Here is a 48114-nt window from a genome sequence, read left to right as displayed (position 1 = left end):
GCGTGGTTCCGGCAAATACAACCGAGTTGTTGCCTCCTGCAAAGCGGGAAGAACTGACGTCGCAGAAGCGCTTGTAAGAGCGGGCTTAGCGGTGGCCCTTCCTCAGTTCAGCGACCAATACGTTTTTGCCGAGGCGCAGGCTAAGTCGCGAGGCGTTGGCATCTGGGCAGGAGAGTTCATGCTGCCTGCTGACTTCCGTGCGGCGAACCCAAGCTCTGTCCCCGTGGTCAGGATCGAGAAGCAACCCCAGGCACCAACAGTTCAATCTTCAAACAGTGTCTATTTCCGAGGATGCCGCGAGGCGCGAGCTGCTGGATATGCTCCGATGTACCGTGGTCAGCCAGGCTACCGGCCGGGGCTTGACGGCGACAACGATGGGGTCGCTTGCGAACCGTATCGAGGGCGCCGTTAAATTGGGAACAGCCTACCCAACAATCTTTGGTTAAGACCGCCAGAACCATTAAAACTGTGCGGACTAGCAACGTAGCTCGTCTACAGGCTGCTTACGTTACGAGACACTCCAAAAGCTGTCGTTCCGCTTGCGGCCCAAAAGCGGCCGCGCGGCAATGCGCTCTCAGGTCGGCCATTTAAGTTGTGACCAAGTGTGCCCAAAAGCAGTCACCCTACAAAATGAGGCAACGTCCGTTTGACTTTTTTGTAAGGGGCCTGACCATGTGCCGATTTGCTGCCTACTACCGCGTTTCTACCGACAAGCAGGGCCGCTCTGGCCTCGGGCTTGAGGCTCAGCGCCAGTCGGTTCGCGCCCTTTGCGAGGCGAGGGGCTGGGAGATTGTCTCAGAGTTTACCGAGGTGGAGAGCGGCAAACGCAACGACAGGCCCGAACTCAACGCTGCGCTGGACCATGCCCGCCTGACGGGGGCGAAGCTTGTTGTGGCGAAGCTCGATAGGCTCAGCCGCGATGCAGCGTTCACCCTGCAGCTACGCAATAGCGGCGTGGACTTCACCTGCGCTGATAACCCGGATGTCAACCGGCTCACCATCGGGCTTCTGGCGGTTATCAATGAAGACGAGCGCGAACGTATCTCTGAGCGGACCAAAGCTGCCCTTGCTGCTGCCAAGGCCCGGGGGGTGAAGCTGGGCAACCCGAACGGGGCGAAGGCGCTCCGCAGGGCCGGGAGGGGCAACTGCGCCTCCGTTGCGGCGATCCAAAACAACGCTGATAGGTTCGCAGAGAGCCTAAGGGGTACCGTGAACGCGATCCGCCGGGACGGGGTCACTAGCCTAGCCGGGACCGCTGCGGAGCTGATTGCGCGCCACATGAGGACCGCGAGGGGCGGCAAGTGGCATGCATCTTCCGTGAAGAACTTGCTTAAACGGCTGGACGGTTTGGTAGCCTAGGATTTCCCTTTCGGGCTTGATGCCCTGCTTTTTTCATTGCGCTTCTTCGGCTCGTCGGTGGGTGCTTCCAACGTTCTTCGCTCAGCAGTATCAGCTTCAGACCCAGCCGGGTTCTCTTGAAGTTCATAGACGCCCGCGAGCATCTTCAGGGGCTGTTCGCCTGACAGCACGTCGATTAGAAGCTTCCTAGCTGCAGCTTGCTCCAGAAACTCATTTTCCCAAGCACTGGGGGCATAACCCAGACGATGCTCCTCTTTCTTCGGCAGCTTGGCTCCCACCACGTCGCCAATCCGCTGAGTTAGGTTATGGCGCGCATCTGCCGCGCTCTTGTAGAACCCCTCTCTAACCGTCTGGTCTTCTGACCGCCAACCGGGGTTATTGAGCGCGTCCATTAGTTTGCCCCATTCGGACATTGCCTCGGTGTCGTCCGAGAAGAGGACGGGAACCATGTTTATGGCGGCGACATGGTCCGGCGATAGTTCTAGGCCCCGCGTTCTTCTGAGCGTTTCGAACAAATCCCAGCGCCGCTTTTTCTTCTCTTGGGCTGCATCAATCCAGCGAGTGATCCATACGCCGACGAGAGGTCCGAAAAATATCGCTAGGAGGACCAGCCAATCGTAAAACTGTGGGGACGCGGTCATTGGCCGCCCTCCAGCTCCTCTAGTCTCATCAGTATCGCTTTCTCGTGCTGATAGATATCGATAGGACCTTCCACGGGATGCCTTATCTCATCCTTTCCGGAGAAGGTGCCGAAGTGCCTGCTGGTTGCGCTGTTGAAGTGCAGGCGCGCAATGCTTTTTCGGTTGTTGTCGTCGAGTAGGACAGCGCAGTAGGACTTGGCGTCCCTCATCACGTTCCTCTTGGGGTCCACCTTCCGTGCCCCGATAGCCCTTACAATGTTATAGCCTTCGATCTCCTCGGGCGTCGTCTCAATCTCGTCCTGCGGCCCTGTTTTGATCTCCACTTCTTCGGCCCCACTATCCAGCGCAGACGTCAGCCGGGCATTCACCTTGTCCCGCACCAGTGTCGAGAACGAGTTGATGATCAGGCCCTCGAAGGTCTCCTTCACAGAGGCCGTGAGACGACCTGAATGCACTCGTCCAGCGATCATGCGCACGAGTTCCTCGGAAGGCTCCTGCATCTCCTTTTCGAGTTCTTTGTAGACGAGCGTTTGGAGCTTAAGCTTGCCCGCTTCCTGCACGATCCGCTCAATGTCGAAAGCGGCCTTCGAGAAGCTCTCAAGGGTCCGGTAGTCAGACTTGCGGAGGCTCTCCAGGTCCAGCGTAAAGAAGGGCCGCTCGTCCATTCGATTCGGTGAATCGATATCGGAGAAGAACTTGTAGATCACGCCGTTGGTCAGGATCGCCACGCGGGCTTCAGTGACGCTGAAATACCGGTAGAGCTGAGACGCGTGGTTTATGCTCAATTCTGAGTGCGATGGCTTGCATTCGACCAACATGGTGATCCTGCCACCAATGCTGACTGCATAGTCTACCTTCTCACCCTTCTTCGTGCCGACATCGCAGGTGAACTCCGGGATCACTTCGGCTGGATTGAACACGTTGTACCCGAGGGCCTGCAGGAATGGCATGACAAGCGCGTTCTTCGCAGCTTCCTCGGTTGCCAGTACCTCACGATGATCCCGCACGGTGTTGGCAATGTCACTGATTTTGGCTTCTAGCTCCACGGCTTACCCCTCTAATAGAATTGAAGCCTAAGTATACTTGCTATTCGTTACCACAAGCGTAGAGTTTTACCCGAGTGTCACGATATTTCTGTGACGGTGAGGGAGGCCGAATGTCATTTTTCAAAGGATTGGCTGATTCATTTCGCGCCGTGAACGAAGGGCGATCAACCGCTAAAGCCCACCAACTAGCGGAGCAGCTTTTGGGAGTAAGGCTGCCACCAGACGTCGCGCAAGACGGCTACACCGCTGTTGCAGATATGGCTGACTTTAGTTCGGTCGAGCAGATGGCGATGATCTACACTATCAAGTACGCGAAAAGACAGATCGGCTATTTGGATGCCGTAAACGCGACAGGCGAGTTCCGGCGAGAGGTTGCAATGAACGTTGCAAGAGCGTGCATCGGGCTTGCGGATCTTCAGCGGGGCGGGGCGGACTTCAATGCTGTTTACGTGCACCAATTGATCGGCGCAGCGAAGCAGCTTGGGGTGAAAACGGACAGTCCGAAAATATCTTTCGAGCTTTAAAGCGGAGCCGAGCTTTAGGCGGCGCTGGACGATAATGGTAAACCGGGGAAGTCGGCTTTAGGCGAAAGGCGTTCTCTCCCGGTTGAGTGTTGCGACCAGCTTTGTCACGGGGTCTTGTGGTCCCGGAAGTTAGCATGTTGTGACCGCTTTCGTTGTACAATCCGCGAATGCGGCCACTCCGCATACGGCCCAAAATCGACCAAATGCCCTGACACTGTTCGCCAGATACTAATCTCTCCGTGAGCCCAGTCGCTTGCGTCAAAAAGCTCAGTTCACATCCGAGAACAGCCAATCCAGATACGCCGCGAGGCGTACCCCGCCTTGTTGCAACCTTCGCTCCGCTGTTGGGAGGTGTTCGTACTGATAGGCGTACCCAAGGCGGGCAACGCCTTCTTCAGATTGAGGGTAGATCGTGTCGCGAATAGCGGTGCTTTCTCCGATCCAGATGAGGGGGTTGGGCTGCCACCAATCAATCGTCTCCGTAGGCTCGATCTGGCGGCCCATCCACTCTGCATATTCCGAATAGGACAGGTTCTGTCCTTCGAGCATTCTCGTGTCCCAGACCGCATGAAGATTGGTCTCTTGGCCGAACCAGAGAACGTCGACATCATTGCCGCCTCGATCGCTTCCGTTACCGGCATGAAGCGGTTGATGGAGGTCCCCGACGATGTGCACGATGAAGCGCAATGCCAGAGCCTTTTCTTCTTTCGTCGCTTCGGTGCTGCGCACCGTCTGAGTGAAGCGTCGAAGTGCGGTGAAAGCGTCACCTTCCTCCGGGCTTCCGATAGCCTCCAACGTTGTGCCAATGGGCACCGTCACATAGTGGTATGGCCCAGCTTCGGTCTGCCAAAAAGTGTCTGGGTTCGACCTCTCTTCGTCCGCCCAGGTCGAGGCCTCGGCGAGGTCTTCCTCTCCGAGTATTTGCTCGATCGATGCAGCTGTTCGGCCGTTCACTCGCTCTTGTGCGATCTGTCCAATAATCCTGTGGCCATCCTGCCCCCAGGCAAGCGCGGAAGATGGGATCGCAACGAGCATCGCGAAGCTCATGAGTTTGGCGAAACGGTGCATCAAATTCTCCAATCCTGCGTTTCGGCTTAGCGGCTCAAGTCAGCATTAGAAAGTCGCGGCGCTGGCTCCTTATCCGGCTATCGGAGACTTGCAGCTTGAGTGCGTGATTTACGCTCGGACTGATCGCCGATTTGGCTTCTGACAAACTCTTCAACCGGCCTTGAAAAATCACCATAAGCCCGGTGCTTTCTGCCTCACTGCTAACTTCATTCGAGCGCTGCATCCGCGGCTACGATAACGGCCAAATTCTCAAGCTCGCCAACGGCACTTTCGGAAATTCGGACAACGCCCTTGTATCGAAAACAAGGGACTTGGGCGGATCCTGACTTTGGATACAAACAGCGTCCCAAAATCGCAGATTTGTCCGAAGTGGAGGATACAGAACACATGGTTTGTATCCCTCCTTGGATTCAGCGCAATACCGCAAAAGTGCCGCAGGCACTTTTGCACGGGGTTTTCCGGCGCGAACCGCCGTGTGAAGCCCCTATGCGCTCTCCGAGGGTGCACTCCTAAAAAACCGAGAGACCGGTTTTGTATCCGTTTCGCCGCTCGCGCGGCGGGGCCTCTTGTGAGACTTCGCTCATTTCCGGCAGGCATTTGTAGTAGAGAGACAGCGCAGCTTTGTAAGTCGCAAAGCTTCGCTCCCGGCTCCTCGATCCAGATGGAAAATAGCTCCGCGTGAGGCCTGCCCCGATCACCTGATGGCTTCAACTCTGAAGGCTCGAAGCTCCTCGAAAATCAGCGCGAAGCATCCGCTGCAGGTGCGCCCGCGGAGCGGCGCCGACAAGCGGCGTCATGTGACTCAGGAATGAGAGAAAAAGGTCGGCATGAAGGCCGAGTAGAAATGAAAACAAAGGGGAGGGAGAGCTCGGCTGGAGCGGCCTCCTCAAAAGGAAATTCTCAATGAATATGATGACACTGAACCGTCTCCTCGAGGGCGAGCCCTTGTGTCCGCCTGCGACACATCGGACGCGCAGCCGTCTTGGCTCCCTTATCCGTGCCTCCGGACTTGCCGGTGGCGATAGTTCTGGCTTGGACGAGCGCATTTCGAGTGGCTACTTCACTGATCCGAGCGCGGGAATTGCGTTGCTCGCGACCTCCTGCAATCGCCCACTGTACTACCCCGAGGGGGAAGCATTCGCAGTGATCACGCAGATGGATCTGGTCCTGCTGCGCTTCGATCCTCTCGAAGGTGTAAGCTTCGATTTGCTGCTGAACGGGAGCCGTTTCTGGCTCTGCAACTATCTCGCTTGGCGCCGTAGCGGCGAAGCCTTGTGGCTCGTGCCCTCACACTCCGCCGGGGCTTTCTTTCGCCTGAGTAGTGGGGGGCTCGAAGCATACGATACTGCGCCGTACGCGAATGGCTATCAGCGCTTCGCCGGGATCATCCGCGGCATCGAAACTCCCTTGTTCGAAGGGAGCTACTGACATGTCCATGCTCGCTTCCAAAGAAGCCGTTTCCGATCAGGATGAAGGCGAACAGCCACGCACCAGGATGAGCGTTTTTGTTCATCCGTCTACTGACGAAGTCCCTGAATTCACTTGGGCCCGCCATTACTACAAGGGTAGCGAAAACCGCGACGGCATCAGGCCGTGGCTGGACAAGAAAATTTTTCCCGGGAGCGACCCTCGTTTCGGCTGCGCAGCCAAACTCGATGTGCTGCTTCCCGCGGCAGCTTCCGGCGATCTCGCCAGGAGCGGGACGCTCGTCGACCGCTACGACGAAACCCATCCGCAGTATGAGAAGCACGTAATGGTGCATGTGAAGATCATGCTCGATGATCATGAGCCTTGGCATGCCGGGTTCGAGCGGGTCCGTAGCTTTGCGCGCGCTCATTTCGCGGATCGGTTTGCGACGGTCCTCATCGCTCATGTCCCAGCCATGGGCGGTCTCACAGGGAAGGGTAACCATGTGCATTGCGCGGTGCTCGCTCGCACTCTCAGCATCAATGGGTTCGAAGGCGCCTGCCGGGTCTTGTGTAGCGATCAAGGCTATGAAGCAGCACTCACTGCCTGGCGCGATCACAAAGAAAGCTGGGACGCGGCCGCATGAGCAATTCTCAGAACGCTACCGCTTCCAATGTTCTCGCCAAACATTGGGCCCGGAAGGGACGCGAAGAACTCGATATGCTGGAAGCCACACTCAACCTCGCTCGCCGGCTTTTGGCGAGCGGGGAGGTCCAGCCTTACGTGGAGGGTGAAAATCCCTTCGAAGTGCCTCCGTTCGACTGGGAGGCCAGTGAGCCGAAGGCCGATGCCCCACGGCGCATCTGGCTTGGGACTGTCAGCGACTTGGAAAGCGGAACGGGTCACACAGTATATTTCGCGGCTGGTCTTGCGCGAGATGCGGACGAATTTCGTCGACAACTGGCCTCAAATCTCGGTCCCACGCTCGCGAACGGGGCGGAGGTGAGCTTAGGCTTGGAGGAGTTCAAATTCTCACGGACCTTCATTTCGCCGCCTCTGCGCCAGGTTCTCACAAAGTTCGACGAAGGGAAGGGGGCGCCGAGCCAATTCTTTTTTCTCAGCCGATGGTCTGAGAATTCATCATGATGAAGAGTGTCGACCGCACAATTGCGAGGATCAATCCTGCTATGATCTCGCTTCTGGGACTAGCAGAACAAGGTTCAAAATAAAAAACTTTGTCGATGCGCCCGAACGCTCAGAAATCTTCCTAGAATAAGAAGACCATGTGCTTCTCAGGACCGGGAATGACTGCCAAATCGCGTTTCCTACAGGCCGATGTGACCCGCGCGCTTCGAGCTGTGAAGCAGGCGGGTTGCATCCCTGCCAGCTGCAAAATCGACGAAGACGGTTCGATCACTGTCGAGCTTATCGGCGAAGCTGGAGTGGCGCCAGATGATAACCCTTGGGATAGAGAATTGAATAATGGCCCGCCGTCGTTTCCTACCTAAATATGTGACTGCTTTCTCCTATCGACACGGTAAAATTCGCTATCGGTATCGGAGGAAAGGGCGGCAGGGCGGCTATTTCAGCAGTTCTCCTGGCTCGGAAGAGTTTCGGGCTGAATATCATGCCTTTGAAAACAAAAGCTCCAGTCGTCAGGACGCTCAGATCCAGCGCCCGAGACGCGGTACCATCGGCGATCTGAAGCATCGCTATATGTCGGTTCCCGATCGGCTCGGCCCCACCAAGGTAACCCAGCAGAAGGTCGGTGCGGTCATCGAAGATTTTTGCAAAGGAAGGGAGGGACGCCTGGTCTCACAGCTCACCTTCGAACACCTTGATGCGATCATAGCTAAGAAGAAGACGAAAACGGTCCGGGATACCCCTTCTGGACCACGAGAAGTCGGAGGGTACTTCGCGGCGAAAAAGCTTCGCAAAGAACTGATACGCTTCTTTCAGTTCGCCAAAAAAGCAGGCTTTTGTGATCACAACGTCGCGAAGGACACTTCCCCAGTGCAGCGTGGGCGCGGTGAAGCATCGGGTGGCTTTCACGCGTGGACAGAAGGGCAGATTGCTCAGTTTCAGCGTCACTGGCCGCTCGGAACCCGTGAGCGAGCAGCCCTAGAATTGCTTCTGTGGACTGATCAGAGAAGATCCGACATCGTAAAGATGGGCATGGCACAGACACGCGACGGATGCCTTCCTATCATTCAGGCCAAGACCGGCACCAAGCTTTGGTTGCCAATGGCCGATCAGCTAGTTGAGGCAATCGTTGCGTTGCCGCCCGAATTCTCCGACCCATCGTGCTTCCTCATCACACACAAGGGCAAGCCATTCACAAAAGAGTCGTTTGGGAACTGGTTCGCGAAGGCGTGCGATCAAGCCGGATTGCCATCAAAGTGCCGGGCGCATGGACTACGGAAGGCTACTTTGCGGAGGATGGCGGAACTCGGCATGTCCAACAAGGAAATGAAATCTGTCAGCGGTCAGAAGCGCGATGCCACACTCGCTTTATACATCGAATCCGCAGACCAACGAGCCCTGGCAACGAATGCAATTCGCCGCTTGTCCGCATGGGCAAGCGAAGCTGAGTGTCTAACCTCTTCAAGAAAGTTAGACATGGGAAACGCTGAAGATGGCTGATTTGCGTTACTTCTGAGAAGTAAATGGCTCCCCGAGTTGGATTCGAACCAACGACCAAGTGATTAACAGTCACCTACTCTACCGCTGAGCTATCGGGGAGCAGCCTGTACGGCAGGGGTGCGCCTATATGGGCGGGGATTTGCTTTGGCAAGCGGGGTTTTGCAAAAAATTGCGGGTCTCTGCCCCGGCGTCGCTTCTCAGACCTGGAATTGCTCCGCCACAATGCGTTCGTCGAGGGTGTGGCCAGGATCGAACAGCAGCGTGAGGGTCTTGTCGCGCGCGATCTCCAGCCGGACTTCGGCGACATCGCGCAGCTCGCGCTGGTCGGCCACGGCAGCCACAGGGCGCTTCTCCGATTCTAGCACGCGGAAGGTGATGCAGCTGCGATCCGGGAGGATCGCGCCCTTCCAGCGGCGCGGCCGAAACGCGGAAATCGGCGTGAGGGCGAGAAGCTGGGAATCGAGTGGCAGGATCGGCCCGTCGGCAGACAGGTTATAGGCGGTGGAGCCGGCGGGGGTCGACAGCAGCACGCCGTCGCACACCAGTTCCTTGATCCGGACCTTGTCGTCCACCAGCACTTCGATCTTCGCGGTCTGGCGGGTTTCACGCAGCAAGGACACTTCGTTGATGGCGCAGAACCGCTCCGTGCGCCCGTCCTGCGTTTCCGCTTCCATCGCCAGCGGGCTGATATTCAGCTCCTTGGCGCGCGCGAGGCGGCTCAGCAGCTTGTCCGGCTGGCGGTTGCGATTCATCAGGAAGCCGACGGTGCCCAGGTTCACGCCATAAGCGGGAATGATCCGCCCGGAATCGAGCATGGAATGCAGGCTCTGGAGCATGAAACCGTCGCCGCCCAAGACGACAACCGCATCCGCCTCTTCGATAGGAACCCAGTCGGCAAGCGGGCGATAGACTTCCGCCGCAGCTTCCTGCGCGCGGTCCGAATCCGAAACCAAGAGTGCCAGTCGGTTATAGTCGGCCATTGCCTGTCCCGTTTTCGACCGTCTTCGGACGGCCCTTGAAGCGAACCCCTATGGGCGAGCGTCCCATTTGGCAACAAATGCGGAAATTCTGGCAATATTTGCCGCGCGAGTGGATAAGCAGGTCCCATGGGTCGCGCAGATGAAACGATTATGGACGAAACGAAGGACATCCTGACGGGCCTTGCCGACCCGGCGCAACTGCGCCGCACGGTCGCGCGCTGGCAGTCGGAATGGCCGGAACCGGGCGGGACCTGCCCGATCCACGCGATGCTGATCACGATCGGCCGGATCGACACCGTGAACGTGGCCTTCGGCGAAAGCGCGGGCGACGTGGCCCTTGTCGAAGTCGCCCAGCGCATCCGTCATTTCGCTTCCGACGAATTGGAAAGCGGCGTCTGGCTCGCCGCGCGGCTCAACGGCGGCAACTTCATGCTGCTTGCGCGCGAGGAATGCAGCCGCGAACGCTGGCAATGGCTGGCCGAGGCGCTGGCCGACGCGATTGCAGGGCCCATCGTGAACCCCGAAGGCGGATCGAACCTGCGCCTCTGGCCCCGGATCGCGCTTATGCGGGCGAGCGAGCATGACGATGCCGACACCATCCTCGACCGGTTGTCGCACCTTGCAGAGCGTACCCGTCAGTCGGCCGGATCGCGCATAGCCTGGTCGAGCGGGGTCGTGGCGCAGGGCAAGCGGTCGAGCCACGAGCTGGAGGCCGACCTGCTGGCCGCAATCGACCGCGACGAGATCGAGATCCTCTTCCAGCCGCAGTTCTCGCTGGCAGACGACGCCATGATCGGCGCAGAGGCGCTGGCGCGGTGGCACCACCCGGTCATCGGCAAGGTCGGGGCGGGTGCCCTGTTCCAGATCGCCGAACGGGCCGACCACACGGCGCAGCTATCCCGGCATATTGCAGAGCGTGCGCTGCAGGGTGCGCGCAGCTGGCCGGAAGGCCTGCGCCTGTCGCTCAACATCACGCCGGCGGACCTTGCGGTAGAGAACTTCGCCCTCGATTTCGCGCGCCTGTCGGACACGGTCGGCTTTCCGATGGAGCGGGTCACGCTTGAAATCGTCGAACAGGTGCTGCTCGGCGATCTGGACCGGGTGAAGAGCGTGCTCGACCAGCTGAAACTGCTCGATTGCCGCATAGCGCTCGACGATTTCGGCGCGGGCTTCTGCAATTTCCGCTACCTGAAGGTCCTCTCGCTTGACTGCATCAAGCTCGACCGCTCGATGGTCGACGGTGTGATCGACGACGAGCGCGATCAGGCAGTGTTCCGGGCCATCATGGGCATGGCCCGCGCGCTGGATCTCAGTGTGCTGGTCGAGGGCATCGAGACCGAGGCGCAGCGGGACTTTTGCGCGCGCGAAGGCTGCGAATACTATCAGGGCTTCCTGCGGGCAGAGCCGATGACGGCGTCGGAGTTCGATCTTCTAGCCCGGGACTAGGCCTTCTCGCGCTTGCGAGCCTTGCGTGCGATCCCGGATAGGCCCTTCGTAAGCTGGAACAGGCCGTTCAGCCTGCTTTCGGGCGAATTCCACGCCCTGCTGATGACCAGTTTCATATCCGGACGCAGCTTGGCTGTGCCCTGTAGCCGGTCGACATAGGCGATGAGGCCCGGACCGTCGGGAAAATTATCCTGGTGGAACGTCACCAAAGTGCCTGCCGCGCCGACGTCGATCTTGGCGATGTTCGCCTCGATCGCCTGCAGCTTGATCCTGATCAACCTGACGAGGTTTTCCGTGGCCGAGGGGAGCGGACCGAAACGGTCGATCATCTCGGCGGCGAGCGCTTCGATCTCGGCGGCGTTCTCGGCATCGTTCAGGCGGCGATAGAGCGCCATGCGGACCGCGAGGTCGGGGACGTAGTTTTCCGGGATCATGATCGGGGCATCGACCGTGATCTGCGGGCTGACAGTCTCGGGCTTGGCTTCGAGGCCCATCTCGCCCGCCTTGGCCGCCAGGATCGCGTCTTCCAGCATCGACTGGTAGAGTTCGAAGCCGACCTCGCGGATGTGGCCCGACTGTTCGTCGCCCAGCAGGTTGCCCGCGCCGCGTATGTCGAGGTCGTGGCTCGCAAGCTGGAAGCCCGCACCGAGGCTGTCGAGATCGCCGAGGACCTTGAGGCGCTTTTCCGCGACTTCGGAAAGCTGCGTGTCCTTCTCGTAAGTGAGATAGGCGTAGGCGCGCAGTTTCGACCGGCCCACGCGTCCGCGCAGCTGGTAAAGCTGGGCGAGGCCGAAGATATCCGCGCGGTGGATGATGATGGTGTTCGCGCTCGGCAGGTCGAGCCCGCTTTCGACGATCGTCGTCGCCAGCAGAACGTCGTATTTGCCCTCGTAGAAGGCGCTCATGCGTTCTTCGATTTCGCCAGCGCTCATCTGGCCGTGCGCGGGGACGAATTTCACTTCGGGCACGTTCTCGTGGAGCCAGTCCGAGACCGCCTCCATGTCGGAGATCCGAGGCACGACGATGAAGCTCTGCCCGCCGCGATGGTGTTCGCGCAGCAGGGCTTCGCGCATCACCATGTCGTCCCATTCCATGACGTAGGTGCGCACGGCGAGCCGGTCGACGGGCGGGGTCTGGATGGTCGACAGCTCGCGCAGGCCCGTCATCGCCATTTGCAAGGTGCGCGGGATCGGCGTGGCGGTGAGCGTCAGCATATGCACGTCGGCGCGCAGCTGCTTGAGCTTTTCCTTGTGCGTGACGCCGAAGCGCTGTTCTTCGTCGACGATGACGAGGCCCAGTTCCTTGAACTTGGTATTCTTCGATAGGATCGCATGGGTGCCGACGACGATGTCGATATCGCCTTTCTCCAACCCCTCGCGCGTTTCCTTCATTTCCTTGGCGGAAACGAGGCGCGACAGGCGTCCGACCTTGAGCGGGAAGCCGTTGAAGCGTTGGCTGAAATTCTCGAAATGCTGGCGCGCGAGAAGGGTGGTCGGGGCGACCACGGCGACCTGCTGCCCGTTCATCGCGGCGACGAAGGCGGCACGCAGCGCGACCTCGGTCTTGCCGAAGCCGACATCGCCGCACACCAGCCGGTCCATCGGCCTGCCGCTTTCGAGGTCGGACAGAACATCGGCGATGGCGCGGTCCTGGTCGTCGGTTTCCTCGTACTGGAAGCGGTCGAGGAACTGGTTGTAGGGCCCTTCTTCAACCTCGAGCACCGGCGCTTTCTTGAGCGCGCGCTGGGCTGCAACCTGCATGAGTTCGCCCGCAATCTCGCGGATTCGCTCCTTCAGGCGTGCACGGCGTTTCTGCCATGCCTCGCCGCCGAGCCGGTCGAGCTGGACCGCCTCTTCGGAAGAGCCATAGCGGCTCAGCACGTCGATATTCTCGACCGGGATGAACAGCTTGTCGCCGCCGCGATATTCGAGCTGGACGCAGTCGTGCTTCGACTTGCCCACCGCGATCGGTTCCAGGCCGAGGTATTTGCCGATGCCGTGTTCGGTATGGACGATCAGGTCGCCGACGGAGAGCGCTTGAAGCTCCGCCAGGAAGGCGTCGGCGTCCTTGCGCTTCTTCTTGCGCCGCACGAGGCGGTCGCCGAGGATGTCCTGCTCGGTAAGCAGTTCCATCTCGTCATTGGCGAAGCTGGCCTCCAAGGGGAGGACCATGGCGGCAGGCTTGCCCTTGGCCGACAGGCCGAGCGCTTCCTGCCAGCTGTCTGCGAGCGCGACGGGCTGGCCCGCTTCCTCCAAGATCGAGGCGATGCGCGAACGGCTGCCTGTCGAATAGGCGGCGAGCAGGGGGCGCTTGCCCGCCTTGCCTAACGCCTTCAGATGATCGGCCAGGACCGGATAGACATTGTCGCAGCGCGCACGCTCTGGTGCGAAATCGCGTCCCGAGCGGAAGCCGAAGCCGACGACCGTATCGCTCTCCGGCTCGTCGAAAGGCGTCGCGCGGTGGGCGGGTGCGTCGGCGAGGGCGGATTTGAACTCGTCCTGCGTCAGGTACAGCGCTTCGGGCTTCAATGGCCGGTAATTGCCCTTGGCCTGACCCGTGGTCGCCGTGCGCTGCTCGTAATAATCGGACACGTCCCCGATGCGCTCTTCAGCAGCGGCAAGCGATGCCTGGTCGATCACGACGAGATCGTCTTCGCCCAAGTGATCGAACATTGTTGTCAGGCGCTCTTCGAACAGCGGGAGCCAATGCTCCATCCCCGCGAGCCGCCTGCCGTCGCTAACCGCCTCATAAAGCGGGTCCTGCGTCGCATTGGCGCCGAACATCTCGCGATAGCGGCTGCGGAAACGCTTGATGCTGTCTTCGTCGAGCAGGGCTTCGCTGGCGGGCAGCAGCAGGTGGCTGTCGAGCCGCCCTGTGCTCATCTGAGTATTGGGATCGAAGCTGCGCAGCGATTCCAGCTCGTCGCCGAAGAAATCGAGGCGCAGCGCCTCGTCCATGCCGGAGGGAAACACGTCCACGATGGAACCGCGGATCGCGTATTCGCCCTTGTCGATCACCGTGTCGGTGCGGCTGTAGCCCTGGCGTTGCAGGAGCGCGGCAAGGCTTTCGCGGCCGATCTCGGTGCCGGGTTTGAATTCGCGCACGCTTTCGCGAATCCGGAACGGCGTGAGGACGCGCTGGAGCACTGCATTGGCCGTGGTGACGACCAGCTGTGCCTTCGCCTTGCCCGTCTGCAAGCGGTGCAGCGCGGCAAGGCGCTTGGCGCTGACCGACAGGGCCGGGCTGGCACGGTCGTAGGGGAGCGAATCCCATGCGGGGAATTCGATGACTTCCAGTTCCGGCGCGAAGAAATGTGCGGCATCCGTCACCGCCCTCATCGCGGCATCGTCGGGCGCAATGAAAACCGCGCGTCCGGTGCTTGCGCGGGCGAGGTCGGCCATGACCAGCGGCTGCGCGCCGCGCGCGACCTGAGCCAGCGTCAGCGGCTGCTTGGCTTTGAGGATGCGGGAAAGGTCGGGCATTGAAGGGACAGCGCGATAACGCGCCGCGTGTTCCCGTCAACGCACTATTGCGCGCTCAGCGCGGAATATCGACGTAATCGAGCTCTTGCATCTTGGCCATCAGCGCGCCTTCGAAACGCGGCGGCGTGGGCTGGGTCTTGAGCGCCCAGGCCATAACGTCGACATCGTCCTCTTCCAGGAGGGCTTCGAACCAGGCCAGTTCTTCCGCGCCCCAATCCGCGTGATAGCGGTCGAAGAAGCCGCCGATCATGTAATCGGCTTCGCGGGTGCCGCGGTGCCAGGCGCGAAACCGGGCGCGCTGTTTCCTGCCTTCGAAGGTGAGCAATTCTGCCATGGCTGCGCGGGTAGGGCACTCGCCAAATGCGCGCAAGCGGCTATAGCGCAAATCACTATGCGGCCCGACGTGCTCAATCCCCTGTTCGCCGAAACCGACACGCTGGACGGCGTGGGTCCGAAGCTGAAGAAGCCGCTGGAGAAACTGGGCCTCACGCGGATCAGGGACGTCGCCTATCACCTGCCCGATCGCTTCGTCACGCGGCGCGCGGTCGAAACGCTGGATGAGGCCGGCGAGGGCGAGAATATCGTCATCCGCCTGATGGTGACCGAACATCGCGGCGGCAGGTTGCCGCGCGCGCCCTATCGCGTGCTGGCGCAGGACAGCATCGGAAATGTACTGTCGATCACTTATTTCGGGCGGGCTTCCTATACTGCGAAAAAACAGCTGCCGGTGGGCGAGACCCGCTGGGTGGCGGGCAAGCTGGAACGGTACGGCGACATGCTCCAGATGGTGCATCCCGACCACGTGGTGGAAGAAGGCGGCGATACTCTCCAGCGGTTGTGCGAGCCGGTCTATCGCCTGTCGGAAGGCCTGACGCAGCCGAAAGTCGCAGGGCTTGTCGGGCAGGCGCTGGACCGTTGTCCCGCTCTGCCGGAATGGATCGAGCCGACACAGGTCGACAAGCACGACTGGCCCGCCTGGCAGGAAGCCATGCGCCTTGCGCACAAGGGCGAGCACAAGGCCGCGCGCGACCGGCTGGCTTACGACGAACTGCTGGCCAATGCGCTGGCGCTGATGCTGGTCCGGGCGGACAACCGCAAGCGCAAGGGCCAGCCGCTGCAGGGCGACGGCAGCTATCGCGGGAAACTGGACCTGCCGTTCCCGCTGACGGGCGCGCAGAAGCGGTCCATTGCCGAAATCGAAGGCGACATGGCGCAGGAAGCGCCCATGCTGCGCCTGCTCCAGGGCGATGTCGGTGCGGGTAAGACCGTCGTCGCGCTGGAGGCGATGCTGATCGCGGTAGAGGCAGGGGCGCAAGCCGCCTTGCTGGCCCCGACGGAAATCCTCGCTCGCCAGCACTACGAGAGCCTGCGCCGCATGGCCGAACCGACCGGAGTACAGGTCGCGCTGCTCACCGGACGCGACAAGGGCAAGGCGCGCGAAGCGACACTGATGGGGCTGCTGGACGGCAGCATCGACATCGTCGTCGGCACCCATGCGATTTTCCAGGACAAGGTGGCCTATCGCAATTTGGCCATGGTCGTGATCGACGAGCAACACCGCTTCGGGGTCGGGCAGCGGCTGATGCTCGCGAGCAAGGGCAAGCGCGCACCGCATGTGCTCGCCATGACCGCCACTCCGATCCCGCGCACGCTGACGCTGGCGCAATATGGCGAACTCGATGTGAGCAAGCTGGACGAGCTTCCGCCCGGCCGCCAATCGATCGACACGGTGGTTATGGGGCAGGACAGGATCCCCGCGCTGGCGGAGCGGCTGGCCGCGCAGTTCGAGCAGGGAAGGCAGGCCTTCTGGGTCTGCCCGATGGTGCGCGAAATGGACGGGCCGGAGGAAATCGCCGCGGCCGAGGCGCGCTATGCCTCGCTGAAGGAGCGGTTCGGCGACGACGTGGTGATGGTCCACGGCCAGCTGGCACCGGAAATGAAGGACGCCGCGATGGAGCGCTTCGCCCGCGGTGATGCGCGCCTGCTGGTGGCGACCACGGTCATCGAGGTCGGGGTTGACGTTCCCAATGCGACGCTGATGGTGATCGAGCAGGCCGAACGCTTCGGACTGGCGCAATTACACCAGCTTCGCGGACGCGTCGGGCGCGGGAGCGAGAAGAGTTTCTGCGTCCTGCTCCACGGCGAAAACCTGTCCGAAACCGCGCAGAAACGGCTGGCGCTGATGCGGGAGACGCAGGACGGCTTCCTGCTTGCCGAAGAAGACCTGCGCCTGCGCGGTGGAGGCGAATTGCTCGGCACGCGGCAATCGGGCGATACGCCGTTCACCATCGCCAGTTTCGAACAGATCACAGAGCTGCTGCCCAAGGCCCACGACGATGCGCGTCTGTTGATGGAGCGCGACGGCGGGCTGGAAGGCAAGCGCGGGGAGGCGGCGCGGATCCTGCTCTATCTCTTCGAACGCGACTTCGGCGTGAAAACCCTGCGCGGAGGCTAGAAGCCGAGCGTATCGAGCTCGCGCTCGACGGCGGGCCGGTAGCTGACGCCGAACAATCTCACGTGGAGCAGCCACATCCACAGCCGGTAGACCGGCTGCCGTTCGCGCCACCCTGCTTCAAGATCGAGCGCGGCGAAGAACCTTTCGGGGGGATGATCGAAAACGGTTAGGCTCGCCGCGTCGACCTCGCGATCGCCCCAGCAGGCGCAAGGATCGATCAGCCCGGTTATCCGGTTGCCCGACGCCAGCACATTCCCGCCCCACAAGTCGCCATGCACAAAGGAGGCGTCAGGGTTCGCCGGAATAATTGCGTCCAGCGCAGCGGCAAGCTTCTCGATCCGCCTGCCGAGCGATGCCTCGAGGTGCGGAAGATGGCAGGCCAGACGTCGCTCGGCCCAGAAGCGCGACCAGCTGTCCGCCGGCGCGTTTTCGACGCGGACGTGACGCAAGACATAATCCTCGTGCCAGCCGTAAGTCTCGCTGGTCAGCTCGCGCAATCCGTGGAGCGCTTCGGCAAGGCTATCCCACGCATCGCCAAGCCCGCTTCGCGCTACAAGATGCTCGATAACCATTACATCATCGCGGCAGCCGATTACCCTCGGCGAGGGGGTGGAAGCTGCCTCCATCGCGCGCAGCATTCCCGCTTCTACCGAGACGACGGGGCCGGATTTCGCCACGAATTTGCGGCCATCGGCCAGTTTTACCGCAGAGGCTCCCGATATGTCGCCGCCGCGAAAGCGCTCGATACTCTCGACCGCCGCGCCGCAAATCGCTTCGATTGTCACGCGCAGCTCCGGCGTCACGCGGTTTCCGCCAGGATGCGCTCGACCGTGCCGCGAACGTCCACGCGGGCGCCCAGTCGCGCGCCGAGCAGGGCGGTGCCGCTGACCTTGCGCTGGACGAAGAGAGTTTCGGGCGGAGGGAGGTGCCAGCTCGCCTTGTCCTTCGCGATCGGCATCACTTCCTCGCGGATTTGCGGGACGAAAGCGCGGTCGCCGAAGTCGAGTTGTCCCTCGCGCGACATTTCCGTGACCACGATATCGATCGCGCGGTCGATGCGCTCGGGATGGCGTTCGATAGCCTGCGGGGCAATGAAACCCGCAGCCACCGCTTCGTCGCGCACGCGCGGGCGATCTTCGGCAAGGCCAGCCTCCAGCAAGCGTCGGTAATCCGCCGATATTGCGGGATCGACTTTCCTTGCCGCGCCGAAATCGAGCAGCACGATCTGGCCGGTGTCAGCACGATAGCGATAGTTGGCGAAGTTGGGATCGGTCTGCATGAATCCGAAATCGAACAACTCGCGCCCGACCAGTTCAATCAAATTGGCGAAGGCCGCGTCGCGCACATCCTGCGGTTCCTCCGCCAGCGCCTCGATCGGACGTCCTTCCTCGAAACTCATCGCCAGGATTTGCGAGCGGGTAAGTGCGGGATCGAGCGTGGGAAGGGCAAAGCGATCGTCGCCTTCCAGCAATTCGGCATAGCATTGCATCATGCGGCCTTCGCGCTCGTAATCCGCTTCCTCGCGCAGCTGGGCCTTCGCCGCAGCTAGCATCGGCGCAATGTCGAGTTCCTCAGGTAAAAGTCCCGTCATCCGCAGCAGTCCGGCGACGTTATCGACGTCGGATTCAATGCTCTGCGCGACGCCGGGATACTGGACCTTGATGGCCATTGTCCGCCCGTCGCGGGTGAGGGCGCGGTGGACCTGACCGATCGATGCCGCGGCAATCGGTCTCGGCTCGAACCGCCGGAACTGCTTGCGCCAGTCCTTGCCCCATTGCTTCGCAAGAACCTTGTCGAGCTGGCGCGGCGGCATGAAATCGGCCTGTTCGCGCAGGCGGGCGAGGATGGCGGCAAGCTCGGGCGGCAGGACATCTCCCGCATCCATGGAGATCATCTGGCCCAGCTTCATCGCCGCACCGCGCATATGGGCGAGCCTGTCGGCAAGACGTTTGGCGTTGCCCGGCGTCAGCAGCATCTGGTCCATACTGGGCCGCTCACCCGCAGCAAGACGCCGTGCCCCTTCGCCCAGCGCACCGGCGACCATTCCTCCGGCAAGACCCCCGAAGCCTGCCAGCCTCCCTAGGCGGGACGAGGGAACCGAGCGCGCGCGGCGCTTGTCTTCATCAGCCATTTTCGGACAACATCACCGCGACCAGCGCCTGGGCCCCGGCATCGACCTCGCTCCAGGTAACGGCAAATCCGTCGGCGCCGCCGTAGTAGGGATCGCCGACCTCGCGTCCTTCCTGCCCGGGCACGATATCGAGCAGCATGGCGGTTTTCGCCTTGCCATTACCCGGATCGCGCCGTGCGATGTCCTGCATGTTCGACCGGTCCATGCCGATGATGAAGTCGAACTCGTGGAAGTCTTCCTTCGACAACTGCCTGCCGCGATAGCCGGTGATGTCGATCCCTTCGCTGCGGGCCTGGTCGATGCTGCGCGGATCGGGCGGCTCGCCGACGTGATAGCCAGCGGTCCCGGCACTATCGACCTTCACGTCGAGGCCTGCATTTTGAGCGGCGCGCCGGAAGGCCGCTTCGGCAAGGGGGGAGCGGCAGATGTTGCCGAGACAGACGAACAGAACGGATTGGGAAGCCATATCGCTTGAACGAGGCAGGCAGGCAGGGGTTTCCACCCGGCGGCGAATATCCGGTACGCCTAGGAGAAAGGTCGCAATGCGCATTCCGTCTTAGTCTGCTATGCTCGCGCGATGGCGAGCGAACTCAGCGAGATCGAGAGTTTCCTCAAGGCGACCGCTCCTTTCGACAGGCTCGGCGATGAGCTGGTTCGCGCCATCGTCCGCAAGATCACCGTGCGCTATTACCGGAGCGGCGATGAAATCCTGCGCAGCGGTGAGCACAATAACTTCCTCTTTGTCGTGCGATCGGGCGCGGTGGAATTGCGGCTGGCCGGCGACGAATTGACCGCGCGGCTGGAGCGAGGCGGGTGCTTCGCTTTCCCCTCGCTGCTACGCGGCGGCGAGGTACGTAATACGACGACGGCGCTGGAAGACACGCTCGCCTATTTGCTTCCGGCGGACGACTTCCATGCCTTGCGGGAAAGCTCACAAGGCTTTCGCGACTATTTCGCCGATAGCGAGCAGGAACGCATTCGCAGCGCGGTCCGCGATCTCAAACGCAATCGGTCCCACACGCTCGAACAGATCACGATCGGCTCACTGGTCCCGCACCGCGATCCGGTGTCGTGCAGTCCCAATCTTTCGATAGCCGATGCCGCCTCGCTCATGAGCGACCGGGACGTCAGCACATTGGCCGTGTGTAGCGACGGGCGGCTCAAGGGCATCTTCACGGATAAGGACCTTCGCAACCGGGTCGTCGCCATGCGCAGGTCGCTCGATGCGCCGATTGCCGACGTCATGACGCCGTCTCCGCTGACACTGCCGGAAGGGGCCAGCCTGTCCGAGGCGATGGGAATGATGGCTGCAGGCGGCTTTCGCCACATTCCGGCACTTGGCCCGACAGGTGAACTGCGCGCGATCCTGAGCGCGACCGACATCCTCGCGCATCTCGGCGATAGCGCGATCGATACCGGCATGCTGGTGTCCAATTCTGCGACGCCCGAGGCCTTGATAGCGGCCTCGAAACAGATCCCCGAAGGCTTTGCGCGGATGGAGGCGGGCGGTTTCCATGCCGAACATACGATGCGGTTCACTTCGGCGCTCGGCGAAGCGGTGCACCGGCGTGCAGCCCAGCTGGTAGAGGCGGAATTGGGATCACCGCCGGTCCCCTATGCCCTGCTGGCTTTCGGCTCGCTTGCCCGCGGCGAACAATTGGTGGGATCGGACCAGGATAACGGCATCGTCATGGACGACGCTGTGGACGGGGCAGGGCGGGAATACTTCGCGGCTCTGGGAGCGCGTGTCTCGGACATCCTGAATGATGCCGGATATGTCTATTGCAACGGCGGGATCATGGCGAAGAACGCCGATCAGCGCCTCACCATCGGCGAATGGCGTGACCGCTATTCGCGCTGGATATCCGATCCCGACGAAGACAGCATCCTGCGCGCGACGATCTTCTTCGATATGCGCGCCGTGCACGGCTCTGCCGAGCTTGCGGCGAACCTGCGCGGTCCTGTGCTGGAACAGGCGAAGTCCAGCCCGCTGTTCATCAGCTATCTGGCGCGCGACGCCCAGCGAAGCCGTGTGCCGCTGGGCATATTCCGCAACCTGGTGCTGGAAAAATCGGCGGACGGCGAGAAGGTGTTCGACGCCAAGGCGCAGGCAATCCTCCCGGTCATCGATATCGCCCGCAGCCTTGCATTGTCCGAAGGCATTGCAGCCGTCGGCACGCTAGAACGGCTGGATGCGCTGGCCGAGGCAGGCAAGATGGCGCGGGGCGATGCGGAGAGCCTGAAGGACGCATTCCTGCTCGTGAACGAGCTTCGCATCGCACATCAGGCAGCGCAAGTGCGCGCCGGCATCGCGCCCGACAACCGCATCGCCCCGGCGACGCTTTCGCCCCTGGAGCGCGATTACCTGAAGGATGCATTCTCCGTCGTCCGGGCTGGGCTGGAATCGCTCAAGCGCAATCTGGCGGGCGGCATTGCGTGAACGGTTGGGCCGCTGGCGTTTCGCACGCGGCCTCAAAGCCTGTACTGCGGCCGACGACGAGGTCCTGACCCAGTACGCCGGTGCGGCATGGCCTTCGCCGGACATTCCCGCACGCGAGGCGCCGCTGCTTGCGCTCGATTTCGAACTCGATGGCCTAGCGCGAAATGCCCACGTCCTGCAGGCGGGTTGGATCGGTTTCGATAGCAGCGGGATTGCCCTCGCAGGAGCGCGTTCGGTCGATGTGCGCAGTCTCAGGCAGTTGGACGATAGTGCTGTCGCGGTACACGGCATCGGCGAAGAACGGGCGCGGCAGGGCGTCGCATTGCAAGAGGCGGCACGCAGCTTCCTTGGCGACCTTGCGGGCAGGATACTGGTCGCCCACGGCGCATCCATCGAGCGCGATGTCATCCGGCGGATATCCAAGGCGATGTTCGGTATCGAAGCGCCGGTGTGCTCGATCTGCACGTTGCAACTGGAACGAAGGATCAGCCCCAATCTGGTGGGTAGCGATGCCTATCGCCTGTCGGCCGCGCGCAAGCGGCATAATCTGCCCGGTTACGCCCAGCACGACGCCTTGTCCGACGCCCTGGCGGCTGCCGAACTGTTCCTTGCGCAGCTGTCCAGGCTGCCGGCGGACGTCAGGTTGGGTTCGCTCGAAAGCTGGTAGCGCGCCCTATTAGACTTATGTCGCTCTCGCCCTTGTGACGCCTCTTCCATAGCCTCGTGAAGAAGCTCCCGAATCTGCGGGTGCTCGACACATAGGAGGAAGGGGGAGGCCATGGCCGAAACAAACGAAACCCATGAAACCAGCGAAGCGGAGGGCGCCTACTGGCGCGACAATATCCGCCTGCTGGTCAGTCTGATGGCGATCTGGTTCGCCTGTTCCTTCGGGGCGGGCATCCTTTTCCGCGAGTGGCTCGACCAGTTCATGCTCGGCGGATACCCGCTCGGCTTCTGGTTCGCCCAGCAGGGTTCGATCTACATCTTCATCGCACTCATCGTCTTCTACGTCGTCAGGATGAAGAAGCTCGAGCGCAAGTACGATCTCGACGACTGAGGAGGCGATCGTGGACACACAGACCCTGATCTACATTTTCGTCGGCCTCAGTTTCGCACTGTACATCGGTATCGCGATCTGGTCGCGCGCCGGTTCGACGAAGGAATTCTACGTTGCCGGCGGCGGGGTGAACCCGGTCGTCAACGGCATGGCGACAGCGGCCGACTGGATGAGCGCGGCAAGCTTCATCTCGATGGCCGGCCTCATCGCATTCCTCGGCTATGATGCGTCGGTCTACCTGATGGGCTGGACCGGCGGCTACGTGTTGCTGGCGTTGTTGCTTGCGCCTTACCTGCGCAAGTTCGGCCAGTTCACCGTGCCCGATTTCATCGGCACGCGGTACTATTCCAAGACCGCGCGCGTGGTGGCAGTGATCTGCCTGATCTTCATCAGCTTCACTTACATCGCAGGCCAGATGCGCGGCGTGGGAATCGTATTCTCGCGCTTTCTGGATGTGCCGATCACGCTCGGAGTGATCATCGGCATGGGCATCGTCTTCGTCTACGCCGTGCTCGGCGGGATGAAGGGCATCACCTATACGCAGGTCGCGCAATATTGCGTGCTGATCTTCGCCTATATGGTCCCGGCCTTCTTCCTGAGCTTCATGATCACGGGCAATCCGATCCCGCAGATCGGCCTGGGGTCGACGGTCGACGACGGGTCCGGGCAATACGTCCTGCAGAAACTGAACCTCGTGCTCTCCGACCTGGGCTTCGGGAATTATACCGACGGCTCCAAGAGCATGATCGACGTGTTCTGCATCACGCTGGCCCTGATGGTTGGTACGGCAGGTCTGCCGCACGTCATCGTGCGCTTCTTCACCGTGCCCAAGGCATCGGACGCACGTAAGTCGGCGGGCTGGGCGCTGGTCTTCATCGCCCTGCTGTACACCACCGCTCCGGCAGTCGGCGCCTTCGCCCGTCTCAACTTCATCGATACGGTAAACGAGACGAGCTATTCCGAGGCACCCGGCTGGTTCAAAAACTGGGAGCGTAATGACCTCATCGCCTTCCAGGACAAGAACAATGACGGCGTAATGCAGTACCGCAGCGGCGACGCCTTCGAAGGCGCGCCGGAATTCGCGGAAGGTACCGGCCCCTCCGGCGAGCGTGTGGTGACCAACGCTCCTGTCACCGACAGCGAGAACGAGGTCTATGTCGACCGCGACATCATGGTGCTGGCCAATCCGGAAATCGGCAATCTGCCGGGATGGGTGATTGCGCTGGTCGCAGCCGGCGGCCTCGCCGCGGCCTTGTCTACGGCGGCAGGACTGTTGCTGGTGATTTCCAGCTCGGTCAGCCACGATCTGCTCAAGTCCACCTTCAAGCCGAATATCTCGGAGAAGGGTGAGCTGCTCGCGGCCCGTGTCGCGGCGACGGCGGCAATCGTGGTGGCGGGCTATCTCGGCATCTACCCGCCGGGATGGGTGGCACAGGTCGTGGCCTTCGCCTTCGGACTTGCCGCAGCCAGCCTGTTCCCTGCGATCTTCATGGGCATCTTCTCCAAGTCCATGAACAAGGAGGGCGCCATTGCCGGCATGGTTGTGGGTCTGGTCTTTACCTTCGGGTACATCTTCTACTTCAAGTTGATGAACCCGGCGGCGAATGTCGCGGGCAACTGGCTGTTCGGTATCTCGCCCGAAGGCATCGGCGTGGTCGGCATGGTGCTGAACTTCGCTGTCGCGATCGCGATCTCGAAGGTCACTGCCAGCCCGCCGGTCGAAATCCGCAAACTGGTGGATTCGATCCGCGTACCGCGCGGTGCAGGCGATGCCCACGCGCATTGAGCGTGACGGGTCGTAGATGGAAAGGGCGGTGCCGACAGGTACCGCCCTTTTCGTTGCATAATCGGGCGCTTGCGATAGCTTCGATACCGGAGGGAGGAATGCGATGCTGTTCGGCGCCGCGATTGCAGCAGCGACACTGTATCTGATCGCCCTGTTCTGGCTTGCCGCGCGCCAGGACCGCCGGGCGGAAGAAGGGTACGCGCCGTCGCGCCGCCGGACGGATTGGATCTACGGCCTCAGCCTTGCGGTCTATTGCACCAGTTGGACCTTTTTCGGCGGCGTCGGATCTGCCGCGAATAGCGGGCTCCATTACCTTCCGATCTACCTTGGCCCGATCCTGGTTTTCACCTTCGGCTTCGGCCTGGTGCGCCGCATCCTTGCCCAGGCCAAGGCGCAGCATTCGACCTCGATCGCGGATTTCCTGTCCGCTCGATACGGCAAGAGCGCGAGCGTGGCGGCGCTGGTCACTATCATCGCAACGGTCGGATCGCTGCCCTACATGGCCCTGCAATTGCAATCGGTCGGCAGTTCGCTGCTTGCGCTCGATCCCGAATTGCAAGCGAGCGTTTCGGCGCAAGAGCTTGTCCTGCTGGTCGCTGCCAGCATGGCGTTGTTCGCCATCCTGTTCGGCTCGCGGCGCGGAGACAGGGCAGGTGACAATGCCGGTCTCGTCCTGACAATCGCCGTAGAATCCGTGGTGAAAATCCTGGCGCTGCTGGCAGTCGCTGCGCTGGCCGTGGCGGTCCTTGCAGGTGTCCCGGCAGAAGCCACGGTGTCTCCCTTTTCGATGGCGCAGCTGGACGCGCGTTTCGTCATCCTGACGATTATTGCTGGGTGCGCGGCCCTGTGCCTGCCGCGCCAGTTCCACATGGCCTTCGTCGAAGCGCAGACCGATCGCACGACGCGAACCATGCAGTGGCTATTCCCCGCCTATCTGGTCCTAACGTCGCTGGTCATCGTGCCCATCGTGCTCGCAGGACTGGCGGTGCTGCCACAAGGCACGCAGGCCGACATGATCGTGATGGCCTTGCCGCTTGCGACGGGCAGCGAGGCTTTGGCGCTGCTTGTGTTCATTGGCGGATTCTCGGCGTCCACCGGAATGATCGTGGTGGCCAGCGTGGCCCTGTCGACGATGATCACGAACGACCTTGTTTCCCCGCTGCTGTTCCGCAGGGAATTGCGCGGCACGGGCGATCGCACCCGGCTCGCCGCACGCCTCCTCATGGTGCGCCGCCTCATCATCGCGGCTCTGCTGTTCCTCGCCTATCTCTTCTATCTCGGCTTCGGAGCGGTGGCGGACCTTGCAGGGCTCGGCACGCTGGCATTTGCCGCCATGGCACAATTCGCACCCGGCCTCGTGCTCGGGGTCACGAGCCGCCACGGGAACAAGGGAGGCATGGTTTCCGGCCTGGTTGCAGGCTTTGCATGCTGGCTGGTCCTCCTGATCGTGCCCGCAGCGACGGGCGAACCGGCAGTTTTCGCCATCCATCCCGATCCGCTGGTTTCGGGCGTATTGCTCAGCCTCGGGGTCAATATCGCGGCCTACTGGATGGGGTCGGCAGTGAGCCGCGAGACACTGGTCGATGCCGCGCAGGCTGCCGCTTTCGTTGGAACGACGCCGCCGGGCACGCGGCCGGGGTTCGTCACGGCCAAGCGCGTGGCCGACATCCGCTTGCTGCTCGCCCAATTCGTCGGCCAGAAGCGCGCGAGTGCCGCAATCGAGGCGATGGGGGCGGGCCTTCGCGACAGCGATCCTGCGGACCAGGAGATGCTGGCGATGGTGGAGCGCACGATTGCGGGCGTTGTCGGCACTTCGTCGGCGCGCATGCTTTTGTCGAGCTGGTCGCAGGGTGATCCCGTGCCGCTCGAACAGGTGGTCGCCATGTTCGACGAGACCAATCGGCGTCTTACCTTCAGCGGAGACCTGTTGCAGCTCGCGATCGAGAACATAGACCAAGGCGTGGCGCTGGTGGACAAGGACATGAACCTCGTCGCCTGGAACAGCCGATACCAGGAGATGTTCGCCCTGCCGGATGAATTGGCGAGCGTTGGCACCCCGATCGCCGACCTGATCCGCTTTAACCTGCGGCAGAGCGGCACACCCGACGCGGAAATCGAGCTCCAGGTCTCTCGCCGGCTAGAACACATGCGCGCAGGCCGCCAGCACCGGATGGAACGCGAACAGCATGACGGGCGGATCATGCGGATCGTCGGCAATCCGGCGCCCGGCGGCGGCTATGTGACCAGCTACAGCGACGTGACAGCCGACCGCAGGGCAGAGCAGGCGCTCGAATCCAAGGTGGCGGAGCGCACGCAGCAATTGAGCGAGGCCAATGCGGCGCTCGAAGCGGCTACGCGCTCCAAGACGCGCTTTCTCGCGGCTGCCAGCCATGACCTGATCCAGCCACTCAACGCGGCCCGCCTGTTCGCCTCGGCCTTGGGCGAAGAGGTGCGGGGCAGGGACCAGCTGGTGCGGCTGGTCAAGGATCTCGACGGCTCGATCACCTCGGCCGACCGCCTGATCCGCGCCTTGCTCGATATTTCCAAGCTGGACGGTGGCGGCATCGAACCCCGCATGGAACCGGTCGCGCTCGACGATATTTTCGACGAGATCATGCGCGAGTTTGCCGTGCAGGCACACAGCAAGGGCCTGCGGTTTGCGCGCGTTCGCAGCAGCGCATGGATCCTGACCGACCGCGCCCTGATGGCGAGCATCGTGCGTAACCTCATGAGCAATGCGATCCGCTACACGCAAAGCGGCGGCGTGCTCTTGGGCGCAAGAAGGGTTGGTGACGGGATCGATCTATGCGTTTGCGACACGGGTCCCGGCATTCCGGAAAAGGACGTCGAGCGGTTGTTCGACGAATTCCAGCGCGGGGAAACCAGCGACAGGGAAGGGCTGGGGCTTGGCCTCGCGATCGTCAGGCGCATTGCGGCCTTGCTGGATGTAGAGGTCGAGACGCGCTCCGTGGTGGGGCAGGGCACCACTTTCGCGGTGCGCCTGCCGGTTCTGCGCTGGGGTGCGCGGACAGCGGCCCCTCCGAGACGCAAGGCCTCGACGCTGGCCAATGCGCGCGTGCTCGTGGTCGATAACGATCCCGCCGCCCTCAGTGCGACCACCGCATTGCTGAAGAGATGGGGACTGGAGGTTGACTGCGCGCACGGCGAAGAAGAGGCGCTTCGTGCCGCGCCCACGGCGCCTGACGTCGCGCTCATGGATTTCCGCCTCGATGGCGATGCGCGCGGCGATGGCGTCTACGAAAAGCTGTCCGCGCACTGGGGTACACGCCCTCCGGCCATATTGCTGACTGCCGAAGCGGGAGAGGAGACGGAGCAAGCCGCACGACGCATGGGGGCCAATCGCCTGCTCAAGCCATCTTCGCCCGCCGCATTGCGAGCGCTGATCTCCGATTGCGTTGCCCGCAGCGGGACCGCCAGTCAGCCCGAGGCGGATTCCGCCGCTTCCTGATCCACGACCAGTTTCGCCGCCAACAATACGGCCTGCGTACGGTTCACCACGCCAAGCTTGCGGAAAATCGCCGTGATGTGGGCTTTGACGGTCGCTTCGCTGATATTCAGTTCGTAAGCGATCTGCTTGTTGAGCAGGCCCTCGTTGAGCTGTGCCAGGATACGCCGCTGGGCAGGGGTGAGCGTCGCGATCTTCGCCAGGTCTTCGTCAGGTTCGGCATCGGTCTCGGGAAACCATTCATCGCCGTCCCTGACGCAGGCGAGGGCATCGCGCATCTGCTCCAGCGGCGCGGATTTCGGAATGAAGGCCGCAGCGCCGAGCTGGCTGGCCGCCGCATAGACGCGCGGATCCTCGCTCGCCGAAACGATAGCCACGGGAAGGGCGGGGAAGTCCTGCCGGAAGTCCATCAGCGCGGACAATCCGCGCGAATCTTCCATGTGCAGGTCCAGCAACAGCGCTTCCGCACCGGTTTCCACTTCCGCGCGCGCCTGTGCGGCAGAAGAGGCCTCCACGATCTCCGCATCGGGCCAGACCTTGCCCACCGCATGGCTCAACGCCGTGCGGAAAAGCGGGTGGTCATCGGCGATGATAATGCGCTGCGTCATGGGCAATCAGCGGTTCTGCCGTCCCTCGATCAGCCGCTCGACTAGGCTGGGATCGGCGAGGGTGGAGGTATCGCCCAGGGAACCGTAATCGTTCTCCGCGATCTTGCGCAGGATCCGGCGCATGATCTTGCCGGACCGCGTCTTGGGAAGGCCGTCGGTGAACTGTATGTGGTCGGGCGAGGCGATCGGGCCGATTTCCGTCCGGACATGGTTGCGCAGTTCGGTATAAAGCGCGTCGGACCCGTCCTCGCCCGCGTTGAGCGTGACGTAGCAGTAGATGCCCTGGCCCTTGATGTCGTGCGAGTATCCGACGACCGCGCTTTCCGCGACCAGCGGGTGCGAGACCAGCGCGCTTTCCACCTCGGCGGTCCCCATGCGGTGGCCGGACACGTTGATCACATCGTCCACGCGGCCGGTGATACGGTAATAGCCGTCCTCGTCGCGCTTGCAGCCATCGCCGGTGAAATATTTGCCGGTGTATGTGCTGAAATAGGTCTGCACGAAGCGGTCGTGATCGCCGTAAACGGTCCGAGCCTGGCCGGGCCAGCTGTGGGTGATGCACAAATTGCCCTCGTTCGCGCCTTCCAGAACCGCACCGTCGTTATCGACCAGCTGGAGCCGGACGCCGAAGAAAGGCAGTCCGGCGCTGCCCGGCTTCATGTCATGCGCACCGGGCAGGGTGGTCAGCATGCAGCCGCCCGTTTCAGTCTGCCACCAGGTGTCGATGATCGGGCAGCGCTCTTCCCCGACCACTTCAAAATACCAGCGCCATGCTTCCGGGTTGATCGGCTCGCCGACTGTCCCGAGCAGGCGGAGCGACGAGCGGTCGTGCCTGGTCACGAAGTCGTCGCCTTCGCGCATCAGCGCGCGGATCGCCGTGGGTGCGGTGTAGAGAATGTTGACCTTGTGCTTTTCGACCACCTGCCAGAAGCGGCCGTGATCGGGATAATTCGGCACGCCTTCGAAGATGACCTGCGTGGCCCCATTCAGCAGCGGCCCGTAAGCGATATAGCTATGCCCGGTGACCCAGCCGATATCCGCTGAACACCAGAAGACTTCACCCGGCTGGTAATCGAAAATGTAATTGAACGTCGTTGCCGTCCACACGCCATAGCCACCGGTCGTATGTACCACGCCCTTGGGCTTTCCGGTGGAACCGGAGGTGTAGAGGATGAAGAGCGGATCCTCGGCATCCATCGGCTCGCACGGGCAATCCGCGTCGGAGCGTACGTCGTGGTACCAGTGGTCGCGGCCCTCGGTCATCGGGACGTCTGCGCCGGTGTGTTTCACCACCAGCATCCCGTCGAGCGGAGTATCGTGATCCGGCTCTGCCAGGGCGGCATCGACATTGGTTTTCAGCGGCACCCGCTTGCTACCGCGCAGGCCTTCGTCTGCGGTCACGACGAAACGGCTGCCGCAGCCCTCGATACGGCCGGCCAGCGCCTCGGGCGAAAAACCGCCGAACACTACCGAATGGATCGCCCCGAGCCTCGCGCACGCAAGCATCGCCAGCACGCCTTCGATGATCATCGGCATGTAGATCGTCACACGATCGCCCTTCTTCACACCGATGGCCTTGAGGGCGTTTGCCATAGCGACGACTTCGGACTGCAGTTCGCGGTAGGTGAGGGTGCGTCCCGCGCTCTGGGGATCGTCCGGCTCGAAAATCAGGGCCGTCGCATCAGGTCGCGAGGCGGCATGGCGATCCACTGCATTGTGGCAGAGGTTGAGCTTCCCGTCGGCGAACCACGCGATGTCGACCGGGTCGAAAGACCACTCACCGCCCTTGGTCGGTGCCTTCACCCAGTCCAGCCGCTCCGCCTGCCCGAGCCAGAACGCATCGCTGTCTTCCACCGAACGGCGATACATCGTCTCGTAGTCGCTGCTGGTGCAGTGCGTGGCTGCCGAACTCTGCGGGCGTTTGACGGTGTCGAGCATGAAAGTGTCTCCCTTCAGCGACGGCATAGCAGGTAAGCGGCCAGTCGCGCTTTCAGACGAAGGTCTTACGACCAATCGCCCATTTATCCAGTCCAGCCTTGCCCACCATAATCGCCCGACAAGAAAAAGAGGGAGGTTGGAATGACTGGGAAGTCCTTGAAATTGGCGCTGCGAACCGGCTTGCTCACTTCGACCTGCCTGTTTGCCGTGCCCGCTTCGGCGCAGGATGCCGACGTCGAACAGCGGCTCGAGAGGCTCGAAGCCCTCGTCATGCAATTGGTGGAACGCCTCGACGCCAAGGATGGCGAAATGGATGCGGCCCGTGCGGAAACCGTCGCGGCCACACAGCAGGCGCTGGCCGAAACCCGCGCGCTGCAGCTGCGGCAGGAAGAACTCGCTGCGCAGATCGACGAACCCAAGAAGCAGGAAGACAAGGGCTTCCGCGTGGGCAACACAACGGTTTCCTACGCCGGCTATGTGAAGCTCGACGCGATCAGCCAGCGTACCAGCGGCGGCCAGGTCGCCTCCGGCAGTATCGTGCGCGACTTCCTGATCCCCGGGGCCATCCCCGTCGGAGGAGACGGGTCGGGCTGGGACACGGATTTCAATGCGCGCCAATCGCGTTTCATCTTCAAGACCGCGACCGATGTCGGTGCCGAACATACGCTCAATTCTCAGATCGAGCTCGACTTCATGGTCACGCCCGACGGCGACGAGCGGGTTTCCAACAGTTACACACCGCGACTGCGCCAGGCTTTCATCACTTATGACAACTGGCTGTTCGGCCAGGCCTGGACGACCTTCCAGAATGTCGGCGCCCTGCCGGAAAGCCTCGATTTCATCGGCACGACGCCGGGCACGATCTTCGCCCGCCAGCCGATGATCCGCTACACCGACGGCGGCTTGATGCTGGCGGTGGAGCAGCCCGAGACGACCGTGACATCGAGCACGGGCGCACGGGTGATAGCGGGCGACGATTCGCTCCCCGAACTCGTTGCCCGCTATAATTTCAGCGGCGACTGGGGCTCGCTGTCCGCATCGGGCATCCTGCGCAATCTCAAGATTTCGGAAGACGATTTCGGCACCGATGGCGACAGCGCCATGGGGTACGGGGTCAGCCTGTCCGGCAAGCTCAAGCTGGGCGAACGCGACGATTTCCGGTTCATGGGAACGGTGGGTGACGGGTTGGGGCGCTATATCGGCCTCAACATCGTCAATGATGCCGCGCTGGACCTCGACGGCGAACTCGACCCGATCTTCACCTATTCGGGCTTTGGCGCATACCGCCACATGTGGTCCGACAAGGTCCGCTCCAACATTGCGGCGTCCTATTTCAAGGCCGACAATCCGGTATTGCTGACCTCCGGTGCGGTGACCGACGAAAGCTGGAACGTGCTGGCGAACATCATCTATTCGCCCGTCGAACCGGTCGATATCGGGATCGAGTATATGTATGCCGAGCGCACGCTGGAAAACGGCCAGTCGGGCAATCTGCAGAAGATCCAGGTCTCGACGAAATACTCGTTCTGACTTCAGCGCATATAAGCCCGAAAACGAAAACGCGCCGCTGGTGGCTGGATGTTCCCGAGGGAATGCCAGTCCGCCGCGGCGCGACTTTCGTTCGTGATCGAAATGGTCGGGGAGAGAGGATTCGAACCTCCGGCCCCTGCCTCCCGAAGACAGCAATCTCAGGTGCAGATGGCGGGATACGGTGCTTTTCTCTTATCTCCAAACATCGGAAAACACCATAAATGCCCACATGATAGTTCGTTAAGGTTCAAACTGAACCGCCGACCCCTGTCTACCTTATGGGCCCAGATGGCGACTATTTGATGGTTGTGGACCTGCGGAAAGGGCAAGGGGGTGTGGCGGTCCCATGACGGCCCGGAATGAAGTCATTCTAACTCGAGAATGACACCAGAGGCACCAATCTCGGCTGGACCGTGGCTTCCGGAGTCGGCCAACGCCCCGATAGTACCCTCAATTCTTAACTTCCGACCGTAGTTCATGACATCGCCATTCACGACGCCGGTTATCAGGACATTTCCTCCAGCGCCGATCCAGATGCCCTGTCCAACGAAACCCGAAATGATCACGAGCTTTTGAGTATGCACATGGATCCAAGCTGTGGTCGTCCCAGCAAATTCACACGCCTCATCAATGGTGATGTCATCCTGAAATTCACCGACAATCCTCTTCAAATGCCCCTCCTATGAACAAGTTTAGATGTTTGAGCCTTGAACTGCGGCAACATAAGTGGATCCATTCAAGGGGAATATCACTGGTCAAAATGAAATTCCTGCTGATTAAGAGTCCATGGCGAACCCAATGTTTTCAACCCGCATTCCGACAAATCGCTCCATTTGGAGCTTTAGCACTATCAATGGGTTACGAAATTTGTCGGAACACAGAAGTCCATCGTAGAGGGTCAGCAACGGTCTATTGCGTGATGCTTCCGAATCAATCGCTGAGCTCCTCGCTCACGCCCCGAAAATGCTCCAAAGCTGCTTCAAGGTTCTCGACGATCTCTTGTGCCAGCACATCGGGTTCGGGCAGGCTGTCGATGTCCTCCAGGCTGTCGTCCTTCAACCAGAAGATGTCGAGGTTCAGCTTGTCGCGTTCGATCAGCTCGTCATAGGTGAACCGCCGGAAGCGCTCGGTTTCTACACGATCCTGATAACATTGGACGAAGTCTTCAAGATCGGCGCCAGTCAGGCGCTTGGTCTTGAGCGTCTTGTGGACATTCGTGCGATAGTCATAGACCCACAGCTCCTTCGTCTGCGCTTCCTTCGATGCAGGGCGCTTATCGAAGAATAGGACGTTGGCCTTAACGCCGGGACTATACCAGATGCCTGTGGGCAGACGAAGAAGCGTATGGAAGTTGAAACCTTCCAGCAAACGTTTCCTGATTCCCTCTCCTGCGCGATTGGCCTCGAACAGTACGTTATCAGGCAGCACCACGCCGGCGCGTCCGCTCGCTTCCATGATCGTCATAATGTGCTGAAGGAAATTCAGCTGCTTGTTCGAGGTGGTGAACTTGAAATCCTCACGCTCGTAGTTTTCGCGTTCGCTACTGACGGTGCCATCCTCACCGACGACCTTGTAGCTCGACTTCTTGCCGAAGGGCGGGTTGGCGATCACCACGTCGAAACGCTCGCCGGGATCACTGGCCAATGTGTCAGCCTGCTCGACCGGGCTGCCGCCATTACCAACGCCGTGCAGGTAGAGGTTCATGGCGCAGAGCCTGACGACCTCATCGACGATGTCGTAGCCTTTGAACGAGTTGTGTCGCAGTTCGCGCAGCTTCTCGCGGTCTTGGCTCTGCCCCTTCATGTGGTCATAAGCCGCGAGAAGGAAGCCGCCAGTGCCGCAGGCGGGGTCGCAGACCGTCTCGCCGATCTTCGGACCGACACATTTGACGATCGCCTCGATCACCGGCCGCGGTGTGAAGTATTGCCCTGCTCCGGACTTCACCTCGGAAGCGTTTCGTTCGAGCAGCCCCTCGTAGATCTCGCCCTTCACATCGACGCTGTGGCCGATCCAAGGGCCTTCCTTGTCGATAAGGCTCACGACCCGTTTCAGTTTGGCCGGGTCGGACAGTTTGTTCTGCGCCTTGCGAAAGATAGTGCCGATCAGGCCATCGGCCTTGGCGAGAGCTTCAAGTGTGTGGCGATAGTGTAGCTCAAGCGCGTCGCCGTCTTTCCCGGCAAGCGCGGGCCAACGCCATTCGGGCGGGATCGACGACGCTTCGTTCAGCAGTTCGTCTCGCTCATGATCCATCTTGAGGAACAGGAGGAACGTGATCTGCTCGACATAGTCGCCGTAGGAGATGCCCTGATCGCGCAGGACATGCGCATAATTCCAGACCTTGGAGACGAGTTGGTCGTTGCTCATCAGCTTTCCTCGTAGGAGCGAAGGACCAGCGGCTTTGCCCGCTCCAAATCCTCATGTGAAGAGATCGTGAGTTCGAGATCGCCGGTGCCGAAGTGGCCGATCTTGCGCACATCGCGCGAGAAGCCTTCTTCCAAATCGACCGTGTCGGGATCGATCTTCAGGTACATCTTCAGCTGGTTCAGGGTAGGGCGCACCTCCACGCAAGCGAAGTTCTTGATACGGCGGTAGGCGAGATAGAAGCGCGTGACTTTTTTCGTCACGTCGTCCCCGCGGCCAAGCAGGAAGGTCTCGACGTCCAAGAACAGTTCAGCCAGCTGCGGCGACATGTCATCCATATATTCAGAGACGGTCTTGTAGCTCGAACCACCGCCACCTGCCTGCTTGGTTGGCGAAGCTGCCTTGGTCGATACCGAAGCCGACACCGCCGTCAGCAGTTCGAGAAGCAAGAGGTCATCGCCGAACTTTCGGTAGCGCACCAGTTCGATATTGCGGCCCATCTGCTTGACGGCGTGTTCGTCATATTTCGTGAAGTCCGCCGCGATGCAGATTAGGCGCGGGGCACTCCACTCGATTTGTTCGGCGACCTCCTTGCCGTAGCGGTTGAGTACCAGCAGCTCGAAATCGCCGCGGTGGTCCATCAGCCAGTCGAGATAGAAAAGCCCTTGATTGATGACGTTCTCGGACCGGTCGCGCTTATATTCGATGATGACCGGGTAACCGTTCTCGTCGATCCCTAGTGTGTCCATGCGCCCGCCATGGGTCGTGGCGTATTCACTGGCGAGGAAGCGCACGCCAAGCAGAGTATCGAGATTCGTCTCGAATTGCGTCTGGAGTGCCTTTTCGAGCGGCGCCGACGAGCTTTCCAGCTCGCTCATGGTTCCTGCTTGGGTTTGGAAGAGTTTCAGGTCGCTCATCTAGTTCACCGTCGGCCTTCCGGCCTCTAAACGTTTGAGAAGCCAGCGAGCCGTCACTACGACCAGTTGTAGCCGGAACATTGCATCATGTTGCGTCGATATGCCCGGATGCGCACCATCGGGATGCAACAGCTTTGCAAGGCCAGGAAGAAACGTCTGCCCATTGCCGTCGCCGAACTCGTGTTTCTCGCGAGAGAGGAAACCGTGCTTCGCCAGTAGTTGCCGTTTTGATAACCCAGCGGGCAAAGACGCAGCCTCGTCGGGAAAGAGCAGATCGGCAATGCCATCCGTCAGTGCTTCAAGAAAGGTGCGGCATTGGCTGTTTGCGGCTTCCCAGTCCTCCTGGGTGATGTTCTCCTTCGCGCTCGACAGGTGTGTCTGGGAGACATACAGCCCGTAACGATCCAACAGCTGATCAACTTCGCTCACAGCTTCCGGCAGCGCGACAAAGCCTGGCATCGCAATAGTGATGCCTGTGATCACGACATCATCCTTGAACATGCCAGCGGTCACCCGCTTCTGAAGGGCAAAGCCGTCGAGATTCAGATAGCGTTCGAGCTTCTGCCAGAGCGGCAAATCCCCCCGCTGTCCAGCGACATTGATTGCGGCATCGATCAAGGCGACAGGTAGGGGCTTTGATCCAAAATCAGTCTGAACAATGTGATCGGGATGGGCGACTGCGAACCTTTTTAAGTTCAGCACGGTTTTCGCGATCGACCCGCCGCTTTCGATATGATCTGAAAGGCCATATTCCAGCAACAGCCCTTCAATCTCGGCATTGGTCTCAACGCCTTCCAGCAAGTCGCAAGTGACCGCGATGGCACCTCGACCAATTGAAGGAAGCCGCGGGTTCATGCGCTCGCCTTCTTGCGCTTCGCGTTGGGCTTGTCCTCGCGCGCAGCGTGGATGCGTTCGAGCAGTTTGTCTGCGGGTTCGTCGGACGGGTCTTGCGGGACGAGTTTGCCGGAGAAGGCGTCCTTCAGGATGGACTGCCGTAGGGCTGCGGAGCGTTTGAGTTCGGTCTCGCACCACGCTTCGCCTTGCTCGATCCTGCTGATGGCTTCCTCGACAGCTTCGATGATCTCTGCCTGTGTATCGACGTCCGGCAGATCGAAGGCGATGGCCTTGGTTTCGGCACTATTGAGGTTGTGCACGCCGCTTGTGGACTTTGCCTGCCGCTCGATGCGCGCTCGGACTGCGGGTGAGTTCAGAACGATATGGAGAAAGGCAGGGAGGATCCGCTTGCAGTCCACCCGCAGCCGAATGAGGTATCCGGCGTAAGCCATGCCCACGGCATCGGCTGTGACAATTGCTCCCCGACCGACCAGATTTGCACTGCCGTTCGAGCGGACGATCAGCACATCCCCCTCGCGAAGAGAGAGCTTTTCGAGTTCCTTCTCCGTCAGCTCGGTGAATTTAAGGTCTGCCAGGTCGATGCCGCCACCGACTACGTTCGGAATACGAAGGACAGGCGTTCCTGCGACGCCCGGCCGACATTTCTTTGCCGTCCCATAACGAATGTCGGCGAGCAGATCGCCCAACACCACCGGCACCCATTCGGTCGGTCCCTTTGCGGTGAGGGTTCCGGTGACGGCGGCTTTCAGGACCGACTGGCGGTAGCGCGCGAGAAGCTTCTGCACCTCGCGCAGCACCTCCTCGCCCTTGTCGAGTTCGGCGAACAGCGTCTCGATCTTCTCGACGATGCGCTGCTGTTCTGAAGATGGCGGTAGGAGAAGAGGTTGAGACTTCACCTGCGTGTCTTTCACCGCCGGATAGCTGGCCCCGTATTGAACGCGAGTGAGTGCATCTACGAACGACTGGGACGTCGCCAGAAAGAACAAAAAAAGGGGCTCTACGCCGTTTGCGCCGCGTATGACCGAGAAGCCGGTGGAAGCAATCTCGTTGTCGAGCTTATCTGGAACCAGCGCGATATTGCGCAGATATGGTCGGACAGTGGAGAAAACTGTATCGCCTGCCTTGACGATCTGCCGTGCGCGAGAAGGAGCTTCTCCAAGCGTGTAGCGTTTTGTCTCTACGATCCGGTTTGACTCGTTGTCGATGCCGGATATGTCGATGTAAGCAATCTCTCGTTCGGGTTCTTGTTTTTGGTCGATCTTATCAATCGACATCGTGATGTCATCGAGTTGGCAGCGCGCCCAACCAGCCGGAAGCTCATCACTCTCCATCACGCCACCAGCGCCGTCTGAAGCTCATCAAGCGTTTCGGCAAAACGCGGGTTGAACAGCTGGCGTGCTTTCAGGATGCCGCCCTTGTCGGACAGGCTGGGCGCTTCCATGAAGTCGGTCGGCGCGATCTCGGCATTGGCAGCGATGAAACTGGCGATCGTGCGCAGCCATTCCTCTTGTTCTGATGTGTAATCGCGCCCCGCCTTCTTCTCGCGGCCAAGCCACAGGTTGAAGCGCTGTTCGACCACGTTGGAGAACGGCTCCAGGGCGTCCACTTGCCCTAGTGCAAAGCGCACCAGGCTGACCACCTCGGTCAGCTGTTCGTCCACCGGCGCGCCGCGCACACTCGCTGCATCCAGCCGCTTATATGCCTGCCAGACATTCGCAGTGGTGAGGTAGGGCGGCTTGTCGCTCATCGCCGTCACCAGCTCGCGGACCGCGGCATAGGTCAGCTTCTGTTTGCCGAGCGGCTGGTTGTAGAGAATTTGCAGCGCAGTCAGCTCGTCACGATTGTCTTCGATGAACTGCTTGAAGCTGGTGATGGTCTCTTCAGACCGCTTGAGGTCGAAATCAGCGCTGATCACCTCGTCGGTGGTGATCTCGTCGATCACTATGTCGGTCTTCGCCTTGATGTCTTTCAGCAGGTTTCGCACCGCGGGTTTGTCGAATGGCTCGCACGCCGTGTTGGCGAGCTGTTCGATCACCGCGTCTTCCTGTTCCTTGGACGCCATGGGTCCATGAATGGCGGCTATTTCTTCTGCCTGCTTGTCAGGATCGATTGCATCGAGCATCGCGTTAGCGAGGTCCCGAGGCGTGCTTCCTCCAGTAGCCTCGGCAATGCGTTGGCGGTCTTCTTCACCCAGCTTGCGATCGAAAGCGGCCAGCCGTGCAGCGAGCGAGGACATGGCATCCTCGTCACGCCGCCCCATGGCAATCTGCTCCATCAGCGCCTCGAAGCTGACGGTGCGTTTGCGCTCCAGCGGCTGGCTGGCGTTTTTCTTGGTCTCGGACACGCCGACCGCATCGATCAGGACGAAACGAGTCTTGGTCTTTGCGTCAGGCGTGACAGCCTTCAGGTCGGCATCGGGGATGGTGCGCACCCCGCGGCCCTTCATCTGCTCGTAATAGCCTTCCGACTTAACGTCCCGCATAAAGATCAGCACTTCGACCGGCTTGATGTCGGTTCCGGTGGCGATCATGTCTACGGTTACAGCGATGCGCGGGAAGGGATCGACGCGGAACGCCTTGATCATCGCCTTCGGGCTTTCGCCGGTGTTGCGGTAGGTGATCTTCTTGGCGAAGTCGTTCCCCTCGCCAAACACCTCGCGCGCCGCCAGGACGATCTCCTCGGCATGCGCGTCATCCTTGGCAAAGATCAGCGTCTTGGGCAGCCATTCGCCGCTACGGTCGGTGAACAGCTCGGTATAAACGCGATCCTTATAGGTCTGGAGCACCGTGCGGATCTGGTTCGGGTTCACCACCGAGCGGTCGAGGTCCTTGCCCTCGTATTCGAGATCGCCGTCGAGTTCCTCGTAGCGCACCTTCCGCGTGCGTTTGTCACGCACCGGGACGGGGAAGCCTGGTTGCCCCTCCAGCGTCGCCCCTTCCTCGGTCACCTTGGTGCGTATGCGGTAGACCTCATAGCCGACGTTCACCCCATCCGCGACCGAGCGCTCATAGGGGTATTCGGCCACGAGGTTCTGATTGAAGAAGCCCAGCGTGTGCTTGGACGGCGTGGCGGTGAGGCCGATGATGGTGGCATCGAAATATTCCAGCACCTGCCGCCACAGACCGTAGATCGAGCGGTGGCATTCGTCGGTGACGATGAAGTCGAAAGTCTCGATCGGGATGTCGGGATTGTATTCGACCGGCGGCTGCTCGGCGTCGGCCCTTTCCCATTTCTCGAATGCGGATTCCTCCTCGTCCTCCGCATCCAGCTCTCTTCCGCGCAGCATCGAATAGAGCCGCTGGATCGTGGTGATGACGACCTTGGCATCGGGGTCGAGCCGGTGCGAGTGCAGGTGCTGCACAATGTAGGTATCGGTAAAGCGGTTCGCTGCACCAGGCGGGTGGAAGTTCTGGAACTCCTTCAGCGTCTGATCGCCGAGGTTGTTACGATCGACCAGGAACAGGATGCGCTTGGCCCCTGCTTCCTTGATAAGTCGGTAGGAGAAGGAGCAGGCTGTGAAGGTCTTACCAGCGCCGGTAGCGAGCTGGATCAGCGCACGCGGCTTGTCTTCGCCGAGCGACTTCTCCAGCCCTTCGATCGCTTCGATCTGGCAGTCACGTAGCCCCGTCTTGATGAGCGGGGGCATGTTGCGCAGCCGGCCTCGTAGAGTGTCAGGCTGGAGCAGCCATTCGCGCAGGGTGGCCGGTTGGTGGAACGCGAAAAGACGCCGCGACCGTGGCTTTGGATCTCGCATGTTCCTGAAGAAGGTTTCGTCGCCGGTGCTCTCGTAGTCGTAAACGAGGATGTCGTCCCAGCGAGCGAGATGGTCCGGCAGCCTAGCCATGTATTTGTCAGACTGCTCGGCAACACCGCTCAAGGTGACGCCGGTCTTCTTGGCTTCGATGACACCAGCCGCTTTGCCGTCGATGAAAAGCAGGTAGTCGCAGGGGCCAGCGGGGAGCTGAAATTCCCGCACTGCCACGCCGAGCGAAGCGTTGCGGTCGAACTGGTCCCGGTCCTGCACGACCCAACCTGCCTCCGCCAGCAATCCATCTATTGTCTTGCGCGCTTCTTCTTCTGGCCCCCCCATACTCGCCTAATGCCTCTCAAATTGGTTCGCCGCAAGAAATTGATGTCACTGAAAATTCTACAAGACATTCTCGATGGCGATATTGCCTGATGCGTAGGAGGTAATCACCGGACATCGAATCAATGCGCTATGTGAGCTACAAGGAAAGAGTTACCTTCAGGGCAGCGTTAGAGCGAAGAGCGGCACCAGTACGAAACGAGGACCTTATTCGCACTAAGGATCCTCGCAGTGGTCTCAATGTCATTTGAGAAGTTTTGTGGCTGAAGCCGAAAGGTGAAAATTCCACCACAGGTGCGCAGACTGCAGCCAGCTGCGCGCCGCTTAGAGACTCTCATGACAAAGAAACAAGTGAAGGGCGCAGCGTCCTATGAAGGCGCTCTGCTCATCTGCCAGAACCTCGCCGAACTGACCGCCTACGAAGTCGCCGGTGATCAGGTCCTGATCCCCGATAGTGTCGGCAGCCCATCCGAAATCTCACGATCGCTGATCCTTATGCCCGGTGTGAGGCTGGCCTCCACCGAGATGGCAAGAGGCATAGCGACGCTGGGGACAAGTGCCCTTGGCGTGAGATGCCTGCGTTACCCTGACAGCGAGCGCATCGGCGACTTCTCGGTGCTGTTTGCAGAGAACGGCGGTGCCGAGCGCTTTGCGGCAATGCGCGCATGGGTCGATCAAGATCACGGCCTCTATCTCATACCCGGCGAGGACGCCGCCGACTCAAGAGAGGCCTCCTTAAAGTTCGATCGAGGACTGCGAAAGGTCGATCAGCCGTGGGCTGACGAGGCCGACCGGCAGCGCGGTCTCGCCGAAGCGATGGCCCTGCTCCTGGCTGAAGGGCCCGAGCGCCGGGCCAGCTGACCCCTGAATGAACTGAAGGCTCGGCTTGTAGGCCGAGTAACTTATGAAAATAGAAGGGGGAGGGCGAGCTCGGTCAGAGCGGCATCCCTCAAAGGAAAACTCCAATGAACGCTATTTCTTTGCACCGCCCTCTCGAGGGCGAACCCTTGCTGCGGCCTATTACTCATCGCACGGGTAGCCGCTTCGCCTCGCTGCTGATCTCGTGCGGTCTCGTCACCGTTGAGACGGCCCGCTTCGACGAACGTATTAGGGGAGGCTTCTTCAAGAGCGAAGACGCCGGAGTGGTGGTGACCGCTACCAGCTGCGATCGCCCACTGTTCTATCACGAGTGCGAGGTACTGGCGCATTTTGCACAGAAGGATCTTGTGCTGTTGCGGTTCGATCCGCTCGAAGGGGTCTCCTTCGACGTCCTGCTCGAAGATAGCCAGGTCTGGCAGTGCAACTACCTCGCCTGGCGCCGCGATGCTGACGATCTCTGGCTCATTCCCGCTCACACCGGAGGACCCTTCTTCCAATTGAACGAGAAGGGGCTCGATATCTTTCAGGGGGCTCCTTACGAAAACGGCTATCAGCGCTACGCCGGCATTATTCGTGCTGTCGAAGCTCCCTCGTTCGAAGGGAGGTTCTGATCGTGGCGAAGGCAAAATCCAAGAAAGTCGAACTCGATGAAGCGACGGCAGCGCCGTCCAAGGTGAAGTTGAAGGTCTTCACCCACGATCCGTGCGACGAGCACCCTGACCTGGGCTGGTTTCGCTATTGGTACGAGACCGAATTCGAACGGCCGACCGTGACCGATTGGATCGCGAAGAAGTGCTCACCCGGAGACGATCCGGAGTTCGGTCGTGCCGCGCGTATCGAGGTCCTGCTGCCGCCCAGTGCGCCAGCTGATTATACGAACCTCGAGTTTCTGACTAAGCGGTTCGATGAGACTTTGCCTCCCTTCGAAAAGCATGCGCTGGTCCAAGCCAAGTTCTTGCTCAACGATGATGAGGCCTGGCATATTGGCTATGAGCGGGTTCGCAGCTTCGCTCGTTCCCAGTTCGCCCACCGGTACGTGGTCGTTCTGATCGCTCATATCCCGGGGACGGCCGGCCTGAAGGGCCAAGGCAATCACATCCACTGCGTGGTTCTCTCGAGGACGATCAACATCAATGGCTTTGGTGGTGCGTGCACGACCCTGTGCAGCGATCGCGGCTATAACGCAGCGGTCGCTGCTTGGCAGAAGCATAAGGATACCTGGGACGTCACGACATGAGTGGAGAAGAGAACCATGAGCCTATCCATGCCCTAGCAGAGCACTGGGCTCGAAAGGGGCGCGGTGAAGTCGATAAGGTACAGGCAACCGTGAACCTCGCCCGCCAGCTATTGGCGGGCGGGAAGGTCCAGCCATATGGCGAGGGAGAGAACCCGTTCGAAGTGGCTCCCTATCCGTGGGAGACGAGTAAGCCTCCCGCCGATGCTTCGCGGCGTATCTTCCTTGGGACCGTCAGTGATTTAGCCACAGGTCAGGGGCACACCGTGTGGTTTGCAGCCGCCCTCGCTAGAGATGAAGATGAGTTCCGGAGGCTGCTAGCTGTTCACATTGGGCATACACTTGCCAATGGCGCCAAGATAAAGGCTGGCTTGGGAGAGTTTCCGTTTTCGCGGATCTTTCTATCTGCGCCTTTGCGTGAAAAGTTGGAGAAGCTCGACGAATTTAGGGACACGCCGGCGGGGTTCTTCTTTGTCAGCCGATGGCACGAAAACCGCTCATGAACCCTGAGCAATTGTTGCTTATGGCGGAGCTGGGGCAGAGGCGGCAGCTTCGCGCCCTCATCTCAGCCATTTGGTCGCACGTCTGAGATGCTCGAAAGCAGACGTCCAGCAGTGGGAGAGACAGGATAGCGCACTGAATGCTTAGTGGTGTTGCAGACCAGTATCGGGCGCGAGCCCGACCATCACATGTCCCCGCGCAATTCCAGAACAGCGCCTTCGCACCAAGTCGTGATGATCCAGTGCGCCTGAAACAGCGCATCTAGATCGACCGAAAGCCCGACATAACGCGCGCCGCCGCGATCGGCAGGATAGCGAAAGCGATCGGCCGAGGGATCGAAGGATTGGATATGGGCTATCATGGCCACCACTTCACCGGTCAGGTCATCGTCGTCGCAACAGCCTTCCTGCGATCGAAGATCGAGCAGTTGCTTGTACAGCTTGCCGAGATCGTGACCTGGACTGCCCGCAATCGCGCCGGCGAGTTCGACGATGGCCGCTTTGATAGCCAGTTCGACGCTCTGCCGCCAGAGCGCTAGCAACGGCCTGTCGAGCAAACCCGAGTGGTCCTTGCGCGCGACATCCCACAACGCCTCGAATCCACGTTGAAAGCTGTATGAAACGAGATCCCACGATCCTGCCGTCAAGTCCGAGGACAGATCGCGCACCAGTGCACCCAGCGAGGGCTGCGACTGGACGATCTGCTCGACAAGTGCGTCGCGATGGTGCTCCGACATGACAACCACTCCCAAACAGTTCAATTTCAAGTAACGAGCGGCAACCCGGTATGCCAGCTCTCGAGGACCAGCGTCATCGCGCGGTCGGCTGGCCGGTTTCGCTCCGCTCAAGCGCGCGCGCCGTTTCCAGAGCCCGTTCGCCATGGCATGGATGATCGAGCCATGCCTGGGCCAGCGCCAAGTCGGTCGGTCGGCCCACTTTAGCCAATAGCTGAAGCGCGGCATCTATATGCTCGTCTTCTAGCGATCGGTCTGACCGGAACGCTGGGAAAACGGATTTGCCGACATAGTCGCCTGCCAGCACCGCACGGACAAGTCCTCTTACCATGTCCGGCCACAGGCTCTCGAAGGCAACGTCGAGATGGTTGTCATAGTCCAGAATGCGCACTTCGCGCTTGAGGCGCTGGATGACGTCGAAGGCCTCGGCGACGCCGCATGCGACGAACGCATCGGTCGACGGTTTCGCATTGCCCCCGCTAAGAGCGTGAATGAGGGGGGCTGCCTCGTGCCAGGCGCGTATGGCCGGATCGTCCGGTACGCCTTCTGTAGCCTCGACCGAGAGATCCAGTTTGGCGAGCAAGCTGATCGCCTCAGCATAGGCGATGACCGCATATTGGTGCGAATGGCTATCGAGGCGCGGCCCGCGCGCGAGTTGCTGGAGCTCGGATGCCGCCTCCGGTGTGGGATCGCGGCGCAGCGCCCGCAGGATGTCGCTGGTGAACCACAGATCGCCCGGGCGGTCGCGCAATCCGCGAAGCAGTAAGGCTTGCCGCTTCTCCACCTCCAAGACCTCGTAAAAGGCTTCCCAGTAGATTTCGCAGAAAGGATGATCGTAGGTGCGGGTCACAGCGCTCACCGCTATCGAGCAGGCCTCCGGTGAATCGGGAATGGCGAGCATCGCCTCGTATTCCTTGACCGCCGCCTCGATCGTAAAACCGTGCTCGATCCCGCCGACCCCGGCAAGTGCGTCGAATACCGAGCTATTCAGGAACAGATTGTCGTCGGTCAGATAGCTGTTGAGTTCCTCGCGGACCGCTACGCGATCTTCCTCGCCGAGCTCGCCGCCGCGGAAGCGGATGATGTCGCAGATGAGAAGGCGCAGGTGATAGACCTGTGTGCGCCAAACGCGCGGGAGAAGCTCGGGAAAGCGGGCGGGCATGCGTTCGAAGCGGGCACAGCGGAGTGCCGAGACCAGAAGGAAGAGCTGTCCCACGCTCAAATATTCGAATGCGTCGAGGTGGGATGCGACATCGAGCTTGGTGGCATCCTCAACGCGGGTTGCCCAAGAATTCTGGATCGCGTGGAGAAGAGTCTGGAGATGCCGCGCGCCGCTAAAATGGTGCATACCGTAGACGGTACCAAACGCCGCGGCACGCCAGGCGAGACGTATGTCGGGACGCTGCTCCTTGAGCCTCTCGGCCTCGGCAAGCAGTCTTCGATCGACTGAGGCAAAAAGATCGAGCAAGTCTGCGAGCAGTCCATCACCGAGCGCGGCTGGAATGAGATTGAGGTAAAGTTCGTCGATCGGATCGTCCTCGACAGTGTCCGTGAAGCCGGGCACTAGCGACGACAGCTCGCGTGCGCTCTTCACCCCGTCGGGCAGCGCCAAATCAATGTCGCTATAGCGCCGTTTGAGTTGCGCGATCAGATCGCGCATCCGACTGAGGACGAAGGCCTGCGCCTTTGCGCCGGCGCGGCCCGACAGAGCGCTTTCGAGCAGCCGGGAGTCCGGTGCATTGGTGAGCAGCGTTTCGATTTCCTGCGTCGTGGCGCACCCGCCCAGGATGAACTCGCGCAGCTCCGCATGGATCGGCTGGGAGGCCAGAGCACGAAGGTCTTCGGGTGTTCCCCCGCGGTGCAGGATCGCATCGGCGGCGTAGAAGTCGGCGATCAAATCGTGGCGAAATCCGATGCGGCCTCCATCACTCCACAGCAGACCTGCCGCGCGAGCCGCGTCGACTGTCGATCCGTCGCTTCCGACGATTCGCTCCGCCGCCGACTTGGGCATCGCGGCGACGTACCCGATCCGCATCGCCGTCGCTAGTTCTGTGAGCCGTCGATGGTCTTGCTCAGTCGGCGCGGAATTGAGCCTGGCCCGGGTGAAGGCGTAATAAAGCGAATAACGGCCATTGATGACGCTGGCTCGATCCAGCACTGCCGCCAGGATCACCGCATCGTGCGCGGTCGCAACGACCTCGAGCGCGGCGATTTCCGGCAGTGCAAGCGCGCGGCCCAGATGCGCCTCCACGATGCGCTGGGCTTGTGCCGACCCCGGCTGATTGAGTTTGATCGTGGAGCCTGCGAGGCTGTTCGGTAGGCCGATTTCCTCTTGCCCCGTGATCACGATGCGCATGCCGTAGTTTATGCGCGCGGCCTGCAAGGCAGCGACCAGTTCGGCTCGTTTATCGGCGGGGCATTCGTTGATCGCATCGACATGGAGCACCAATTCGGCACCGGCCTCGGCGGAAGCGCGAAACAACGAGGGGATCTTCTCGCGCGAATAACGCGCCGCATCAGCGCGCAGGAGCGGTCCGATGTCGCGAGCGAAGTCACGGCCGCGGACTAGAAGGGGGATGTTGCCGCGCGCCGCGCATGCAGCGGCGAGACGCTTCAAGAGCTCGGTCTTTCCGCTTCCCGATGGACCGACGATTTGCAGCTGCTCTCCTTCGGCGATGCGACGAGCCAGCTCCGCCGTGCTGTCCTCCCCAACGAACTGAGGTTCGACGTAGGGGCCGAGCGTGGCCCGCCCAAAATCAGCATGGGCTGTCAGATATTGGGCGACGAGCAGGTCAGCCGAGCTGGGCGGCTGCATGCTTTGGTCAACGAGTCCCTGCGCCAGTGCAAAGGCTCTCCACTGGTCAAGGGAGAGCGCGTTCGCGCGAGGAACCTTGAGCAATGCGACGAGCTCGGCATAGCCTCCGATCGCCAGTTTGAAGTCGCCTGCGGGTATGTTCGATCCGGCCGGAGCCCTAGGATAGAGGCACAGCATACCCGCCACGGCATCCTTCGCGTCCCGCCCGTCCTGTCGGCGCAGGCTGTCCGTTACCGTAAAGCGGTTTTCCAGCGCCTGCTGGTAGGGATTGGTGCCACCAAGCTCGCGCCTGCCGCCATTGTTCTGCTCGACCGACCAGGGCCCATTCACGCCGCCATGGACGGGATGTACATAGGCCTTGATCTCGACCACGACTGCGGTGGTTGCGGTCGCGACGATCAGGTCGATCTGGCGACGCCTGGGGCCGAGCGTGACATTGGCCAGAAGAACGGCTTCGACACCCTCCGCTTCCAGATCTCGTTTCAAGTTGCGCGCGAAGGCAATCTCGGCCGGATTGGTGACGCGATCACCGTGGAAAATCTGGAGCGAGGCACTGCTGGGCGACATGGCTCAAAACTATACGCGCGCGCGCTCCAATCAAGGCAGCCATTCGATTATCGACGGCGCTGAGTAGCTTGCGAGCCACTCCTTGTGCGATTGCGGGCTAGTTTCGTCAGCCTGCAATTGCGCCGACAAGCCCTGCGGGGAATGTTTGGGACAGTGGGTTCAAAATGTTAGGAAATGTAATCAGCACACTATCAAGGGGATGGGTTCCTTGGTATTCGGTCCGAACGAGGTCTCCCCTCGCATACGCGCTGTAGCAACTGCGGCGTAAGAGCAAATGTCTAGACATGTCGTGCGCGCCATGACGATTGATGATTAACCGTGGCGTGATTGGAAGGGAGACCTCGTGACTAATGGCTGGCTAGGCTTCGGCATCCCTACTTCAATCCATCTACCCATACCTCCAGAGCTTTCGAGCAAGACAGCGCTTCTTTCCTATCTCGGCGTCTCACCAGCAGAGATGAAGAAGATTTGGTATCACAGGGAGAAAATGTACCATTGCTTCGATGTTGCCAAGAAAAGCGGCAAACCGAGGCTTATCAACGCTCCCGATCGGCGCCTCAAATTCCTTCAGCGCCGAATCGCTAATCTGCTCGACCAGCTTTACCGGGTTCGCAATCCGGTCCACGGCTACGTTCAAGGCAAGTCGGTGAAGTCTAACGCTACTTCGCATCTGAAGCAGCGCTTTATCCTCAATCTAGACATAAGAGACTTTTTCGGTTCGATAAGTGAGCGAAGGGTTTTCGGGGTTCTCCATGCAATTGGTGTCCCGCGGGATGCGGCGGAAACGGTCGCACGCATCTGCTGCTACAGCGGCCATCTGCCGCAAGGCGGTCCCGCCAGCCCAGTCCTCTCAAACATGGTATGCTTTCGGCTCGACCGGGCGTTGCTCAAACTCGCGAAGGACTCAAAGTGTATCTACACGCGCTATGCGGATGATATCAGCCTCTCGAGCTTGCGACCGCTCACCGCGCTATTCGACGGTACTTTGCCGACAACGGGCCGCGTCGACCCCGAGCTCTTGTCAGCTGCGCTGCAGGCGGCCTTTACCAGCAACGGTTTCGCGCTCAACCCCGAGAAAATTCACTACGCAGACCGGCACTCACGGCGCGTAGTGACGGGGTTAAAAGTCAACGAGGGACTGAACGTTGACCGGCGCTT

The 48114-nt window shown here is 60.9% G+C and carries 40 protein-coding genes and 1 tRNA gene (1 of these 41 cut by a window edge); 21 read left to right on the top strand and 20 right to left on the bottom strand.

The window, feature by feature from the left end:
• Positions 1-412, top strand: a 412-nt coding sequence (locus BM173_RS14895) for a thermonuclease family protein (protein ID WP_143089612.1), incomplete at its 5' end; no start/stop codon positions are given.
• A 260-nt stretch (positions 413-672) separates the two neighbouring features.
• The gene (locus tag BM173_RS08865) at positions 673-1359 is read left to right on the top strand and encodes a recombinase family protein (protein WP_090480154.1); all 687 of its coding nucleotides are present in this window, start codon (positions 673-675) and stop codon (positions 1357-1359) included.
• Here the strand turns inward: BM173_RS08865 and BM173_RS08860 are convergent.
• Both BM173_RS08860 and BM173_RS08855 read right to left on the bottom strand, forming a co-directional pair.
• Positions 1356-2000 carry a DUF6680 family protein gene (locus BM173_RS08860; RefSeq protein ID WP_090480151.1) on the bottom strand — a complete coding sequence of 215 codons (645 nt, stop codon included), beginning with the start codon at positions 1998-2000 and terminating at the stop codon, positions 1356-1358. The two genes, BM173_RS08865 and BM173_RS08860, sit on opposite strands and share 4 nt — an antisense overlap.
• Positions 1997-3046, bottom strand: coding sequence for a type I restriction endonuclease (locus BM173_RS08855; protein ID WP_090480148.1), 1050 nt, complete (start codon positions 3044-3046; stop codon positions 1997-1999). Before BM173_RS08855 ends, BM173_RS08860 begins: the two co-directional genes overlap by 4 nt.
• A gap of 110 nt (positions 3047-3156) precedes the next feature.
• Here BM173_RS08855 and BM173_RS08850 point away from each other — a divergent pair, with 110 nt between their 5' ends.
• Positions 3157-3570 (top strand): hypothetical protein, encoded by a 414-nt coding sequence (locus BM173_RS08850; RefSeq protein ID WP_090480145.1) that lies wholly within the window; start codon positions 3157-3159, stop codon positions 3568-3570.
• A 267-nt stretch (positions 3571-3837) separates the two neighbouring features.
• Here the strand turns inward: BM173_RS08850 and BM173_RS08845 are convergent, their stop codons facing one another.
• On the bottom strand, positions 3838-4638 hold the full coding sequence (locus tag BM173_RS08845; protein WP_090480141.1) for a S1/P1 nuclease: 801 nt from the start codon (positions 4636-4638) through the stop codon (positions 3838-3840).
• A 1032-nt stretch (positions 4639-5670) separates the two neighbouring features.
• Between BM173_RS08845 and BM173_RS08835 the strand changes: the two genes are divergently transcribed.
• From BM173_RS08835 to BM173_RS08820, 5 genes are all read left to right on the top strand, one after another.
• Entirely contained in the window at positions 5671-6066 is a 396-nt protein-coding gene (locus BM173_RS08835) for a hypothetical protein (protein WP_143089611.1), read from the top strand.
• Position 6067: 1 nt separating this feature from the next.
• Positions 6068-6691 carry a hypothetical protein gene (locus tag BM173_RS08830; RefSeq protein ID WP_090480130.1) on the top strand — a complete coding sequence of 208 codons (624 nt, stop codon included), beginning with the start codon at positions 6068-6070 and terminating at the stop codon, positions 6689-6691.
• Positions 6688-7191 (top strand): hypothetical protein, encoded by a 504-nt coding sequence (locus tag BM173_RS08825; protein WP_090480126.1) that lies wholly within the window; start codon positions 6688-6690, stop codon positions 7189-7191. The genes BM173_RS08830 and BM173_RS08825 overlap by 4 nt, the downstream gene beginning before the upstream one ends.
• A gap of 158 nt (positions 7192-7349) precedes the next feature.
• Positions 7350-7553 carry a hypothetical protein gene (locus BM173_RS14600; protein ID WP_177201850.1) on the top strand — a complete coding sequence of 68 codons (204 nt, stop codon included), beginning with the start codon at positions 7350-7352 and terminating at the stop codon, positions 7551-7553.
• Positions 7554-7557: 4 nt separating this feature from the next.
• Positions 7558-8688 carry a tyrosine-type recombinase/integrase gene (locus BM173_RS08820; protein WP_177201849.1) on the top strand — a complete coding sequence of 377 codons (1131 nt, stop codon included), beginning with the start codon at positions 7558-7560 and terminating at the stop codon, positions 8686-8688.
• A 24-nt stretch (positions 8689-8712) separates the two neighbouring features.
• Here the strand turns inward: BM173_RS08820 and BM173_RS08815 are convergent.
• A tRNA-Asn gene (locus tag BM173_RS08815) sits at positions 8713-8787 on the bottom strand.
• 98 nt (positions 8788-8885) lie between these two features.
• Positions 8886-9668, bottom strand: a complete 783-nt coding sequence (locus tag BM173_RS08810) for an NAD kinase (RefSeq protein ID WP_090480121.1) — start codon at positions 9666-9668, stop codon at positions 8886-8888.
• A gap of 126 nt (positions 9669-9794) precedes the next feature.
• Here BM173_RS08810 and BM173_RS08805 point away from each other — a divergent pair, with 126 nt between their 5' ends.
• A complete protein-coding gene (locus tag BM173_RS08805; RefSeq protein WP_090480119.1) occupies positions 9795-11114 on the top strand; it encodes a bifunctional diguanylate cyclase/phosphodiesterase in 1320 nt (439 codons plus the stop codon).
• Here the strand turns inward: BM173_RS08805 and mfd are convergent.
• The gene (gene mfd, locus BM173_RS08800; RefSeq protein ID WP_090480116.1) at positions 11111-14596 is read right to left on the bottom strand and encodes a transcription-repair coupling factor; all 3486 of its coding nucleotides are present in this window, start codon (positions 14594-14596) and stop codon (positions 11111-11113) included. The genes BM173_RS08805 and mfd overlap by 4 nt on opposite strands.
• Positions 14597-14651: 55 nt before the next feature.
• Complete coding sequence (locus tag BM173_RS08795) at positions 14652-14930, bottom strand: FAD assembly factor SdhE (protein WP_090480114.1); 279 nt, start codon at positions 14928-14930, stop codon at positions 14652-14654.
• A gap of 57 nt (positions 14931-14987) precedes the next feature.
• Between BM173_RS08795 and recG the strand changes: the two genes are divergently transcribed.
• Positions 14988-17051, top strand: coding sequence for an ATP-dependent DNA helicase RecG (gene recG, locus BM173_RS08790; protein ID WP_090480111.1), 2064 nt, complete (start codon positions 14988-14990; stop codon positions 17049-17051).
• Here recG and BM173_RS08785 read toward each other — a convergent pair.
• Genes BM173_RS08785 through BM173_RS08775 form a run of 3 tightly spaced genes read right to left on the bottom strand, consistent with a single transcriptional unit; the run spans position 17048 to position 19648 of the window.
• Positions 17048-17854, bottom strand: coding sequence for a fructosamine kinase family protein (locus BM173_RS08785; RefSeq protein ID WP_090480107.1), 807 nt, complete (start codon positions 17852-17854; stop codon positions 17048-17050). The two genes, recG and BM173_RS08785, sit on opposite strands and share 4 nt — an antisense overlap.
• Complete coding sequence (locus BM173_RS08780; protein WP_090480099.1) at positions 17851-19182, bottom strand: ABC1 kinase family protein; 1332 nt, start codon at positions 19180-19182, stop codon at positions 17851-17853. The genes BM173_RS08785 and BM173_RS08780 overlap by 4 nt, the downstream gene beginning before the upstream one ends.
• On the bottom strand, positions 19175-19648 hold the full coding sequence (locus tag BM173_RS08775) for a low molecular weight protein-tyrosine-phosphatase (protein WP_090480097.1): 474 nt from the start codon (positions 19646-19648) through the stop codon (positions 19175-19177). Before BM173_RS08775 ends, BM173_RS08780 begins: the two co-directional genes overlap by 8 nt.
• Positions 19649-19759: 111 nt before the next feature.
• On the opposite strand from BM173_RS08775, the gene BM173_RS08770 reads away from it, so the two are divergent.
• The 5 genes from BM173_RS08770 to BM173_RS08750 all read left to right on the top strand — a co-directional run bounded on the left by BM173_RS08770 (position 19760) and on the right by BM173_RS08750 (position 27934).
• Positions 19760-21622, top strand: a complete 1863-nt coding sequence (locus tag BM173_RS08770) for a putative nucleotidyltransferase substrate binding domain-containing protein (RefSeq protein ID WP_090480094.1) — start codon at positions 19760-19762, stop codon at positions 21620-21622.
• Positions 21615-22289, top strand: a complete 675-nt coding sequence (locus BM173_RS08765; protein WP_177201848.1) for an exonuclease domain-containing protein — start codon at positions 21615-21617, stop codon at positions 22287-22289. The genes BM173_RS08770 and BM173_RS08765 overlap by 8 nt, the downstream gene beginning before the upstream one ends.
• Before the next feature lie 111 nt (positions 22290-22400).
• Complete coding sequence (locus BM173_RS08760) at positions 22401-22679, top strand: DUF4212 domain-containing protein (RefSeq protein ID WP_090480089.1); 279 nt, start codon at positions 22401-22403, stop codon at positions 22677-22679.
• A 10-nt stretch (positions 22680-22689) separates the two neighbouring features.
• A complete protein-coding gene (locus BM173_RS08755) occupies positions 22690-24465 on the top strand; it encodes a sodium:solute symporter family protein (protein WP_090480086.1) in 1776 nt (591 codons plus the stop codon).
• A 103-nt stretch (positions 24466-24568) separates the two neighbouring features.
• The gene (locus BM173_RS08750) at positions 24569-27934 is read left to right on the top strand and encodes a hybrid sensor histidine kinase/response regulator (RefSeq protein ID WP_090480081.1); all 3366 of its coding nucleotides are present in this window, start codon (positions 24569-24571) and stop codon (positions 27932-27934) included.
• On the opposite strand, the gene BM173_RS08745 is transcribed toward BM173_RS08750, so the two are convergent.
• On the bottom strand, positions 27904-28539 hold the full coding sequence (locus BM173_RS08745; RefSeq protein ID WP_090480079.1) for a response regulator transcription factor: 636 nt from the start codon (positions 28537-28539) through the stop codon (positions 27904-27906). The two genes, BM173_RS08750 and BM173_RS08745, sit on opposite strands and share 31 nt — an antisense overlap.
• 6 nt (positions 28540-28545) lie before the next feature.
• On the bottom strand, positions 28546-30477 hold the full coding sequence (gene acs, locus BM173_RS08740; protein WP_090480346.1) for an acetate--CoA ligase: 1932 nt from the start codon (positions 30475-30477) through the stop codon (positions 28546-28548).
• Between the two features lie 141 nt (positions 30478-30618).
• Between acs and BM173_RS08735 the strand changes: the two genes are divergently transcribed.
• The gene (locus BM173_RS08735; protein WP_245755828.1) at positions 30619-32007 is read left to right on the top strand and encodes a DcaP family trimeric outer membrane transporter; all 1389 of its coding nucleotides are present in this window, start codon (positions 30619-30621) and stop codon (positions 32005-32007) included.
• A gap of 365 nt (positions 32008-32372) precedes the next feature.
• Here the strand turns inward: BM173_RS08735 and BM173_RS08730 are convergent, their stop codons facing one another.
• The 6 genes from BM173_RS08730 to BM173_RS08705 all read right to left on the bottom strand — a co-directional run bounded on the left by BM173_RS08730 (position 32373) and on the right by BM173_RS08705 (position 40230).
• Complete coding sequence (locus tag BM173_RS08730; protein WP_090480074.1) at positions 32373-32678, bottom strand: hypothetical protein; 306 nt, start codon at positions 32676-32678, stop codon at positions 32373-32375.
• A 259-nt stretch (positions 32679-32937) separates the two neighbouring features.
• Positions 32938-34371, bottom strand: coding sequence for a type I restriction-modification system subunit M (locus BM173_RS08725; protein WP_090480071.1), 1434 nt, complete (start codon positions 34369-34371; stop codon positions 32938-32940).
• On the bottom strand, positions 34371-35285 hold the full coding sequence (locus BM173_RS08720) for a DUF5655 domain-containing protein (RefSeq protein WP_090480069.1): 915 nt from the start codon (positions 35283-35285) through the stop codon (positions 34371-34373). Before BM173_RS08720 ends, BM173_RS08725 begins: the two co-directional genes overlap by 1 nt.
• A complete protein-coding gene (locus BM173_RS08715; protein ID WP_143089610.1) occupies positions 35286-36140 on the bottom strand; it encodes a hypothetical protein in 855 nt (284 codons plus the stop codon).
• Positions 36137-37471 carry a restriction endonuclease subunit S gene (locus tag BM173_RS08710; RefSeq protein ID WP_090480065.1) on the bottom strand — a complete coding sequence of 445 codons (1335 nt, stop codon included), beginning with the start codon at positions 37469-37471 and terminating at the stop codon, positions 36137-36139. The genes BM173_RS08715 and BM173_RS08710 overlap by 4 nt, the downstream gene beginning before the upstream one ends.
• On the bottom strand, positions 37471-40230 hold the full coding sequence (locus BM173_RS08705; protein ID WP_090480062.1) for a type I restriction endonuclease subunit R: 2760 nt from the start codon (positions 40228-40230) through the stop codon (positions 37471-37473). The genes BM173_RS08710 and BM173_RS08705 overlap by 1 nt, the downstream gene beginning before the upstream one ends.
• A 333-nt stretch (positions 40231-40563) precedes the next feature.
• Here BM173_RS08705 and BM173_RS08700 point away from each other — a divergent pair, with 333 nt between their 5' ends.
• The 4 genes from BM173_RS08700 to BM173_RS08685 all read left to right on the top strand — a co-directional run bounded on the left by BM173_RS08700 (position 40564) and on the right by BM173_RS08685 (position 42843).
• Positions 40564-41088: a hypothetical protein gene (locus BM173_RS08700; protein ID WP_090480060.1), complete on the top strand. Its 525-nt coding sequence runs from the start codon at positions 40564-40566 to the stop codon at positions 41086-41088.
• A gap of 104 nt (positions 41089-41192) precedes the next feature.
• Positions 41193-41717 carry a hypothetical protein gene (locus BM173_RS08695; RefSeq protein WP_143089608.1) on the top strand — a complete coding sequence of 175 codons (525 nt, stop codon included), beginning with the start codon at positions 41193-41195 and terminating at the stop codon, positions 41715-41717.
• 2 nt (positions 41718-41719) lie between these two features.
• The gene (locus BM173_RS08690; RefSeq protein WP_090480053.1) at positions 41720-42343 is read left to right on the top strand and encodes a hypothetical protein; all 624 of its coding nucleotides are present in this window, start codon (positions 41720-41722) and stop codon (positions 42341-42343) included.
• Positions 42340-42843 (top strand): hypothetical protein, encoded by a 504-nt coding sequence (locus BM173_RS08685; protein WP_090480049.1) that lies wholly within the window; start codon positions 42340-42342, stop codon positions 42841-42843. Before BM173_RS08690 ends, BM173_RS08685 begins: the two co-directional genes overlap by 4 nt.
• A 182-nt stretch (positions 42844-43025) precedes the next feature.
• Here the strand turns inward: BM173_RS08685 and BM173_RS08680 are convergent, their stop codons facing one another.
• Together BM173_RS08680 and BM173_RS08675 are read right to left on the bottom strand one after the other, a co-directional pair.
• Positions 43026-43577 (bottom strand): HEPN domain-containing protein, encoded by a 552-nt coding sequence (locus tag BM173_RS08680; protein WP_090480046.1) that lies wholly within the window; start codon positions 43575-43577, stop codon positions 43026-43028.
• 73 nt (positions 43578-43650) lie between these two features.
• Positions 43651-46956 carry an NERD domain-containing protein gene (locus tag BM173_RS08675; RefSeq protein WP_090480043.1) on the bottom strand — a complete coding sequence of 1102 codons (3306 nt, stop codon included), beginning with the start codon at positions 46954-46956 and terminating at the stop codon, positions 43651-43653.
• 343 nt (positions 46957-47299) lie between these two features.
• On the opposite strand from BM173_RS08675, the gene BM173_RS08670 reads away from it, so the two are divergent.
• Positions 47300-48114: the 5' portion of a trypsin-like peptidase domain-containing protein gene (locus tag BM173_RS08670; protein WP_090480040.1), read on the top strand. It continues 799 nt past the right edge of the window; only the first 815 of its 1614 coding nucleotides appear in the window; its start codon is at positions 47300-47302; the stop codon falls past the right edge of the window.

It is taken from the genome of Qipengyuania nanhaisediminis (assembly GCF_900115585.1).
Classification (GTDB): domain Bacteria; phylum Pseudomonadota; class Alphaproteobacteria; order Sphingomonadales; family Sphingomonadaceae; genus Qipengyuania; species Qipengyuania nanhaisediminis.
This window is presented reverse-complemented; position numbering and strand designations above follow the sequence as displayed.

Excerpts from the sequence above, each read along its gene's own strand:
- BM173_RS08865 (WP_090480154.1), top strand. The coding sequence starts at position 673 with ATGTGCCGATTTGCTGCCTACTACCGCGTTTCTACCGACAAGCAGGGC.
- BM173_RS08860 (WP_090480151.1), bottom strand. The coding sequence starts at position 2,000 with ATGACCGCGTCCCCACAGTTTTACGATTGGCTGGTCCTCCTAGCGATA.
- BM173_RS08850 (WP_090480145.1), top strand. The coding sequence starts at position 3,157 with ATGTCATTTTTCAAAGGATTGGCTGATTCATTTCGCGCCGTGAACGAA.
- BM173_RS08845 (WP_090480141.1), bottom strand. The coding sequence starts at position 4,638 with ATGCACCGTTTCGCCAAACTCATGAGCTTCGCGATGCTCGTTGCGATC.
- BM173_RS08830 (WP_090480130.1), top strand. The coding sequence starts at position 6,068 with ATGTCCATGCTCGCTTCCAAAGAAGCCGTTTCCGATCAGGATGAAGGC.
- BM173_RS08825 (WP_090480126.1), top strand. The coding sequence starts at position 6,688 with ATGAGCAATTCTCAGAACGCTACCGCTTCCAATGTTCTCGCCAAACAT.
- BM173_RS14600 (WP_177201850.1), top strand. The coding sequence starts at position 7,350 with ATGACTGCCAAATCGCGTTTCCTACAGGCCGATGTGACCCGCGCGCTT.
- BM173_RS08810 (WP_090480121.1), bottom strand. The coding sequence starts at position 9,668 with ATGGCCGACTATAACCGACTGGCACTCTTGGTTTCGGATTCGGACCGC.
- BM173_RS08805 (WP_090480119.1), top strand. The coding sequence starts at position 9,795 with ATGGGTCGCGCAGATGAAACGATTATGGACGAAACGAAGGACATCCTG.
- mfd (WP_090480116.1), bottom strand. The coding sequence starts at position 14,596 with ATGCCCGACCTTTCCCGCATCCTCAAAGCCAAGCAGCCGCTGACGCTG.
- BM173_RS08795 (WP_090480114.1), bottom strand. The coding sequence starts at position 14,930 with ATGGCAGAATTGCTCACCTTCGAAGGCAGGAAACAGCGCGCCCGGTTT.
- recG (WP_090480111.1), top strand. The coding sequence starts at position 14,988 with ATGCGGCCCGACGTGCTCAATCCCCTGTTCGCCGAAACCGACACGCTG.
- BM173_RS08780 (WP_090480099.1), bottom strand. The coding sequence starts at position 19,182 with ATGGCTGATGAAGACAAGCGCCGCGCGCGCTCGGTTCCCTCGTCCCGC.
- BM173_RS08775 (WP_090480097.1), bottom strand. The coding sequence starts at position 19,648 with ATGGCTTCCCAATCCGTTCTGTTCGTCTGTCTCGGCAACATCTGCCGC.
- BM173_RS08770 (WP_090480094.1), top strand. The coding sequence starts at position 19,760 with ATGGCGAGCGAACTCAGCGAGATCGAGAGTTTCCTCAAGGCGACCGCT.
- BM173_RS08760 (WP_090480089.1), top strand. The coding sequence starts at position 22,401 with ATGGCCGAAACAAACGAAACCCATGAAACCAGCGAAGCGGAGGGCGCC.
- BM173_RS08750 (WP_090480081.1), top strand. The coding sequence starts at position 24,569 with ATGCTGTTCGGCGCCGCGATTGCAGCAGCGACACTGTATCTGATCGCC.
- BM173_RS08745 (WP_090480079.1), bottom strand. The coding sequence starts at position 28,539 with ATGACGCAGCGCATTATCATCGCCGATGACCACCCGCTTTTCCGCACG.
- acs (WP_090480346.1), bottom strand. The coding sequence starts at position 30,477 with ATGCTCGACACCGTCAAACGCCCGCAGAGTTCGGCAGCCACGCACTGC.
- BM173_RS08735 (WP_245755828.1), top strand. The coding sequence starts at position 30,619 with ATGACTGGGAAGTCCTTGAAATTGGCGCTGCGAACCGGCTTGCTCACT.
- BM173_RS08725 (WP_090480071.1), bottom strand. The coding sequence starts at position 34,371 with ATGAGCAACGACCAACTCGTCTCCAAGGTCTGGAATTATGCGCATGTC.
- BM173_RS08720 (WP_090480069.1), bottom strand. The coding sequence starts at position 35,285 with ATGAGCGACCTGAAACTCTTCCAAACCCAAGCAGGAACCATGAGCGAG.
- BM173_RS08715 (WP_143089610.1), bottom strand. The coding sequence starts at position 36,140 with ATGAACCCGCGGCTTCCTTCAATTGGTCGAGGTGCCATCGCGGTCACT.
- BM173_RS08710 (WP_090480065.1), bottom strand. The coding sequence starts at position 37,471 with ATGGAGAGTGATGAGCTTCCGGCTGGTTGGGCGCGCTGCCAACTCGAT.
- BM173_RS08705 (WP_090480062.1), bottom strand. The coding sequence starts at position 40,230 with ATGGGGGGGCCAGAAGAAGAAGCGCGCAAGACAATAGATGGATTGCTG.
- BM173_RS08700 (WP_090480060.1), top strand. The coding sequence starts at position 40,564 with ATGACAAAGAAACAAGTGAAGGGCGCAGCGTCCTATGAAGGCGCTCTG.
- BM173_RS08695 (WP_143089608.1), top strand. The coding sequence starts at position 41,193 with ATGAACGCTATTTCTTTGCACCGCCCTCTCGAGGGCGAACCCTTGCTG.
- BM173_RS08685 (WP_090480049.1), top strand. The coding sequence starts at position 42,340 with ATGAGTGGAGAAGAGAACCATGAGCCTATCCATGCCCTAGCAGAGCAC.
- BM173_RS08680 (WP_090480046.1), bottom strand. The coding sequence starts at position 43,577 with ATGTCGGAGCACCATCGCGACGCACTTGTCGAGCAGATCGTCCAGTCG.
- BM173_RS08675 (WP_090480043.1), bottom strand. The coding sequence starts at position 46,956 with ATGTCGCCCAGCAGTGCCTCGCTCCAGATTTTCCACGGTGATCGCGTC.